This window comes from Massilia sp. LMS1-1-1.1, assembly GCF_040815535.1.
Classification (GTDB): Bacteria; Pseudomonadota; Gammaproteobacteria; order Burkholderiales; family Burkholderiaceae_D; genus Janthinobacterium; species Janthinobacterium aestuarii.
Genome location: NZ_JBFPNG010000001.1, coordinates 1,132,900 through 1,189,188, shown reverse-complemented (window position 1 = coordinate 1,189,188; position 56,289 = coordinate 1,132,900). Strand labels below are relative to the sequence as shown.

The following is a 56,289-nucleotide window of genomic DNA, read 5'->3' as shown; positions in this document are numbered from 1 at the left end:
TTGCGGTTGACCAGCAGCGGCACCCGTTCGGCCACCGTGATGCCCAGCGCTTCCATGGCGGCGATCTTGCGCGGGTTGTTCGTCATCAAGCGCAGGCTGTGGATGCCGAATTGCGCAAACATGGGTTTGCACAAGGTGTAGTTGCGCGCGTCGGCCTTGAAGCCCAGCTGTTCATTCGCCTGCACCGTGTCGGCGCCCGCTTCCTGCAGGCGATAGGCGCGGATCTTGTTGATCAGGCCGATGCCGCGTCCTTCCTGGCGCAGGTACAGCAAGATGCCGCGGCCTTCTTCGGCGATACGTTTCAGCGCGCCCTCGAGCTGGGCGCCGCAGTCGCAGCGCTGCGAAAACAGCACGTCGCCCGTCAGGCACTCGGAATGCACGCGTGCCAGCACCGGTTCGCCGTTGCCGATATCACCGAGCACCATGGCCAGGTGTTCCTTGCCCGTGGCATGTTCGACAAAGGCGTGCAAGGTGAACTGGGCCCACGGCGTCGGCAGTGCGCAGGAAGTCGTGTAATCCAATTCGCCTGTCGCCAGGATGTCTGCGCCGCTTTGCATGGTTGTGCTCATATAAGTAATTATCAAAAATAAAAGGCGCGCGACACCACTCCGGTGCCGGCGCGCCTTGCCATCATACCAAAAAGCAGGGAAACGTTTTCCCTGGCTGCCATTCGGTCGTTGCAATGTCTGGTGATGAACCTTACTTAGGGGCACTTCCTCCTTTTACAAGGTGAATTGCTGGCTTTGCCTGGCGGCTGCCGCCGCCAGGCACGGGACATCAGCTGCCGATGCGTCCGCCATCGTTCTTGGTGATCACGATGGTGGCCGAGCGGGGGCGCTTGCCGGCGCCATAGCCGGCGTTGGCCGGCCATTGGCTCGTATACTTGGACGGATCGCCGATATTCGCCAGCGAGGTGTTTTCGCCCGGGTGCTGGATGTTGATGAACATGGTCTTGCCGTCAGGCGTTTCGCTGATGCCCGTGATTTCCGAGCCGACCGGCCCCACCAGGAAGCGCTTGAGCGTGTCGGCCGTGGGTTTCTTGCCGATGAAGGTGTCGACCGCCAGGTTGCCGCCGGCCGCCGTCGCGTAGTTCAGGGTGGACTTGGCGCCATCGCCGACCTTGCCGGGAATGGCCGCCAGCATCATGCAGTTGGTCACATCCGTGTACGCGCCATCGTCCGTCTGGATCCAGCAGATGCCCGTGTACGGGCTGAAGGCCAGGCCGTCAGGGCTCGAGAAATCCTGGTCGGCCGTCAGGTTCGACAGGTTGATCTTGCTGGCATCGGCGCCGCTCTCGGCGCCAAACAGGTAGACGTCCCACGTAAAGCTGGTGGCTGCGGCCGCGCCCGTGCCTTCCTTGAAGCGGATGATGTGGCCGTTCGGATTGCCGTTCTGGGCGCTGCTACCCTTCATGTCCGTGTAGGCGCGCGGGTTGGCGCTGTCCGGCGCCAGCTGCGACGAGCCGCTCGGATTGACGTTGCGGTTCGAATTGTTGGTCAGCGTGTAGTAGATCTCGCCATTGGCCGGGTTGACCGAGCACCATTCCGGACGGTCCATCTTCGTTGCGCCCACGGCGTCGGCCGCCAGGCGGGCGTTGACCAGCACGTCTGCCAGGTCGGCGAACTTGTAGGCGCTGTAGGCCTGGATCAGCGCGTTCGACATGGCCAGCTCGATCCACTGGCCCGTGCCGTCGGCGGCCAGCTTGGCCACGTACAGCTTGCCCGAATCGAGGTATTTGTCGCCGGTGGCGATACGGTCGGCCGGATTGGCATCGGCGGCGGCCCAGACGGCCGTCGTGACGAACTTGTAGATGTATTCGTTGCGCGAATCGTCGCCCATGTAGACGGCCAGTTGCTGGCCCACGGCCGGCACGCTGAACGCGGCGCTTTCGTGCGCATAGCGGCCCAGCGCCGTGCGCTTGCGGATGGCCTTGGTTTTGTCGTACGGATCCATTTCGACGATGTAGCCCATGCCGTTCAGCTCATTGCGGTAGTCGTCGCTGCCGTTGGTCGACGCGCCGATCTTGCTCAGATTCCAGCGCGCGTACTTGTCGTCGCTGCCGCCCGTTTCCCAGCCGTGGCGCGAGGCGCCGCCCTGGCTGCGGCCATAGCGGTTCAGCGACACGACGGACTTGTCGCCGCGCGCCGCATTGTCGGTGGACGAGCGGGTGAAGTAGCCGGCCCAGTTTTCTTCGCCGGACAGGTAGCTGCCCCAAGGCGACTTGCCCGTGCCGCAATTGTTGATGGTGCCGCGCGTCTTGGTGCCGGTCGGCGAATACTTGGTGACCACGAGGGCGTTGCCGCGCACGGGGCCGGCGATCTCGATGTCCGTCAGCGGCGTGACGCGGCGGTTGAACGCGGAATCGTTGACGGTGGCCCAGGCGCTGCCCGTCTTCTTGACTTCCACGACGCTCAGGCCGTGGACGGCCACTTCCTTGTCGACTTCGGCGGCAGGGCGGGGCAGCGAGGTGGTGCCGCCATTCACGTGCAGGAAGTGCGAGGACAGTTTTTCGTCCGTGGTCGCTTCGTGGTTCATCGCCAGCAAGCCCCGTTCGGCGCCGGACGCCAGCGGCGCGCCGGCGGCGGACAGGCCGTAGTATTCCATGCCGTCGTGGTGGTCGCCGGCGCGGTTGTCGAAATCGGTATCGCTGCCGTCGTTCTTGTACGCTGGCGTGGCCGCGCGCAGCGAGTCGCCCAGCGCGTACAGGGCCGTGGCCGTGTAGCCGGCCGGTACCGACACGACGTCGGCCAGGCTTTTCGGCACGGCCGTGAAGGCCAGCAGTTTTTCAGGCGTTGGCGTCGGCGTCGGCGTGACGGCGACCGCATCGCTGCCGCCGCCGCAGGCGGACAGGCCCATCGACCCCATGACGGCGGTCGCGGCCGTGACGGCGCTGCCGCGCAGCCAGTTGCGGCGGCTCAGGCGGGCGTTCAGGATGCTGTTGAAATGGTTGTCGTGGGACGCGTTGCTGTCAATGTCGTTCAGATCGGTGGCGCTGATGGCCAGATCGTTGGGCTTGTTCATGGGCTGCGATGTCCTGTGGTTGCGTGATTTAAATGGCAACCGCATGATAGTTGTCGAATGTGACAGCGCCATGTCAGCTTGATGACAAAACGGTGACAGGCTGCCGGCCGGGCGGGCCGCGTCGGTGACGGGCCCATCCGGTCAGGCAGCCTTGGCCTTACTTGGCCTGGCGAAAACCGCGTTCCACCAGCAAGAGCATGCCGCCGAAGATGGACAGGTTCTTCAGAAAGTTCGTCAGCTGGTCCTGGAAGTGGGCCGCATCGGCGCTCCAGAAGGCGTGGAAGATCACGGTAGTCGGGATCAGGAACAGCGCCAGGGCCAGCGCCGCCCAGCGCGCCTGCCATCCCGTGATCAAGAGCAAGCCGCCGCCCACTTCCAGCACGATCACGCCCACCAGCAAGATATTGGCGATCGGCAAGCCCTGGCTGGCCATGTAGCCGGCCACACCGGCAAAGCCGCCGATTTTCAGCAAGCCCGAGACAAAGAACAGCACGCCAAGGGCGGCACGGCCGAGGGGCAGCAATACGTTGCTTCTGTTTTCCATGATTTTCTCTTTCTTAATATATTTATCAATTATTTAGGCAGGTCGAAGAGCAGGAATTCCGCATCTTCTGGCTGAGTGATGATCACGCTGGCTTCCTGCGTCAGCTTCAGCGCATCGCCCGCTTTCAACGGCGTGCCGTTGACGACCAGGCTGCCGCGGATCAGGTGCACATAGGCGAGGCGGCCTTCTTCCAGCGCATGTTCGGCCTGTTCGCCTTCCTGCAGGATGCTGGCGTAGATGGCCGCATTCTGGTGGATCAGCACGGAACCCTGGCGGCCGTCGGAGGAGGCGATCAGGCGCAGCTTGCCCCGTTTGCTTTCCGGCGTGAAGTGTTTCTCTTCATAGCTGGGCGGAATGCCCGTCACGTTCGGCTGTATCCAGATCTGCAGGAAGTGCAAGCCCTCCGTTGCCGAGTGGTTGAACTCGCTGTGGCGCACGCCGCTGCCGGCGCTCATGCGCTGCACATCGCCGTAGTGCAGGACGGAACCCGTGCCCATGCTGTCCTTGTGTTCCAGCGCGCCGTCGAGCACATACGAAATGATTTCCATGTCGCGGTGGCCGTGCGTGCCGAAACCCTGGCCAGGCGTGACCCGGTCTTCATTGATCACCAGCAAGGGGCCAAAGCCCATGTGCAGCGGATCATGGTAGCTGCCGAAGGAAAAGCTGTGGTGGGAATTGAGCCAGCCGTGGTTGGCTGCGCCGCGTTCTTCGCTATGACGAATCTGTAACATGGTGGACTCCGTTTCTATAGGTTAATGTGCGATAATTTCGAAGGACCGTTGCCTGGCGTTACGCCGTGGCTTCTTTTCTGCCCTTCGCTGTACGATGAACAAAGTATAGGCCCCCCAGAAGAGAAAGAAAAACGGAAAATCTTGCGACCTATGATCGAAAAAATCGAATGTTAAGACTGAGCCTGGAAGCCCTGCAAATCGTTGACGCCATCGACCGCCGCGGATCGTTCTCGTCGGCCGGCAAGGAATTGCATAAAGTCCCGTCCACCATTTCCTATACGGTGGCCAAGCTGGAAGACGACCTGGGCGTGCAAGTGTTCCAGCGCAATGGCCCGAAAGTCATGCTGACGGCGGCCGGCCAGGAATTGCTGAAAGAGGGCCGTTATCTATTGAAGGCGGCGCAGGACCTTGAGCACCGCGTGCGCAGGGTGGCGTCCGGCTGGGAAACGGAATTGTCCATCGGCATCGATTCCATGTTTTCCGCCGTGGCCCTGGCCGACGACGTGCGCGCCTTTTACGACGTGGCGCAGCAGACGCGCCTGCGCCTGTCGCAAGACACCCTGTCGGGCACGTGGGAAGCGCTGCTGGACCGGCGCGCCGACTTGCTGGTGGGCGCCCCCGGGGACGGGCCGGCGGGCGGCGGCTACATCGCGCAGCCGATCGGTATGCTCGACTTCGTGTTTACCGTGGCGCCCACGCACCCGCTGGCGCAGGTGCGGGAACCGTTGTCGCGCGGCCACCTGCAGCAGCACCGGGCCGTGGTGGTGGCCGATTCGGCGCGCCAGATGGCGCCGCGCACCGTGGGTCTGCTGCTGGGGCAAGATGCCTTGAGCGTGCCGAACATGCAGGTCAAGTTCGATTACCAGGTGCTGGGGCTGGGCTTTGGCTTCCTGCCGGGACCTTGCGCCCGCGCCGCCATCGCGCGTGGCTTGCTGGTGGAAAAGGCCGTGGAAGAGCCGAAACCGTCGGAAACGTTTTACCTGGCGTGGAGAGTGGGCGAGGACGGCGCGGCATTGCGCTGGTGGATGGCGCGCATGCGCGAACCGGATGTGTTTGCCCGCCTGGCGCAGCATCTGCCGGGCCATTCGGCGTAGGCCTTAAAATGTTGACATACGCCAACATTTTTAAGTTACCATATTCGCAGTATTGCAATCGTATTTCTTGCCCGACCTCCATGCCCCACAGTGGGATTTTGATGATTACACACACCGCAGCGCCCCTGATACCTTCCCCTGACTTGGCCCACGAGTGGGGTTGCCATGCTTGAGGCGAAGGTCGCGCTGTGCCTGCGCCTGGCTCAGGATGCCCGTGAACAGGCGGGGCCGCAGCAGGCCGCCACCCTGGCGCGGCTGGAGGAAGAGCTGGAACGGCTGCGCGGCGCCAGCCGGCCCGTGGTGCGCGTGGCGCCCCCCGACGCATTGCTGGAAATCGATCCCGACGGCTTTTTGATCGGCTGGAACCATGGCGCCGAACAGATGTTCGGCTATTCCGAAATCGAGGCGCTGGGCCAGCACATCCTGTTTTTGTATCCGGAAGACGACGCGGAAGCGAGCGTGCTGGAACTGCATTTCTTGCAGGGCGACGTGGCCACCGATGTGCGCCGGCGCAAGAAGTCAGGCATGGTGACGTGGTTGCGCATGCACCGCCACGTGATCCACGACCAGGCGGGCAAGGCGTGCGGCATGGCCGTGCGCCTGTCGGCCATGAGCGAGCCGCTGTCCGATGTGGACAAGGTCAGGTTGCACGCGCGCATTATCGAAGACAGCGAGCAAGCCGTGCTGATCACGGATGCGGAAGAGCGCATCGTTTCGATCAACAGCTCGTTCAGCCGCATCACCGGCTATTCGCCTGCCGAAGCCATCGGCCGCACGCCGGACTTGCTGCGTTCGGGCGTGCACGACCCCGATTTCCGCGCCAAGGTGCGCGCCGCCATGCGTGGACACGGTTCCTGGCGCGGCGAAATCATCGGCAAGCGCAAGAATGGCGAACTGTTCCCGCAAGACGTCACCATCAGCGTCGTGCGCGACGAATTCGGCGAAATCAGCCACGTGTTTTCCCTGTTTTCCGATATCTCGGTGCACAAGGATGCCGAAGCGCGCATGCAGCGCATGGCCAACTACGACAGCCTGACGGGCTTGCCCAACCGCTGCCTGCTCAATCAATTGGTCGACCAAGGCCTGGCCGAAGCGAAACGCCAGGGCACGCATGGCGCGCTGATGGTGATCGACATCAGCCGCATCGGTTCCATCAGCGACACCCTGGGCCATGAAGTAGGCGACCAGCTGGTGATCGCCATCGGCCAGCTGTTCCGTGGCGCCCTGCGCGACGCCGACATCCTGGCGCGCGTCGACAACAGCAAGTTCGTCGTGGCCCTGCTGCATATCGAAAAGCGCGAACACGCGGCGAATGTGGCGCAAAAGCTGCTCAACCTGCTCGAGGCGCCGATCAATATCGATGCGCACGCGCTGCACGTGGGCGCGAGCATCGGCATCACCGTGTATCCGGAAGACGGCCTGGAAGCGCCGGCCCTGTTCCGTTTTGCCGACGTGGCCGTGTCCAAGGCGGGGCAGACGATCGAATCGACCTTCCTGTTCTATCGCGAAGACATGAACCGCAGGGCCAAGGAACATTTGCGTCTGGAAAGCGAAATGCGGCTGGCGCTGGGCGACAAGGAGCTGGAATTGCATTACCAGCCGAAAGTGAGCCTGGCCAGCGGACGCATCGTGGGCGCGGAAGCCTTGCTGCGCTGGAAGCATCCGATGCGCGGCATGGTCTCGCCCGGCGTCTTCATCCCCGTTGCCGAGGAAACCAGTTTGATTCTGGAGCTGGGCACCTGGGTGCTGGATGAGGCGTGCCGCCAGATCCGCAGCTGGGAAGACCGGGGCCTGCACATGCCGGCCATCGCCGTCAACCTGTCGGCGCGCCAGTTTGATGAGCAGTTGCCGGCGCGCATAGCGGCCGTGCTCGAGCGCTACGGCGTGCGGCCCGATCAGATCATGCTGGAAATCACGGAAAGCCTGTTGATGCGCGGTGCCGACAAGGTCATCGACATCATGAACCAGCTGGTGGCCATGGGCCTGGCGCTGGCGCTGGACGACTTCGGCACCGGCTATTCCAGCCTCGCCTACCTGAAGAAATTCCCCATCAGCACCTTGAAGATCGACCGCTCGTTCGTCATCGGTTTGCCGTTCGAAGAAAACGATTGCGCCATCGCCCGCGCCATCGTCACCATGGCGCAGCAGCTGCGCCAGGAAATCGTCGCCGAAGGGGTGGAAACGGCCGAGCAGATGCGCTTCCTGCGCGAACTCGGCTGCGACCAGCTGCAAGGCTATCTGTTCAGCCCGGCCGTGCCGGCGGCGGAATTCGAGCTGATGCTCGATGAAGGCCGGCAGTTGCGCCTGGAAGAGGCAGTCTGAAGCCGCAGCGGTCAGACGCGCAGCAAGCCGCGAAAGCCACGGCTCGCATAATACGAGTCGGCGCCATTGTGGTAGACGAATACCTGCTCATAGCGGCGGTCGCAAAACAGGGCGCCGCCCAGCGCGCGGATGCTGTCCGGCGTCGCGATCCAGCTCGAGGTCTTGCGGTCGAACGGTTCCAGCTCCTGCAACTGGCGGTACTGCGTTTCCGTCAGCAAGGCGATGCCCATCGTTTGCGCCATGGCCATGGCGCTGCCGGCCGGCTTGTTGGCCTTGCGCGCAGCCAGGGCATCAGCATCGAAACACAGGCTGCGCCGGCCGAGCGGGCTTTCTGCTGAGCAATCGCAAAACGTGACGGTGTCCGTGTCGCGGGCGTGTCCGATGACGTCCGGTTCGCCGCCCGTGTCTTCCATTTGCTGCAAGACCGCCAGGCTGGCGGGAGCGGCGTCCAGCCGCGCCAGCACCTTGTCCCACGTCCATCCCGGATGGCGGTGCATGTGCTTGCTGAAGCGGTTTTGCAAGGTATGGATCAAGTCATCATGCATGGCGCGGCTCCCTGGAAGTTCAATGGTACGGCCGATTATAAGACGCGATGCGGGCAGGCGGCGCTCACCCCAGCTGCACTTTTTCCAGCAGATAATCGAGCATCACGCGCACCCTGGCCGGCACTTGCAAGCCCGGTCCCACGAAGACGGCGTGCACGAGTTCCTTGTCGCCCGGATTGTAGTCCTGCAGCACGGGAATCAAATCGCCCCGCTCGATGTCGCGCAGCACGTGCTGGCGTGAAAAGCGTCCCAGTCCCATGCCGGCCAGCACCAGCTGACGCATGCTTTCGCCATCGCTGACGCAGGTATTGCCCTGCGGCGCCACCTGCATCGTTCCGCCCGCGCCATCGAGGAAGGGCCAGGTTTCGTTCTGGCAGCGGAAGTTGAACGCCAGCAGATTGTGCGTGGATAAGTCCTGCGGCGTGCGCGGCAAGCCGTGGTGCGCCGCGTAGGCGGGCGAGGCCACGACGACCATCGCGTCTTCGCCCAGTTTGCGCGCCACCAGGTTCGATTCCTTCAGCTTGCCCGTGCGGATGGCGATGTCGGTGCGGTCTTCCAGCAAGTCGACGATGGCGTCGCTGACGACGACGTCGAGCACGATGTCGGGATAGCGCCGCGCGAACTCGGGCAGGATGGGCAGCAGATGGCGCACGCCGAACGGCACGAAACAGTTGATGCGCAAGCGTCCGCGCGGCGCCGCGCCTTGCGATGCTTCGCGCTCGGCGCCGTCGATGTCGTCGAGGATGCGTTTGCACTGCACGAAGAAGGCGTCGCCCTCGGGCGTCGTGTGCAGCTGGCGCGTGCTGCGCTGGAGCAAGCGCGCGCCGAGCCGCGCTTCCAGGCGATTGACGAGCTTGCTGACGGCTGACGGCGTCAAGGCCAGGCGGCGCGCGGCGGCGGAGAACGCCCCCGTTTCCACCACGGCGACGAACACGGCCATCTCGAACGCGCGGTTGATGTCTTGCCTGGCCATTATTGAATCCATTTCACAGGTGTTTCCATTATCGGAGTCTATATCAAAAGCGTTTGCGTCGATACACTGGCTGGCTTGAACTCAGCCGGAGAATGCCATGACCACCGCAAGCCCTGTCTCCCCTCAAGCCAGCAAGATGCCGCCCGGCGTGCTGGCGCTGGCCGTTGGCGCCTTTGCCATCGGCGTGACCGAATTCATCGTCGTCGGCATCCTGCCCACCATCGCGAAAGATTTGCATATTTCCATCGAATCGGCCGGCTCGCTGGTCAGCCTGTATGCGCTGGCGCTGGCCATCGGCACGCCGCTGCTGGTGCTCTTGATGTCGCGCCTGCCGCGCAAGGCTGCCCTGCTGGGCCTGATGAGCGTGTTCCTGGCCGGTAATTTGCTGGCCGCCTTTTCGCACACGTTTGAACTGTTGCTGCTGGGACGGGTCATCACGGCCGTGGCGCACGGTACTTACTTTGCCATCGGCGCCACCGTGGCCGCCAGCCTGGTAGCCAAGGCACAGGCGGGAAGGGCGATTTCCGTGATGTTTGCGGGATTGACCTTGGCCATGGTGATCGGCGTGCCGTTCGGCAGCTTCCTCGGCAACCTGATGGGCTGGCGCTTGCCCTTCTTTGCCGTGGTGGTCCTGGCAGCGCTGGGCCTGGCCGCCATGGCGCGCTGGCTGCCGGCCGGTTTAGCGCAAGGCAAGGGCGGCAAGGCCATGACGCAGCTGGCGGCCCTGGGCAGCGGTCCCATTATCACCATGATGGCCGTGACGACGTTCGGTTTCGGCAGCAGCTTTGCCGCCTTCACGTTTATCACGCCCATCCTGACGGACGTGACGGGATTTTCCGCCACCATGGCCAGCGCCTTGCTGATCGTGTTCGGCATCGCCACTTTTGCCGGCAACCTGGCGGGCGGCTACCTGACCAGCCACCTGGGCTGGCAAAAGGCCTTGCGTGTGATGCTGCTGTTGCTGGCCGTCACGCAAGCGGGCGTGGCGCTCAGCATCAGCTCGCAGTGGATGATGACGGTGATGCTGTTCGTCTGGGGCGTGTTCGCCTTCGGCCTGTCGCCCGCCCTGCAGGCCGGCATGCTGGCCACGGCCGAGCGCTACACGCCGCACGCCGTCGATTTCGCCTCGGGCCTGAATATTTCCGCGTTTAACCTTGGTATTTCCTTCGGTTCCATGCTCGGTGCGCTGATGGTGTCGCGCCACATGATGGCGTCGTCGCCGTGGGCCGGCGTGGCGGCGGCATTGCTCGCCTTGCTGCCGCTGGCCTGGCTGGTGCGCAGGAACGTGGCGAAATCAGGCACGGTAGCGCAGCGCCTCCACGAAGGCTGAAAACGCGGGCGTGGCCTGGCGCCGGTTTGGGTAGTACAGATGGTAGCCCTGGAAGGTGGGGCACCAGTCGGCGAGGATTTCGACCAGGCGCCCATCGGCCAGGTAGGGCGCCAGCAGCGGCTCGGGCACATACGCCAGGCCGATGCCGTCGAGCGCCGCATTGAGCACGTGCATGATGCTGTTGAACACCAGCTGGCCCTCGGCCTTGACGGCAAAGGCTTGGCCATCCTTTTCGAATTCCCAGGCGTAAATGGCGCCAGCGGGCCGGTGGCGGATATTCACGCAAGCGTATTCGGTCAGCGCATGCGGCGTCGCGGGCGCCCCATGGCGCGCGAAATACGCGGGCGAGCCCACCACGGCCAGGCGCCAGTCGGGGCCGATGCGCACGGCGATCATGTCCTTGCTGATCGCTTCGCCCAGGCGGATGCCGGCGTCGAAGCGCTGCTCGACGACGTTCGTAAAGCCGTAGTCGACCACCAGTTCCAGGCTGATGTCGGGATAGTCGCGCAGGAAGCCGGCAAGCATGGGGCGCAGCAGCAGTTCGATATGGTCGTCCGTGCAGGTGATGCGGATGGTGCCCCTGGGCTTGTCGCGCAGCGCGCCCAGCGCCTCGACCTCGGCGGCGATCTGCTCGAACAGGGGCGCGATGGCCAGCATGAGCTTTTCGCCCGCGTCGGTGGGCGCCACGTTGCGCGTGGTGCGCGCCAGCAGGCGCACGCCCAGCCGTTCTTCCAAAGTGCGGATGGTATGGCTGAGCGCGGACGCGGTGATGCCCAGCCTGGCGGCGGCCTTGGTAAAGCTGCGTTCCCGCGCCACGGCGAGGAAGGCTTGCAGATCGTTGACTTTGGTTTGGCTCATTGCTGAATTTTTCTCATAACTACATCAAGATTGTACCCGCTAATCAAAAGAGCTTGGCTGCGTCAAGATGGTGCCCTGACTTTTAAAGGAGCATGGGCATGAAGACAACACGCATGAAAACGACAGCTGGCCGCCGCGAATTCGTCAAGGCCGCGGGCACGGGTATGGCGGCACTGGGCGTCCTGTCCGTCCTGGGCGCACCCATTTTCGCCGCCGCCGCGCCGGCCTTGCCGGCCATGCCCGATGGCGCCGACAATTTCTACAAGAGCAGCAAGGTGACGGTGCAGCCGGTACGCTTCCGGAACCAGTACCAGATGACGGTTGCCGGCAATCTGTTCCTGCCGACGCAGCTGGACCCCGCTCGCCGGCACGCCGCCATCATCGTTGGCCACCCTATGGGCGCCGTCAAGGAGCAAAGCGCGAACCTGTATGCGACCAAAATGGCCGAGCAGGGCTTCGTCACCCTGTCGCTGGACCTGTCGTTCTGGGGCGAGAGCGAAGGGCGGCCGCGCAACGCCGTCTCGCCCGATATCTACGCCGAGGATTTCAGCGCGGCCGTCGATTTTCTCGGCGCACAAGCGGTTGTCGACAGCGAACGCATCGCCGCCATCGGCATTTGCGGCAGCGGCAGCTTTGTCATCAGTGCGGCCAAGATCGACCCGCGCATCAAGGCCGTCGCCACGGTGAGCATGTACGACATGGGCAGCGCCAGCCGCCATGGCTTGCGCCAGTCGCAAACGCTGGCGCAGCGCCAGGCTTATATCGCCGCGGCCGCACGCCAGCGCCAGGTGGAATTTGCCGGCGGCGCCACCGCGTACACGAGCGGCACCTTGCCCGAGCTGAGCGCCAACGCGGGCCCCATCGAACGCGAATTCCACGACTTTTACCGCACGCCGCGCGGCGCCTACATCCCGGCCGGCCAGTTGCCCGAGCGCGCCACCCGTCCCACCTTGAGCAGCAACGTCAAGTTCATGAATTTCTATCCCTTCATCGATATTGAGACGATCTCGCCCCGTCCGCTGCTCTTCATCACGGGCGACCAGGCGCACTCGAAAGAGTTCAGCGAGGATGCCTACCGGCGCGCCGCCGAGCCGAAGGAACTCCATTACGTTGCCGGCGCCGGCCACGTCGACCTGTATGACCGCGTGACCCTGATCCCGTGGGACAAGCTGGCGTCATTCTTCCAGCGCGCCCTGGCGGCATGAGCGCGGTCCGCAGCGAGGCGGCAGCGCCCGCGTTCTGGGACGGCATCTTTGCCATGACCCTGTGCGTGTTCACCCTGATCGCCTCCGAATTCATGCCCGTCAGCCTGCTCACGCCCATGGCGGCGGACTTGCGCGTCAGCGAAGGCCTGGCCGGCTATGGCATCGCCATCTCGGGCGCCTTCGCCGTGCTGGCCAGCCTGTCCATCGCTACCCTGGCGGCATCGATGAACCGCAAGACCTTGCTGCTGCTGTTGACGGGCCTGATGTGCGTGTCGGCGCTGGTGGTGGGATTGGCCACCAGCTACGCGATGTACATGGCGGGGCGCGCGCTGATTGGCGTCGTGGTGGGGGGATTCTGGTCGATGTCGGTCGCCGTGGCGATGCGCCTCGTGCCCAGCCACAGCGTGCCCAGGGCGCTGGCCATCTTCAACGGCGGCAATGCGCTGGCGACCGTGGTGGCCGCTCCGCTGGGCAGCTATCTGGGCGCCAGCATCGGCTGGCGCGGCGCCTTCCTGTGCCTGGCGCCGGTAGCGCTGCTGGCGCTGGCCTGGCAGTGGTGCAGCCTGCCATCGATGCCGGCGGCGCCGCGTTCGGCCCGTTCCGGCCAAATCTTGCGCCTGCTCGAACGCCGCCAGGTGGCCCTCGGCATGCTGGCCGTCGGCGCGTTTTTCATGGGGCAGTTCGTGCTGTTTACCTATGTGCGTCCGTTCCTGGAAAACGTCACGCGCGTCGGCGTGCCCACCTTGTCGATGCTGCTGCTGGCGATCGGCGTGGCCGGCTTTGTCGGCACGGTGCTAATTGGCGTCGTGCTGCAACGTGGCCTGTACCGCACGCTGGTCGCCATCCCCTTGCTGATGGCGGCCATCGCGCTGGCCTTGCTGGCGTTCGGCGCCGAGCTGGCGCCCGTCTTCGTGCTGCTGGGGCTATGGGGCTTGCTGGCGACGGCCGCGCCCACGGGCTGGTGGTCGTGGCTGGCGCAGACCTTGCCCGCCGACGCCGAAGCGGGTGGCGGTCTGATGGTGGCCGTCGTCCAGCTGTGCATCGCCTTCGGTTCGACCGTCGGCGGCATCCTGCTCGATGGCCACGGCTTTCGCGCCACCTTCATGGCCAGCGCCGCGCTGCTCGTGCTGGCCGCGCTGCTGGCCTGGCGCACGGCCAGGCTGCACGAGGCATCGTCATGATCTATACCAGCTTCGCGACTTATATTCGGGCCTGAGCACCAGCCGGCGCGGCGCGTCTATGGCGCTGCGCCATGTACGAGCTGCCCATCGATGCGGCCATGATCATGGCAATCGCCAGCCATTGCCCGGCCCCCAGGCGCTCGTCGAGCAGGATGTACGCGAGCATGGCGGCCACGGCCGGTTCCATGCTGCTCATGATGCCGAACGCTTGCGGCGTCAGCCGCTTCAGGGCCACCATTTCCAGCGAGATCGGTATCGCGCTGGAAATGAGCGCTACCCCTAGGCCTATGCCCAGCACGACGGGCGAGAGCAGGGCGGCGCCGCTGTGCATCACGCCCACGGGCACGACCACCAGCGCGGCCATGGCCAGGCCCAGCGATACGGAATGGCCCGCATGCAAATGGCTGGCGCGCTTGCCGAAGACGATATACGAGGCCCAGCAGACGGCAGCGCCCAGGGCGAACAGCACGCCCGTGGGATCGAGGTTGCTGACGTCGTGGCCGAGCGGCAGCAGCAGCGCCAGTCCCGCCACGGCCAGGGCCACCCAGACGAAGTCGAGCGGGCGTCGCGAGGCCAGCAGGGCCACGGTCAGCGGGCCGGAAAACTCGATCGCCACGGCGATGCCGAACGGGATCGTGCGCAAGGCCATGTAGAAACACAGGTTGGTCAAGCCCAGCGCGGCGCCGTACAGGGCCACCGTGCGCAGGTCGGCACGGCTCAGCTGCCAGCGCCACGGGCGCCAGAACAGCAACAGCAGCAGCGCGGAAAAGCCTACGCGCACGGCAGTTGTGCCCTGCGCGCCCACGAGCGGAAACAGGCTGTGCTTGGCCCATGACGTGCCCAGTCCCAGGCAGGTGACGGAGCCGAGGATGGCGAGCAGGGGAATCAGCGAGGCATAGCGGCGTAATGGCATGGTGATAAAAGGCTTGATATCGGAATAGCGAAAGTTTATTGTGTCTGCTCCGAGTTTTGCACTGCATTTTGACCTTCATGACGCAACTTTCGCTCACACCCTCGGTCACGCTCGACGCGTTCGACCTGGCCATCCTCGACATCTTGCAGCGCGATAACACGACTTCGCAGCGCGAAGTCGCCCAGTCCGTGCACTTGTCGGCACCGGCCGTGCAGCGGCGTATCCGCCGCCTGCGCGAGAGCGGCGTGATCCGCAACGAAGTGGCCGTGCTCGACGCGAGCCGCGTGGGCCGCCCCCTGATCCTGACGGTGGAAGTGCATCTGCACGACGAACACCCGCAGCGCACGGCCGGCATGCGCGCGCGCATCATGGCCGAGCCTGCCATCCAGCAGTGCTACGGGATTACGGGCGAGGCCGATTACCTGCTGATCATTACCGCCAGCAGCATGGCCGAATACGAGGCGCTGACGGAGCGCCTGTTCGGCGGCGACGACAATATCCGGCGCTACCGCACGTCGGTGGCACTGACTTGCCTCAAGATGGGCTTGCACGTGCCGCTCGGGTAGTGAAGGGCCAGGCCGATGACGATTTCCAGAAAGAAGCAAGCCGCCATGCTGGCGGACATGCCGGCCAGTATGGCAGCCGCCGTGGCTGATTATCGATGGGCGCGCGACAGCGTCGGCGAGTCGGACGCCGCCGTCTATCGCCTGCAGGGAGCGGACGGTGCGCCGGACCTGTTCCTGAAGCACGGCAGGGGAGCCGCCGCTGTCGACCTTGCCGATGAGCTGGCGCGCTTGCAGTGGCTGGCGCAGTACATCTCCGTGCCGGCCGTGACGCAATTCGCCAAGGTGGCAGGCCCGGACCAGGCCTGGCTGCTGACGGCGGCCCTGCCGGGCAAGACGGCCTCCGAGGTGCTGGAAGCAAACCCCGCGCTGGGACCGACCGTGGCCGACGCACTGGCGGACTTCCTGCGCCGCCTGCACGCGCTGCCGGTGGAAGACTGCCCGTTCGACGCCGGCCATGCCGTTCGGCTGGCCCAGGCGCGCCGGCGTATCGATGCGGGCCTGGTCGACACCGACGATTTCGATGCCGGGCGCGAAGGCTGGACGGCCGAGCAGGTGTGGGCGGCGCTGCAAGGTTGTTTGCCGGTCGCGCCCGACCTCGTCGTCACGCATGGCGATTTTTCGCTGGACAATATCCTTCTGCCTGAAGGCGCCGTCGTCGGCTGCCTCGACGTGGGGCGGGCCGGCATTGCCGATCGCTACCAGGATCTGGCCATCGTCTGCCATGGTCTTGCTGAGTTGGACGCTTCGCTACCGCAAAGGTTTGTTGAACAATATGGGATCATTGATGCCGATCAGGGCAAGCTGCAATTTCACTTGCTGCTCGACGAGCTGTTTTGAATGCGTTCCAGTGTGTAGCCGCCTGTACCCAGGCATAAGCAGGACAGGGACGAATGTGGGAGCATGCGGATTGGAAGAACAAGGAATGTCGAATCTGGCCGATCCCGGCCTGCTTGCCGCCTGGCTGGCGGCACGTTCGATGGCGCGCGGCCTGGCGCTGCCCGTGCCCGATCACGGCGGGTGGCGCGTCGATACGGACTTGCCAGGAGAAATCCGGCGCCACGTTTTTGCGGGACCTGTTCCAGGCATCAGCGCGCTGGCAGCGTCGATCCACGGTCCGCATATCTTCATCAAGATGTGTGGCGACGGGGAGCAATTGCTGGGGCTGTTACCGCCGCGATGGCAACTTTGCCCCGGCGGCTATTTCATGACCCATGAAGGCAGTCTGCAGGCGCCGGATCTGCCTGCCGGCTACCGCCTGGAAATAACGACGTCACAGGTAATCACGACGGCGCGTATTCTGGCCGAAGATGGCGGTGTTGCCGCCAGCGGCCATGCCGTGGAATATGCCGGTGTCTTTGTCTTTGACCGCATCGTCACCGAGGCCGGCCATCGGCGCCGTGGTCTGGGGCGGGCGCTGATGGCCGCGCTGGCGGCCAGGCAACGATCGGCCAGCGCGCGCCGCGTGCTGGTGGCAACGGACGATGGGGCGAAATTGTATGCGAGCCTGGGCTGGCATATCGCATCCCCGTATTCGACGGCAACGATCATGCAGGCCGGCATACGGCACCCGCCATCGAGCAGCTAGGGCTGCGCGTCGCGTTCGCGGCAGCTCAATGAGGCGTAATGGCCTTGGGACAGCCGGGCCTTGATGGCCACCTCGCTCAATGCATGTTGCACATCGACTGGGTCGGTCAGGGTGCAGCGCTGGGCGCTGGCGAACGCTTGCAGGTTTTGCGTGTTGCCACGCACCTTCACCGTCACGCCAGCGCCGGGGCTGACGCAGCAGCCTATGTATTGCGTGATGTATTCCTCTTCGATGAGCACCAGTTCATGCCCCATGAAGCTGGCCGGTTTCTTCAGCAGGTAGTAATCGGTGTAGTCGAAGCGCTGGTCGGGGCGCCTGCCGATGTAGCCTTCGCGCATGTAGGCGGCGATGGCCTTGCCCGAGGTGCCGACTCTGTCCGTCGTGCCCTTTTTCAGGTGCAGCGCGTGGAGCAGGCCGCTTTCAAGTCCGGGATCGGCGGCGTGGACGCTGGCGCAGCTGGCGGCCAGCAGAAGAGCGCCGAGCAGGCGGCGGGTGCGGCGCCATTCAGCCATGGGGTGGATTGCTTGCATATCTTTGACGCGAAGGGGGAGGAGAGGTGCAGTGTAGCCCACGCCAGGCTGCGTGCGTGGCACAATGCGTGATCCGCACACCACGTGCCATTCATCCCAGGACTTTCATGACCCGCGCCATCCTTGACCAAGCCCAGATCCATTCCGCCGCCCGCCCCTTGATCGGCAGCAAGCACAAGGACATCGTGCGCGAGGTGCAGGCGGCCATCGCCGCGCACCAGGTCGTCATCGTCGGCATGGCGCTCAATCCGTTTCCGCGCAAGGCGCGCAAGATCCTCGACGTGCTGGGCACGCCCTACCAGTACCTGCAATACGGCAGCTATTTGAACCAGTGGCACCGCCGCAATGCCCTGAAAATGTGGACGGGCTGGCCCACGTTTCCCATGGTCTTTGTCAACGGCATGCTCATCGGTGGCGCCAGCGAACTGCAAAAACTCGTGGAAAATGGCGAGTTCAGCGCCATGCTGGCAAAGAAGGTGCGCGAGTTTTAAGACCCGCCTTACTTACTACTCTCTTTACTCGCCCGGCCGCCACGGCGACTTGCGCGTGCGCAGCGGGTCGAGCAAGCTTCTTAAATCGTTGTGGTCGAGCTCGTACATCAGCGCGATTAAACTGCCCAGTTCGCCCGAGGGAAAGCCTTCGCGCGCGAACCAGCCCAGGTAGTGTCCCGGCAAGTCGGCCAGCAGCCGTCCCTGATATTTCCCATATGGCATTTCGCGCGTGACCAGCAGCGCCAGTTTTTCTGAATTCATGGTGGTGACCCCGTGTTGATGCTGCCAGTGTAGCAGAGCATGGAATTGTTGATCTGAGCGCAAGTATCTTCTTCCCATGGAGGTATTTTTCGACACAAAGAAAACCCCGATACTGCATGCCAACATCTTTTATCGGAGTTTTTCATGCCCATTGCCTTGCTCGCGCTGACCCTCAGCGCATTTGCCATCGGAACCACCGAGTTTGTCATCGTGGGGCTGTTGCCCACCATCGCCGCCGACCTGGGCGTCAACCTGCCATCGGCCGGCCTGCTGGTCAGCCTGTATGCGCTGGGTGTCGCCGTCGGCGCGCCCGTGCTGACTGCTCTGACGGGCAAGATCCCACGCAAGACCTTGCTGTTGTCGCTGATGGTCTTGTTCACCTTGGGTAACTTGCTGGCATGGAAATCACCGGGCTATGAAACCCTCGTCGTCGCTCGCATCCTGACGGGGCTGGCGCATGGCGTGTTCTTCTCGATCGGTTCGACCATCGCCACGTCATTGGTGCCGAAAGACAAGGCGGCCAGCGCCATTGCCATCATGTTTACGGGCTTGACCGTGGCGCTCGTGACGGGCGTGCCGCTGGGCACCTTCATCGGCCAGCATTTCGGCTGGCGCGAAACCTTCCTTGCCGTCTCGGCCCTCGGCCTGGTGGCGTTCATCGGCAGCCTGCTGTACGTGCCGTCGACCATCGCCCACGGCAAACCGGCGTCCTTGCTGCAGCAAGTGCAGGTGCTGGCCCAGCCGCGCCTGCTGCTCGTGTATGCCATGACGGCCGTTGGCTATGGCGGCTCCTTCATCGCCTTTACCTACCTGGCGCCGATCCTGCAGCAAGTGTCGGGCTTTAGCGCCGGCGCCGTGGGCGTGGTGATGCTTGTGTATGGCGTGTCGGTGGCGTTCGGCAATATCTGGGGCGGCAAGCTGGCCGACAAGAAAGGTCCTGTCAGCGCCCTGAAACTGATCTTTTTGCTGCTGGCCTTTGTTTTGCTGCTGTTGACCTTCACGGCGCCGCATCCCGTGCTCGTCGTCATCACCGTGCTGCTGTGGGGCGCCGTGGCCTTCGGTAACGTGGCCGGTTTGCAAGTGTATGTCGTGCAGCAAGCCGAGCACTTCACGCCCCGCGCCGTCGATGTGGCTTCTGGCCTGAATATCGCCGCTTTCAACCTTGGCATCGCCGGCGGCGCCTGGGGTGGCGGCCTGATCGTCGAACACCTGGGCCTCGTGCACACGGGCTGGATCGGCGCGCTCGTCGTGCTCGGTGCATTTGGCTTGACAGCCTTGAGTGGCAGGATGGACCGTTTGAGTCCCATACCCGTGCGTGCCGGAGGTGCAAAGTCGATCCATGCGGTGGGGCACTAGGCTAGCCTGATCTGCCAGTAAGTTTCTGGCAGAAAACACCAAAACGGGCGAGAATGACGTTTACTTTCCTCTTGCCCATACTCCCCATGTCCGATACAGCAATGTCACCGCTGCGCCTGCGCGCCGCCATCAATCCAAAACCGCTGGGCGTCGCGCTTGTGCTTATCGTGCTCGGCGCGTGGTATTTGGCGCAAACCGTCGGCGCCACGCTGTCCGCGCTGTATGTGGTGGGCGCCTTGCTCGGCGTCACCCTGTATCACGCGGCCTTCGGCTTTACTTCCGCCTGGCGCGTCTTCATTGCCGATGGGCGCGGCGGCGGCTTGCGCGCACAAATGCTGATGCTGGCCGTCGGCGTGGCGCTGTTCTTCCCTGCGCTGTCGGCCGGCACCCTGTTCGGCACGCCCGTCGCGGGCCTCGTTTCTCCCGCCGGCACCTCGGTCATCTTCGGCGCCTTCATCTTCGGCATCGGCATGCAGCTGGGCGGCGGCTGCGCATCCGGCACCCTGTACACGGTGGGCGGGGGCAGCACGCGCATGCTCATCACCCTGGCCGCCTTCATCGTCGGCTCCGTGATCGGCACGGCGCACATGCCATTCTGGACGGCGCTGCCACAGCTCCAGCCCATTTCCCTCGTGACGACCCTGGGCCTGGTACCCGCGCTGGCGCTGAACTGGATCGTCTTCGCGCTGATCGCCGGCATCACGGTGCTGGTGGAAAAGCGCCGCCATGGCAAGCTCGTCGCCACGCCCCTGCGCCCAGCGCAGGCCTCGCCCTGGCTGCACGGCCCGTGGCCGCTGGTGGCGGGCGCCGTTGCCCTCGTCGTGCTGAACTTCGCCACCCTGGCGCTGTCGGGCCGCCCTTGGGGCGTGACGTCCGCGTTCGCGCTGTGGGGCGCGAAAGCCGCGTCCGTGGTCGGCATCGACACGGCCAGCTGGGCTTACTGGTCGACCAAGGCCAACGCGGCCGCGCTGGCCGCGCCGCTGACGCAAGACAAGACGTCCGTGATGGACATCGGCATCGTGCTGGGCGCCATGCTGGCGGCCGCGCTGGCCGGCCGCTACGCGCCCGTGTGGCGCATCCCGCGCCGTTCGGTGATCGCCGCCATCGTCGGCGGCTTGCTGCTCGGCTACGGCGCGCGCCTGGCCTACGGCTGCAACATCGGCGCTTACTTCAGCGGCATCATCTCTGGCAGCCTGCACGGCTGGCTGTGGCTGGTCTGCGCTTTTCTGGGCAACGTCGTCGGCACGCGTTTGCGTCCGTGGTTCGGCCTGGAAGTGGAGAAGGTCAAACCGACTGGCTGCTGATGCCTGATTGACCGGGGGCATTGCTGTACGCTTTGTTGTATATTGCTGCCCCTGTTCCTCTTTGCCGCCAGCGCAACGCCCATGTCGCCCCTCATCCTGTTTGCCGTCGTCCTCGCATATTTCCTGATCCTGCTGGGCGTTGCATGGCGCACGTCGCGCCATGCCACCAACGACAGTTTTTTCATTGGCAACAAGGACAGCAACTGGATGCTGGTGGCCTTCGGCATGGTGGGCACGACACTCACGGGCGTGACCTTCATCAGCGTGCCCGGCGCCGTGGGCAGCAACGGTTTTGGCTACATCCAGCTGATGATCGGCTACGTGCTCGGTTACCTGGCCATCACCTTCATCTTGCTGCCGCTGTACTACCGGCTGCAGCTGACCTCCATTTACCGCTACCTGGAATTGCGTTTGGGACGGCGCTCCTACCAGAGTGGGGCGGCGTTTTTCATCGTGTCGCGGCTGCTGGGCGCCACGGCGCGGCTGTATCTGGTGGTCAATATCCTGCAAGCGACCATCCTCGATAGCCTGGGCGTGCCGTTCTGGCTGACGTCGTGCGCCGTGCTGCTGCTGATCCTGCTGTACACGTATGAGGGCGGCGTCAAGACCATCGTCTGGACCGATACCCTGCAAACGGCGTGCATGCTGGCCGGTCTCGTCATCTGCAGCGTATTTTTGCTGCGCGAGATGGACCTGTCCCTGGTCGACAGCCTCGAACGCATGCGCGCGCAGGGCCTCACGCGCATCTTCACCGTCGATCCGGACAGCCCCGCCTATGTCTGGAAGCACATCGTGGCCGGCATGTTCATTACCATCGCCATGACGGGCATGGACCAGGAGATGATGCAAAAGAATATCTCCGTGCGCACCTTGCGCGACTCGCAAAAGAATATGCTCAGCCTGACCGTGGTGCTGACGGGCGTGCTGCTGCTGTTCCTGTTCCTCGGCGGCTTGCTGCACCTGTATGCGCCGCTGGCCGGCGTGACGGCCACGGGCGACAAATTGTTCCCCGCCGTCGTGCTCGGGCATTTCCCGGCCGTCGTGCAGCTGATTTTCTTCATCGCCCTCATTTCCGCCCTGTTTCCCAGCGTGGACGGGGCGCTGACGGCGCTCACCTCCACCTTCTGCATCGATATCCTGGGCGTGCAGAGGCGGGCAGACCTGAATCCGGCCGCGCAGATGCGCTGGCGCCGCCGTGTCCACCTGGGGTTTGCCGCGCTGTTCCTGATCCTGATCATGGCCTTCAAGTGGCTTGACGATCCCAGCATGATAGGCGTGATCCTGAAGCTGGCCAGCTATACCTATGGTCCGCTGCTGGGCCTGTTCGCCTTCGGCTTGCTGAGCCGGCGCGGCGTGCGCGACCGCTGGGTGCCGCTGGTGGCCGTGGCGGGGCCGCTGCTGTGCGCGCTGATCGAACAGGAACAGGCGTTGCTGTTCGAGCATTACCGCATCGGCCTGGAATTGCTGATCCTGAATGGCTCCCTGGTGCTGGGCGGCCTGTTCCTCATCTCGACGCCGGCAGGGCAGGCCATCAAAGGCGCGCCACACTTGTCAAAATAAGACGATTCAGCCCGTTTTCAGTTATATTGATTTCCTTTAGGTACACAACCTCACGGAGCATCAATGTCACTCAACCCCTTCCCGCCGCTGCGCCGCGGTTTCGGCGCATTCTGGCGCGCGCTCGACGCCACCCGCCGCGCGGTCATCAATCTGATCTTCCTGCTGATCGTCATCGCCATCCTGATCGCCATCTTCGGCGGCGGCGCCAAGCCCCTGGCGGAAAAGACCACCCTGGTGCTGGACTTGCAAGGCCCGCTGGTCGAGGAAACCCCGGGCGGCGTGCGCGAGGCCGTGCTGGCCAATGTCAGCGGCGAAGTCAAGAAAACGGTGCAGCTGCGCGACGTGCTGGCGGTGCTCGACACGGCATCCAAGGACAAGGACATCGGCTCGATGGTGATCCTGCTCGACGAATTGCAGGGCGGCGGCCTCGCTTCGCTGCGCGAAGTGGCGGCCGGCGTGGAACGCTTCCGCGCCACGGGCAAGAAAGTCACGGCCTGGGGTTCGAGCTACAACCAGCGCCAGTACCTGGTGGCGGCCAAGGCCGACGAGGTATTCCTGCACCCGATGGGCGGCGTCATGCTGGAAGGCTTTGGCCGCTACCGCAATTACTACCGCGACGCGCTCGACAAAGTGGGCGTGACGGTGAACCTGCTGAAAGTGGGCACGTATAAAAGCGCGGCCGAGCCTTTCATCGCCAACGGCCCGTCCGAAGCGGCGGCCGAAGCGGACCGTTACCTGAACAACGGCCTGTGGACCACCTACACGACGGACGTGGAAAAGGCGCGCAAGCTGCCGGCCGGCGCCATCATGCAATCGATCGATGCGCTGCCCGCGCTGATGACGGCTGCCGGTGGCGACATTGCCAAGCTGTCGCTGGACGCCAAGCTGGTCGACGGCCTGAAAACACGCGATGAACTGCGCCAGTTCATGATGGCGCGCGGCGCGAAGAATACGGAAGGCACGAACTTCCGCCAGGTGAACTACACCGATTACCTGGCGCGCCTGCGCCCCGTGCACGTCGGCGACGCCGTCGGCGTGGTCATCGCTTCGGGCGAAATCGGCGACGGCATCGCGCCACCGGGCGCCATCGGCGGCCTGTCCACCTCGCGCCTGATCCGCCAGGCACGCGAAGACAAATCGATCAAGGCCGTCGTGCTGCGCGTCGATTCGCCGGGCGGCAGCGCCTTCGGCTCGGAACTGATCCGCCGCGAACTGGAACTGACGCGCGCCGCCGGCAAACCGGTGGTCGTCTCGATGGGCAACGTGGCCGCTTCGGGCGGCTACTGGATCAGCACCTCGGCCGATGAAGTGATCGCCGACGCGGCCACCATCACCGGTTCCATCGGCGTGTTCGCGATTCTGCCGACGGCCGACAAGGTGGTGGAAAAGCTGGGCATCCACACGGCCGGTTCGCCGACCACGTGGCTGGCCGACGCGGGCAACCCATTGCGTCCGCTCGACCCGCGTTTCGCGCAAGTGATCCAGGGTTCGATCAACCACGTGTATGGCGACTTCCTGAACCTGGCCGCCAAGGCGCGCAAGACGACGCCCGAGAAAATCAATGAGGTGGCGCAGGGCCGCGTCTGGACGGGCTTGCAGGCGAAGGAGCGCAACCTGGTCGACCGCATCGGCAGCTATGGCGATGCGCTGGCTTCGGCCGCCAAGCGCGCCAAGCTGGGCACCGATTACCGCGTGACCTACCTGGAGCAGGAAACGTCGAACGTGGACCGGTTGATCGGCATGTTCGGCTCCAAGGCCATGGCTTCGCTGGGCCTGGGCGAACACGTGAAGCTGGGCCTCGCCACGACCGGCTTGCCGGCCGACGCGGCGCTGGGCATGGCGCAGGACTTTTCCTGGCTGTCGGGCATCACGCGCGAACATAAACCGTTCATGGCCCTCACGCATTGCCTGTGCGAGGTGCCGTTAGGCGGCAAGTAATCGCAGTAGTGATATGACCTCAAGCCGGCTTCGCCCGGCTTGTTTTCCTTGAGGAGCAGACTATGCCAAGCGATATGAATGCAGACACCGACAACACGATCACCATCCGCCCTTGCGCCAAGGGCGACGAACACGCGCTGGCGCTGGTGGGGCAGGCCACTTTTCTTGAAGCGTTCGCCGGCATCCTCGATGGCGCCGACGTCATCGCCCATTGCCAGCGCCAGCACGACGTGCAGCTGTACCGCGACTGGCTGGCGCTGCCGGCCATGCGGCTGTGGCTGGCCGAGGCCACGCCGGGCGGCGCGCCCGTCGGCTATCTGGTGCTCAGTCCCGCCGGCCTGCCGGTGGCCGACCCGCGCCCGAACGACCTGGAAATCAAGCGCATCTACCTGCTGCACCGCTTCCAGGGCCAGCGCGTGGGCCAGCGTTTGATGCAGGCGGCCGTGGAGCAGGCGCGCGCCAGCGGGGCGGGGCGCGTGCTGCTGGGCGTGTACGCGGAAAACCACGATGCGCTGGCGTTCTATGCACGCTGCGGCTTTGCGCAACTGGGAAGGCGCACCTTCCGCGTGGGCCGCACCGATTACCAGGACGTCATCCTCGGCATGACCTTGTAAATCCACGTAAAGAATCGCCGCTGTCTCCCGTCGCCTGGGCACCCGCGCGGCGCCAGGTCAAGCCGGCTGACCGGAGATTTGTAGCGAGTTTGTATCTGCATGCGAGTCGCCCGGGCCACGTGCTCGCGGGGGCGCGGCGCCCCGCAAGCCTGATTTTTCCACCATTCCCCCACAGTGGCGGCCTGCCTGCCGGCCCGTCTGATCCTCCCATGCCTGGTTGGCTGTGTGTAATTGTTTCAGGTAGAAATGAAACAGTTACATGACTATGCTAGAGTCGTTTCACGCTAGGGAGCGATGTTTTTTCAGCTGATTTTCGGCTCTTGACTCCCCCGGCTTTGTACTGAAACAACCCCGAAAAACGGTCGTCCGGCCTGAGTGTGTTCCACCTCGGCCGGCGCCACAGAATCGCCGTGCCAGCGGCCTAGACAAGGATAAGCGATGGATTCGCAGACTACACCCAACACCCCGCGGCGCAGCCGCCGTTCAAAAATCGTCGGTACGGTCATCGCACTGGCCGTGATGGCTGCGCTGGGGGGCGGTGCCTGGTACCTGACCCATTCGGGCACCAGCGCCCAGGACGGCCCCGGCATGGGTGGCCCAGGCGGTCCTGGCGGACCCGGTGGCCCGGGCGGGCGCCGCGGCGGCCCTTCGACCACCGTGGGCGTGGCCACGGCCGTGAAATCCGACCTGCCCGTGGTGCTCGACGCGCTGGGCACGGTGACGGCCGCGTCCACCGTGACGGTGCGCCCGCAAGTGTCGGGCATTTTGAAGGAATTGAAATTCAAGGAAGGCGGCATGGTCAAGGCGGGCCAGGTGGTGGCCCAGATCGACCCGGCCCAGTTCGAGATGGCGCTGATGCAGGCCACGGGCCAGCGCCAGCGCGACGAAGCGCAATTGGAAAACGCGCGCCTGACCCTGAAACGCTATCAGACTTTGCTGGGCCAGGATTCCATCGCGCGCCAGGACGTTGACACGCAGGCCGCCCTGGTCAAGCAGCTGGAAGGCACCGTCATGACGGACCGCGCGTCCGAAGGCACGGCCAGACTGAACCTCGGCTACACCAAGGTGGTGTCGCCGATCAGCGGCCGCGCGGGCCTGAAGGTGGTCGATATCGGCAATTTGGTCAGCACCAGCGACACGGGCGGCGTGGTGGTGGTGACGCAGCTCTCGCCCATCGACGTGGAGTTCTCCGTGCCGCAGGATAAAGTGCAGACGATCCAGGAGCGCTTGAATGGCGGCTCGGCCCTGGCCGCGCTGGCGCTGGACCGCACGCGCACGCATACCCTGGACAAGGGCAGCTTGACGGCGCTGGACAACCAGGTCGATGTGCAGACGGGCACCGTGCGCGCCAAGGCCCGCTACACGAATGACAAGATGGCGCTGTTCCCCAGCCAGTTCGTCAACGTGCGCCTGGAACTGGGCAACATCACGGGCGCCGTGCTGGTGCCCGTGACGGCCCTGCGCCACAGTAACAACGGCGACTTTGTCTACGTGCTGAAAGCCGATAAAACCGTCACCGTGCGCATGGTCACGCGGGGCCAGGCCACCACCGACATGGTGGAAATCCGCGCCGGCCTGGAAGCGGGGGAGCAAGTCATCACGGAAGGCGCCGACCGCCTGAAGGAAGGCGCGAAAGTCACCCTGGCGGGCGACAAGCCGGCCATGGGCGCCGGTGGCGCCGGAGCGAATGGCGAACGCCGCCACCGCCGCCAGCACGCTGACGGCGCGGCCAGCGCACCGGCCGCATCGGCTGCCGCACCGGTGCCGGCGCCGGCGCCGGCGACCGCTCCCGCGAAGGGCGCAGCGCAATGAGTCCATCGACGCCATTCATCAAGCGCCCCGTCGCCACGGCGCTGCTGATGCTGGCCATCGTGCTGGCGGGGCTGGTCGGCTTCAAGTTCCTGCCGCTGGCCGCCTTGCCGCAGGTGGACTTCCCCACCATTCAGGTGCAGACCCTGTACCCGGGCGCCAGCCCGGAAGTCATGGGGCAGACCGTGACGGCGCCGCTGGAGCGCCAGTTCGGTCAGATGTCGGGCTTGCAGCGCATGAGTTCCACCAGCGCGGCAGGCGTTTCCATCATCACCCTGCAATTCACCTTGGGTCAGACCCTGGACGTGGCCGAGCAGGAAGTGCAGGCGGCCATCAACGCGGGCGGCTCGCTGCTGCCGACCGACTTGCCGGCGCCGCCCGTGTACGCGAAGATCAACCCGGCCGACGCGCCCGTGCTGACCCTGGCCATCACGTCGGATACGATGCCGCTGACGCAGGTGCAGAATATCGTCAACACGCGTCTGGCGCTCAAAATCAGCCAGGTCAACGGCGTGGGCCTCGTCTCGCTGTCGGGCGGCCAGCGTCCGGCCGTGCGCATCCAGGGTGATACCAAGTTGCTGGCCTCGTACGGCCTGGGCCTCGACAGCCTGCGCACGGCCATCGCGGCGGCCAACGTCAATAGCGCCAAGGGCAGTTTCGACGGGCCCACGCGCTCATTCACCATCAACGCCAACGACCAGCTGGTCACGGCGGAAGACTACAAGCGCCTGATCATCACCTATAAAAACGGCGCGCCCGTGCGCCTGTCCGACGTGGCCAATGTTGTCGACAGCGCGGAAAACACGCGCCTGGGCGCCTGGTCGGGCAAGCAGCCAGCCATCATCCTGAACGTGCAGCGCCAGCCCGGCGCCAACGTCATCAAGACGGTCGACGCCATCAAGGCCTTGCTGCCCGACCTGCAGGCCAGCCTGCCGGCGGCCATGAAGCTCGATGTGCTGAGCGACCGCACGACGGGCATCCGCGCCTCGGTCGAGCACGTGGAAATGGAACTGCTGTTGTCCGTGCTGCTGGTGGTGCTGGTGATCTTCGCCTTTTTGCACAGCATGCGCGCCACGGTGATCGCCAGCCTGTCCGTGCCGATTTCGCTGATCGGCGCCTGCGGCGTCATGTATTTGCTCGGCTATAGTCTGAACAACCTCTCCTTGATGGCGCTGACGATCGCCACGGGCTTTGTCGTCGATGACGCCATCGTCATGATCGAAAACATCGCCCGCTACATCGAGGAGGGCGAAACGCCGATGGCCGCCGCCCTGAAGGGCGCGTCGCAGATCGGCTTTACCATCATCTCGCTGACGGTGTCCCTGATCGCCGTGCTGATTCCCCTGCTGTTCATGGGCGACGTGGTGGGCCGCTTGTTCCGCGAATTTGCCATGACCCTGGCCATCACGATCCTGATTTCCGCCGTGGTCTCCCTGACCCTGGTGCCGATGATGTCGGCGCGCTGGCTGAAAAGCCACGCCGATGAAAAAGTCAGCGCCACGGGCCAGCGCATCCAGGCCTTCCTCGACCGTGTGATCGTGCAGTACGACCATGCGCTCGTGTGGGTGCTGAAACGCCAGGGATTGACCTTGCTGGTGGCGCTGGCCACCCTGGTGCTGACCGTCATCCTGTATATCACCATCCCGAAAGGCCTGTTTCCCACGCAGGACACGGGGCAGCTGCAGGCGCGCATCGAAACCTCGCAAGCCGTCTCGTACGAGCGCATGGCCACCTTGCAGCAGGCGGCCGCCAGCGCGCTGCTGGAAGACCCCGCTGTCGATACCCTGAGTTCCCTCGTCGGCGTCGATGCGGCCAACAACACCATGCTGCATACGGGCAGCATGCTGATCAACCTCAAGCGTCCGCGCAGCGGCAGCCAGGACGAGGTCATGGAGCGCTTGCGCAACCGCGTGGCCAAGGTGGCTGGCGTGACCCTGTATCTGCAGCCGACGCAGGATCTGACCATCGATGCGGAGTCGGGGCCGACGCAGTACCGCGTCTCGCTCGAAGGGGCCGACACGGCCACCGTCACCGAGTGGGCCGGCAAGCTGGCCGCGCGCATGCGTGAAAAAACGCAGCTGCGCAACGTCGTCACGGATGCGGGCGCCACGGGCGCCGCCGTCACCGTGGCGATCGACCGCGACAGCGCCGCGCGCATGTCCGTGACCACGGCAACCGTCGACGACGCGCTGTACAACGCTTTCGGCCAGCGCATCATTTCGACGATTTTCACGGAAACCAACCAGTACCGCGTGATCCTCGAAGCGCAGCCTGGCATCGTCACCACGCCGTCCGACCTGTCGGACCTGCAGGTGCGCACGGGCTCCGGCAAGTCGACGCCGCTGTCGGCCTTTGCCAGCGTCAGCGAAAAACAGGCGCCGCTGCAAATCACGCACGTGGCGCAATACCCGGCCACGACCCTCGGCTTCGACACGACGCAGGGCGTGGCGCTGGGCAGCGCCGTCGACGCCATCCGCCAGGCGGCGAAAGACATCGCCTTGCCGCCATCGGTGACCTTGACCTTTCTGGGCGCGGCCGGCGCGTATGAAAACTCGCTGTCGAACCAGCTGTGGCTCATTCTCGCCGCCGTCGTTTGCGTGTACATCGTGCTCGGCGTGCTGTACGAAAGCTACATCCACCCGCTGACGATTTTGTCGACCCTGCCGTCGGCCGGTGTGGGCGCCTTGCTGGCGCTGATGATCTCGGGGCAGGACCTGGGCGTGATCGGCATCATCGGCATCATCCTCCTGATCGGCATCGTCAAGAAGAATGCGATCATGATGATCGACTTCGCCATCGAGGCCGAACGCGATGAAGGCAAGAGCCCGCAGGAAGCCATCCACCAGGCGGCCCTGCTGCGCTTCCGTCCCATCCTGATGACGACCCTGGCGGCGCTGTTCGCGGCCGTGCCGCTGATGCTGGGCTGGGGCGAGGGCGCCGAGTTGCGCCGTCCGCTGGGCCTGGCCATCTTCGGCGGCCTGATCGTCAGCCAGGTGCTGACCTTGTTTACCACGCCCGTCATCTACCTGGGCTTCGACCGCCTGGGCCAGCGCTTCGCCTCCAGAACGCGGGGCGTCAACCTGGACAAGCCGGCCGATAACGCGGGGAGCGCCGCGTGAACCTGTCCGAACCGTTCGTCAAGCGTCCCATCGCCACCGTGCTGCTGACCATCGGCATTGCGCTGGCCGGTGTCGGCGCCTTCTTCGTGCTGCCCGTCTCGCCGCTGCCGCAGGTCGATTATCCGACCATTTCCGTCAGCGCCAGCCTGCCCGGTGCCAGCCCCGCGACCATGGCCACGTCGGTGGCCACGCCGCTGGAACGGCGCCTCGGTGTGATTTCGGGTGTGAACGAAATGACGTCGTCGTCGGGCACGGGCTCGGCGCGCATCAACCTGCAGTTCGACCTGAACCGCAAGATCGATTCGGCCGCGCGCGAAGTGCAGGCGGCGATTGCCGCCGCGCGCGTGGACTTGCCTGCTACCTTGCGCAGCAATCCCACCTACCGCAAGGCCAATCCATCCGACGCGCCCGTGATCATCCTGGCGCTGACGTCGAAAACGCGCACGCCGGGCCAGATCTACGACGCCGTGTCGAACCTGGTGCAGCAGAAGGTGGCGCAAGTCAAGGGCGTGGGCGACGTGGAGCTGGGCGGCGGTTCGCTGCCGGCCGTGCGCGTGGAACTGCTGCCCTACCAGCTCAATCACTACAGCGTGTCGATGGAAGACGTGCGCGCGGCCATCCAGGCCAGCAACGCCAACCGCCCCAAGGGCGCCATCTCCGGCGACGAGCGCAGCCTGCAGATCTATTCGGGGGCGGCGACGGCGTCGGGCGGGCGCAGCGCGGCCGATTACCGCAGCCTGGTCGTGGCCTGGCGCGACGGCGCCGCCATCCGCCTCGACGACGTGGCCGAAGTGGTCGACGGCGTGGAGAACAACAATACCCTTGGCCTGTTCAACGGCGACCCGGCCGTCATCGTGCTGATCACGCGCCAGCCCGGCGCCAACGTCATCGCCACGGTGGACGGCGTGCGCGCGCTGCTGCCGCAACTGCAGGCGCAGCTGCCGGGCGACATCAAGCTCCAGGTGGCGTCCGACAGCACCAATTCCATCCGCTCGTCCCTGCACGAGATCGAGTTCACCCTGATCCTGTCCATCGTGCTCGTCGTGCTGGTGGTCAGCGCCTTCCTGCGCAGCGTGCGCGCCACCATCATCCCGGCTGTCGCCACCATCGTCTCGCTCTTGGGCACCTTCGGCGTGATGTACATGCTGGGCTTCAGTTTGAACAACCTGTCGCTGATGGCGCTGACGGTGGCCACGGGCTTTGTCGTTGACGACGCCATCGTGGTGCTGGAAAACACGCAGCGCCACATCGAGGCGGGCATGGACCGCTTCAAGGCGGCTCTGCTGGGCGCGCGCGAAGTGGGCTTTACCGTGCTGTCGATCAGCCTGTCGCTGGTGGCCGTCTTCATCCCGCTGCTGTTCATGGGCGGGCAGGTGGGGCGGCTGTTCCGCGAATTCGCCGTGACCCTGTCGGCAGCCGTGATGATTTCGCTGGTCATCTCGCTGACCACCACGCCGATGATGTGCGCCTGGCTGCTGAAAAGCGGCGAGCAGCACAAGCCGCCCGGCCTTGTCGCGCGCTGGTTCGAACGCGGTTTCGAGCGCATGCTGAAAGTCTACGAGCACTGCCTGGACTGGGCCTTGTCCAGCGCCGCGCTGGTGATGACCATCCTCGTGTTCGTTGTCGGCCTGAACGTGTACCTGTTCGCGGCCGCGCCCAAGGGCTTTTTCCCGCAGCAGGATACGGGCCAGATCAATGGCGGCATGCGCGCCGACCAGAGCATCTCGTTCCAGGCCATGCAAGGTAAATTGCGCCAACTGGTCGACATCATCAAGGACGACCCGGCCGTCGCCACCGTCGTCGGGTTTACGGGCGGCGGACGGGCAGGGGGCGGCTTCATGTTCATCGACCTGAAGCCGGCGTCGCAGCGCACGGACAAGGGGCAGGCCGTGATCGCGCGATTGCGCCCGCAGCTGGCCAAGGTGACGGGCATTTCGCTGTTCCTCAATCCCGTGCAGGATTTGCGCATGGGCGGACGCTCGAGCAATTCAACCTACCAGTACACCTTGATCAGCGACAACCAGGCGGACCTGAAGAAATGGGCGGCGAAACTGGCCGACCAGATGAAGCTGCAGCCGGCCCTGATCGACGTCGACACGGACCAGGCGGAAAACGGCGTGGAAACCTTTGTCTCCATCGACAAGGACCGTGCCACGCAGCTGGGCGTGCAGGTCAAGGATATCGACAATGCGCTGTACAACAGCTTCGGCCAGCGCCAGGTGGCGACCATCTACGATGAGCTGAACCAGTACCACGTGATCATGGAAGTGGCGCCGCGCTATGCGCAAAGCCCCGAAGCGCTGCGCTCCGTGTACGTGCCGGCGTCGAATGCGGCCGCCGTTGCCGCCACAGGCTCCACGACCACTGCCGCCACCACCAGCGTGGCGCCGTCGAATACGACGGCCGCGCGCGACCCGTCCAGCGGCTCGGCCCTGTCCACGACCCTGGCGCACATGGTGCCGCTGTCCTCGTTCAGCAGCTTTGCGGAAAGCTCGACGGCCACGTCGATCAACCACCAGGGCGGCGAACTGGCCACCACCGTGTCGTTCAACCTGGCAGACGGCTATCCGCTCAGCGAGGGGCAGGCCGCCGTGGCCCAGGCGGAGTCGGAAATCGGCATGCCCGTGAACGTGCGCGGCAGCTTCCAGGGTTCGGCGAAGAGTGCGCAGGACAGCAACAAGGAGCAGCCGCTGTTGATCCTGGCGGCCATCGTGGTGATCTACATCGTGCTGGGCATCCTGTACGAGAGCCTGATCCACCCCGTCACCGTGCTGTCGACTTTGCCGTCGGCAGGCGTGGGCGCCGTGCTGGCATTGCTGCTGTTCCGCATGGAGTTTTCCATCATCGCCCTGATCGGCGTGTTCCTGTTGATCGGTATCGTGAAGAAAAATGCTATATTGATCATCGACTTCGCGCTGGAGGCCGAGCGTTCGCGCGGCTTGAGTGCGGTGGAGGCGGTGCGCGAGGCATGTTTGCTGCGTTTCCGCCCCATTCTGATGACCACCCTCGCGGCGGCGCTTGGCGCCTTGCCGCTGGCGATCGGTTTCGGCGAGGGGTCGGAGCTACGCCAGCCCTTGGGGGTCGCCATCATCGGCGGCCTGATTGCCAGCCAGTTACTCACATTGCTGACCACCCCGGTGGTCTACATCCTGCTCGACAAGCTGCGCACGCGCAGCGTCGACGAGCAGCAATTGAGCCGCATTCCTGGGCCAGATAACCCGAGCACACAATCATGAAGCAAGTAAAACCTATTCCATCCGCCGTCCCCGCACGCCATTTGCCGGCACTGGCCGCCGCTACCGCTTTCCTGCTGCTGGCCGGCTGCGCCGTCAGCCCCGCGTATGAGACGCCGACGGCCGCCGCGCCGCAAACGTTCAAGGAGGCGGCCGGCTGGCAACCTGCCGTGCCGGCCGATACCCTGGAACGGGGTCCCTGGTGGACCCTGTTCGGCGACGCGCAGCTGAACCAGCTGGCCGAAGGCATCGACATATCGAACCAGAACGTGGCAGCCGCCATCGCCTCGTACGAGCAGGCGCGCGCGCTGGTGCGCGAACAGCGCGCCTCGCTGTTCCCCAGCGTGAACCTGACGGGCAGCGGCGCCCGCTCCGGTGGCGGGGGCGAGCAGCAGACGAACAACAACTTCAAGGCCGCCATCGGCGCGTCGTGGGAACCGGATGTGTGGGGCAAGCTGCGCGCCGGCGTGACTGGGGCCGATGCCAGCGCGGCGGCCAGCGCGGCGGATCTGGCAGCGGCGCGCCTGTCGGCGCAGGGCGAGCTGGCCACCAATTATTTTTCGCTGCGCCAGAGCGATGCGCAGATCGCGCTGCTCAATTCCACGATAGACGGCTACAAGCGCGTGCTCGAGATCACCAGCAACCGCTTCAACTCGGGCATCGCCGCCAAGTCCGACCTGCTGCAGGCGCAGACGCAGCTGGCCAATGCGCAGATCGATTTGTCGAGCCAGACGCGTGCGCGCGCCCAGCTCGAACATGCGATCGCCATCCTGCTGGGGAAGGCGCCATCCGACTTCAGCCTGGCCGTGGCGCCGTGGACCCTGACCGTGCCCGAGGTGCCGCTGGGCGTGCCATCGACCCTGCTGCAGCGCCGTCCCGACATCGCCGCCGCCGAGCGCCGGGTGGCCGTGGCCAACGAGCAGATCGGCATCGCCCGCTCGGCCTACTATCCGAGCCTGAATCTGACGGGATCGTACGGCTCCGGCGCCAGCAAGGTGGGCGACCTGTTCAACGCATCGTCGAGCCTGTGGTCCTTGGGCGTGTCGGCCGCGCAAACGCTGTTCAACGCGGGCGCCACGACGGCCAGCGTGGATGCGGCCAAGGCGGGGCATGAGGCGGCCGTGGCGCGCTACCGCCAGACGGTATTGGGTGCCTTTGGCGCCGTGGAAGACCAGTTGTCGGCCACGCGCGCGCTGGCCGAGCAGCTGGCCTTGCGCCAGCAGGCGTCGTCGGCCGCCGACCAGGTCGAGCAGCAGATGCTGAACCGCTACAACGCGGGCCAGGTCGGCTACACGGACGTGGTGACGGCGCAAGTGACGGCCCTGTCGGCACGCCGTTCGCTGGTGCAGGCGCAGGCGGACCGCCAGACGACGGCCGTGGCCCTGATCCAGTCGCTGGGCGGCGGCTGGCATGCGCCGCAGGCGCAGTAAGGGGAGTCGCGGGGCAGCTGCCTGGCGCAGGCAAAACCCCTGCGCCAAATTCGCGTTTTATCGCGCATCTTGGGTGCTAGAATGCAAGATTATTAATTTTCAGCCTGACGCTTTGGCCGTGGCTGCTATCTTGCAGACGATGACACGCAGTAAACACAGCAATACTTCCGTTCCCGAAGTGGCCGCCATCGTTTTCCCGGTGGTGGCCATCGGCGCTTCCGCCGGCGGGCTTGATCCCATCGTCGCTTTCCTGGCCAACGTGCCGCAGGAAAGCGGGATTGCCTATGTGGTGATCCAGCATCTCGATCCCACGCAAAAGGCCATGCTGCCGGAACTGCTGCAGCGCGCCACCAGCATTCCCGTCACGGAAATCACGCACCAGGCGGAATTGCGGCCCAATCACATCTATGTGATTCCGTCGAATGCCGACCTGGGCCTGTCCAAAGGGCGTTTCGTGCTCAGCGAGCCGGTGCAGCTGCGCGGCCACCGCTTGCCCATCAATACCTTTTTCGAAAGCCTTGCAAGCGAGCTGGGCGAACTGGCCGTCGGCGTGATTTTTTCCGGCATGGGCAACGACGGCACGCGCGGCCTGCAGGCGATCAAGCAGGCAGGCGGCCTGACCCTGGCCCAGCATCCCGATACGGCCAAATTCGACATGATGCCGCAAAGCGCGATTGCCGCCGAAGTGGTCGACCTGGTCGATTTCCCCGACAAGATGCCGGACAAGATCATCACCTATCTGTTCCGCAGCAGTTTTCTCAGCTTGCCCGGGCATGAACCGAACGGGCGCAATTCCCCGCAGGAAATTGTTGCCTTGCTGTCCGAGCATACGGGCAACAGCTTTACCGATTATAAGATCAATACGGTGCTGCGGCGCATCGAACGGCGCATGAGCTTGTATCAAATGAAGTCGATGGAAGAATACGTGCCGTATTTGCGCGCCAATCCCGCCGAAATCGACTTGCTGTTCAAGGAATTGCTGATCGGCGTGACGAACTTCTTCCGCGACCCCAAGGTGTGGGAATACCTGAAGATGGTGGCCTTGCCTCAATTGCTGGCGTCCCACCCGGACGGGCGGGCCTTCAAGGCCTGGGTGCCCGCCTGTTCCACGGGCGAGGAAGCGTATTCGCTGGCCATGGTGTTCCATGAAGTGGTGGCCAGCATCAATCCGCCGTCGAAATACAGCCTGCAGATTTTTGCCACCGACCTGTCGGCCGACGCCATCGACCGCGCCCGCCAGGGCCGCTTTCCGCACAGCATCATCAGCGACGTGTCCGCCGAACGGATCGAGCGTTTCTTTGTCAATGACAAGAACGGCTACCACGTGAAGAAGGAGATACGCAACACGATCATCTTTGCCCAGCAAAACATCATCTCTGACCCGCCGTTCACCAAGCTAGACATACTGTGCTGCCGCAATCTGTTGATTTACCTCAATGCCAAGCTGCAGCAGCGTTTGATACCCTTGTTTCATTACGCGCTGAACCGCGACGGCATTTTGCTGCTGGGCAGCGCCGACACGCCCGGCCATTTTTCCGACCTGTTTTCGCCCCTGACCACGTCGACACGGCTGTACCGCCGCCTCGACAACCTGGCGCGCCAGCGACTGCCCACGTATTTCCCCACCAAGGTATCGTTGGCATCCCCCCCTACACCTAGCGACACGAGAGAAGTCAGCATGACTGGAAAGATTCAATCCCATGTCGAGCAATTATTGCTCCAGAAATATTCGCCTGCCGCCGCGCTGCTGAACCAGGATGGCGACATCCTGTACATCAACGGCCGCACGGGCGCCTTCCTGGAACCGGCGGCCGGCAAGGCCAACTGGAATATCCATGCCATGGCGCGCGAAGGCTTGCGCTACGAGCTGGCGAGCCTGATCAAGCAAGCCCTGCAAAGCGAAAGTGTGGTGCGCCTGAAGGGGCTGGTGGTCAAGGACCATCTGGGACAATCCCTGGGCGTGGATCTGAGCGCTGAAGCGCTGAGCCAGCCCGAGTCCCTGCGCGGCATGGTCTTCGTGACGTTCTCCAGTGCGCCGCTGGTGACCGAGGCGCGCCGCGGCCGTTCGCCGAATCCGAAGGTGCTGGAACTGGAGCAGCAGCTGGCGCAGGCGCGCAATGAAATCCAGGCCGTGCGCGACGAGATGCAGACGTCGCGCGAGGAACTCAAATCGGCCAACGAGGAATTGCAGTCGACCAATGAAGAGCTGCAATCGACGAACGAGGAGCTGACCACCTCGAAGGAAGAGATGCAGTCGCTCAACGAGGAGCTGTACACGGTCAATGCCGAGCTGCAATCGAAGGTCGACGACTTGTCGCTGGTCAACAGCGACATGAAAAACTTGCTCAACAGCACCGATATCGCCACCATTTTCCTCGACAGCGACCTGCGCATCCGCCGCTTCACGGCGCCGGCCACGCAAATCTACAAGCTGATCCAGACGGACCTGCGCCGCCCGCTCAGCGACATCGTCAACGACCTCGACTATCCTAGCCTGGAAGACGATGCGCTGGAAGTGATCCGCAGCCTCGTGTTTTGCGAGCGGCAAGTGGAAACCAAGACGGGGCGCTGGTACAACGTGCGCATCATGCCCTACCGCACGATCGAAAACGTGATCGATGGCGTGGTGGTGACCTTCATCAACATCACGGAATCGAAACTGCTGGAAGCCCAGTTGCGCCAGATCCAGTCCGGCGCCACGGCGGCAGGCAATAGCGGCGAGAACGTGTCATGAGCGAACCATTCGACGAGGGCAACGTGCCGGCCAGATTGCGAGAGCAGGCCGAGCAATTGGCAGCGCAGCAGCGCCAGCCCGTGCCGCAGTCGAATGAAGACGTGATACGCCAGCTGCATGAGTTGCAGGTCAGCCAGATCGAGCTGGAAATGCAGAACGCGGCCCTGGCCGAGCTGGAACAGCTGAAGAATGAATATGAAAACAGCCGCGACCGTTATGCGCAGCTGTATGAACAGGCGCCCGTCAGTTACTTCTCGCTGGCGCCCGAGGGCGTCGTCACGCGTGTCAACGTGGCGGCCTGCGGCTTGCTGCAGCGCGACAGGAACCAGCTGCTGGGGCGGCGTTTCGAGCAATTCGTCGCGCCCCAGGCGCAGGGCAGCTTTCGCCGCTTCCTCGACGCCGTCTTCACGAGCGGCGCGCGGCAAGTGCTCGAAGCGCAGCTGTTCGGCGGCTCGGCGGGCGGCATGGTGCGCATCGAAGCCAATTTTGACGCGGCCAGCGACACGGCGCGCATGCTGGTGACGGACCTGGGCGACGAGCATGCGCGCGAATCGGCCTTGCGGCGCGCCTTTGTCATCCTCGACAGCATCCGCGAAGGCGTGCTGGTGACGGACAGCGACAACCGCATCATTTCCGTCAACCCAGCCTTCACCACCATCACCGGCTACCAGGCCGAGGAAGCCATCGGGCGCGATCCATCCTTTCTCGGCGGCGGCACGCATTTGCCGCATTTCTATGAAACCATGTGGCGCAGCCTGCACCGGGATGGCAGCTGGTATGGCGAACTGGTGAACCGGCGCAAGAATGGCGAGCGCTTCGTCGAATCGCTGTCGATCACGCCCATGCGCATGGCGGACGGCACCATCAGCCATTTTGTCGGCGTGTTTTCCGATATCACCGAGCGCAAGCTGGCCGAGGCGGACTTGCGCGAACTGCACCGCGAGCTGGACCAGCGCGTCATCGACCGCACGGCTGAATTGCTGCACGCCAACCAGCATCTGCAGCTGGAAGTGCAGCAGCGTGAGCGGGCGCAAGAGGCCTTGCGCGATGCTGAGCGTTTCTTTCATGCCACCATCGATTCGCTGACGGACCGGGTGCTGGTGCTGGACCAGGCGGGCAGCGTCGCGCATGCCAACCAGGCGTGCGTGGATTTTGTCGGGCAAACGCCACGGCCGCTGCAGTACCTGGAATTTTGCGAGACGGACCCGCGCTGGCAGCGCAGCGCCGGACGCGAGCTGGCCGCCGGCATCCGCTCCGTCATTGCCGGCCGTGCCGACACGTTTGCGCTCGAGTATGAATTTATCATGCGCTCAGGCCCCCGCTGGTCGCAGGCAAGGGTCAGCCGTTTCCTCGGCGAAGGGCCGCTGCGCGTGGTGGTGGCGCACACGGATATTACCGAACGCAAGCTGATGGATGGCGCCCTGCGCCAGTCGCATGCGCAGCTGCGCCAGCTGGCGCTGCACCTGGAAACGGCCAAGGAAGACGAGCGCAAGCGCATTTCACGCGATATCCACGATGAACTTGGGCAAAACCTGCTGGCGCTGCGCATCGATATTTCCATGCTCAGCGCGCGCACCGAGGGTTCCCATCCGCGCTTGCACCGTCGGGTCGGCGCCGTGCTCAGCAATGTCGACACCACCATCAAGAGCGTGCGCGGCATCATCAATGAGCTGCGCCCGATGGCGCTGGACCTGGGCTTGCAGGCCGCCATCGAGTGGCAGGTGGGCGACTTCCGCAAGCGCAGCGGCGTCGCTTGCCGCCTGCTGATCCGCGACGAGGCTCTGTTTGCCGCCATCGGCAGCCAGGCCGAGATCGTGCTGTTCCGCATCGTGCAAGAAGCGCTGAGCAACGTCATGCGCCATGCCCAGGCCAGCCAGGTCGAGATCGAGTTCAGTTCGGATGCCTGCGCCGTGTATGTGGTCATCAGCGACAACGGCATCGGCATCACGCCGCAGCAGCAGCGCAAGAAACAGTGCTTTGGCCTGATCGGCATCGCCGAGCGGGTGACGGCGCTGGGCGGGCACTTTTATGTGGGCTTGCCGGCATCGGGCGCTGGTTGCCGGCTGGCCCTGCAGATACCCCTGCAGGGAGTGGGACAGCCGGCCGCCTGATACGGAAATTGCAACCGGTTAATTTTTGCCGACTCAGCTCGCCTGGACAGGCTATACTTTCGCCTGCTTTTATGGAGGGGCATATCTTGTTCAAAACAATCGTTTTACCAGTCGCCTTGTTGGGCGCGTTCGCCGGCGCACACGCCGACGAAGGGCAATGGCAACCACACCAACTGCCACAGCTGAAAGCCGAACTGAAACGGGTCGGCATCGAAATTCCTGCAGAAAAACTGGCCGACCTGAGCAAGCACCCGATGAGCGCCATCGTGTCGCTCGGTGGCTGCTCGGCCGCTTTCGTCTCCGACGCCGGCCTGGTGGTGACGAACCACCACTGCGCCTATGGCGCCGTGCAGCGCAATTCCACGCCGGAACACAATTACATCACCAACGGCTTCCTGGCCAAGACGCGCGCCGAAGAGCTGCCGGGCGGTCCGAACAGCCTCGTGTATGTAACGGACAAGGTGGAGAACGTCAGCGACCGCGTGCTGAAAGGCTTGACGGCCGACATGAGCGGCCGCGCGCGCCACGAAGCCGTGGAAAAACGTGTCAAGGACCTGATCGCCGAATGCGAAACGGACAAGATGTACCGCTGCTCCGTGCCCGCCTTCCACCGCGGCCTCGAGTACTACCGCATCCGCCAGATGATGATACGCGACGTGCGCCTCGTCTACGCGCCATCGGACAAGATCGGCAACTTCGGCGGCGACATCGACAACTACGAATGGCCGCGCCACACGGGCGACTACTCGTTCCTGCGCGCCTACGTGGGCAAGGATGGCCGTCCGGCCGACCCGTCGCCCGACAACGTGCCATACAAATCGAAGGATTTCCTGGTGGTCTCGGCCGAAGGCTTGAAAGCCGGTGACGGCATCTTGCTGGCGGGCTACCCCGGCCGCACCAGCCGCTACAAGCTGCCGGCGGAAATCCGTTTTGCACGCGATACGGCTTTCCCCCTGAAAGTATCGGAACTGCAAGCGGACCTGGCCGTGATGGCCGATGCGACGAATGGCGACGCGGCCGCCGCCGTGCGCTATGCCAGCGTGGTGAAAAGCATCAACAACGTGCTGAAGAAAACCCAGGGCTTGCTCGACGGTTTCGCGCGCAAGGACATCGCCGCCATCAAGGACGTGCAGGATGCCGAGTTCCGCGCCTGGTACGCCAAGCAGCCGAACGTGTCGCCGACATTGCTGGCCGAACTGGACGCGGCGATCGCCAGCGACATGGCCCTGAGCGAAGAAGAGTTCGCCTGGAGCGTGGCCACCAACAGCGATTTGCTGAAAAGCGCGCGCACCATCTACCGCTTGTCGCTGGAGCGCCAGAAAGCGGACGCCGAGCGCGAATCGGGCTTCCAGCAGCGCGACCTGGCCTTCATCAAGGCCCGCCTGGCCCGCCTGGAACAGTCCTACGTCAACAAGGTCGACCAGGCACGCTTTGAAGCTGGCCTGAAGCGTTACGCGCAACTGGCGGCGAAGAGCCATCCGCAAGGCCTGGACGCGCTGCTGCCGGCACCAGCGGCCGTGGCCGCCCTGTACCAGCAGACGCAACTGGCTGACACGGCCAAGCGCCTGGCCTGGCTGGAAAAGGACCAGGCCGCTGTTGCCCAGTCCGACGACGCCTTCATGGCGCTGGCCATCAAGCTGCATCCGGTGGACGTGGCGCTGGAAGAGCGCCGCAAGGAAATCGACGGCAACCTGGAACGCGTGATTCCGCAATACATGCAAGCCGTGATCGCATGGAAGAAGTCGCAAGGCAAGCCTGTCTATCCTGACGCCAACTCGACCCTGCGCGTAACGTACGGCACCGTATCGCCATACTCGCCGCGCGATGGCTTGACCAAGGGGCCGTTCACGACCGTGGACGGCATCGTCGAGAAAGTCACCGGCAAGGCCCCGTTCGAAGCGCCGCAAGCGCTGATCGATGCCGTCAAGCAAAAACGCTACGGCCAGTTCCGCGATCCGGTACTGGGCACGGTTCCCGTCAACTTCCTCACCAGCGCCGACACCACGGGCGGCAATTCCGGCTCGGCCGTGATGAACAAGCGCGGCGAACTGATCGGCCTGAACTTCGACTCGACGTATGAATCGATCACCAAGGACTGGTACTTCGACACGGCCATCACGCGCGCCATCCACCTCGATATCCGCTACATGCTGTGGGTGATGAAGGAAGTGGACCACGCGGATAACCTGTTGCAGGAAATGAGCATCAAGTATCCGAAAGCCGCCAAGAAATAATCCTTCTTGGTTGAAATGAAAGCCGCATCCGCCGCAGGGCTGATGCGGCTTTTTTGCGGCTGCGCCACGTATAATTCCTATTCAACTTTATTCTTTTTTTAACAGGCCCACCATGCCCCTGACTCCCGATTCGCTGCCTGACTGGCAAACGTTTGAAGCGGCATACGCTGTTGAAGAAACCTGGCTCAAGCTGGCCAGCGCGTCGCTGGCACTGCTGGGCGCGTCCCGATTCAAGGACCAGGCATTTTCAGCGTTTGCCTTCAACGCCGTCTCGTTCCCGTCCCTTTCGCTGAGCTTTGATACTGATCCCGACAACCGGGCGCGTGGTGACTACCCGCCGGACTGGTCGAACGAGTGCATGGAAGTCGATGTGCCGGAAATTGGCCAACTATGGGAAGAGGGGCATGCAACGATAGAAGGCGCGCTGATCGAGCTGATCGACGCTGCCGATGACGAATTGCTCGATGCCATCGAGGAAGGCTATCTGCACAGCCTGAGAAAAACCATGGTGCGGCTTGAAACGAGCCATGCTTTCGAGCAGATCAGGACGTGCGTGCCATTCTGGACCGTGGTCACGCAAATCGATGCCGATACGGATGAGGAGGAGCGGCTGCTCGACCAGGTGCGCCAAGGCCTTCTGGCGTGACCATCGGCCGTCGTTGCCAGCCCCATGTCAAGCATGCATAAAATAATGGCTGGTCTCGGCTGAGTGCCTGCCTCTCAGCTCCCTGGCGTAGGCTGCTTCAGCTTGAATCATTTCTCAAAGACAAGCCAGGACCAGCTTACTCCCGCCTGGCGGTTCTGTAGCTGGACGGATGGCGCCTGCGTGCTCAGCATGACCTTGAGCCCATGCCGCATCGCCTGGTCTACCGTTTCACTGGCGGATACGTCAAAGATGCGGCGGCCTTCCGGGGGCGGACCCTGCCTCAGGGAAATGACGAGTACTGCGCCGGGCTTGAGCAATGTGCTGATATTGCCCATCGCCTCCATCCTTTCTTCCGCCGCCAGATGCATCCAGACGGCAGCGACGACAATCAGGTCATACCTGGTGTGGCGCGCGCCTATCGTGGACAGGGCGGGCAGGCTGTCGTTGATCCATTCAAGGTTGGCCATCGTATGCGCCTGCATGCCCGCTGCGCGGAAGGCGGCAACGGGCTCAAGCGCGATCACCGTGTGCCCCAGGCTTGCCAGCCACGCCGCGTCGCCGCCGGTTCCGGCGCCGATGTCGAGCACGGCGCCTGGCCGCATCGGCAAGAGATGGGCAACGGGACGGTATTTATCCAGGAAGGCAACGCTTTCATATCGGGCGATGAGCCCTCCTGCATTGTCTGCGTAGCCCTCGGTGCCCGGGACAGTGGATGAGTCCATGGGATCCTGCATGATCAGCGGGCGCATCTGGCGATGGTCATCACGGTTGTTCTCCCGTTTGCTGACGCGCCTGCCGCAAGGCCTCCACCGGCAACTGGAAAAAGCGCGGCACCATGGCTGGCGACAAATCGTCGCCGCTCTCCGTCATGGCCAGGCGGCCGCTCAGCAGCAGCATCACGTAGCCGTGGCCCAGCGACCAGCCGGCGCTGGCGGCGGCCTTGTCCCAGCGCGGGTCGAGGCCCGCTTCGCGCACGGCCGCGCAGGCCGTCTGCAGCACGTACTGAAAGCACGCTTGCGCCGCTTCCAGCAGGGCGGGGAACTGGCGCACGTCCTGGTGCTCGAACATCAGCCGGTAGTGGGCCGGTGCGGCCAGGGCGAATTCGATGTATTGCTGGCCCAGCAGCTGAAAACGCTGATCGGAGGGCAGGCTGCCCTGCGGCGGCAGTTCCGCCTCCCATTTGGCGATCAGGCTGGCAAAACCGGCCGCCGCCACCTCGGCCAGCAAGGCTTCCTTGCTGGGGAAGTGGCGGTACACGGCGGCGATCGATACGCCCACCGTGCGCGCCAGTTCGCGCAGCGAGAGGGTGGCGTCGTGCTGCTGCGCCAGTTGCGCGATGGTGGCGGCGACCAGGGTGTCGCGCAGGTTGCCATGGTGATAATTGCTGCTTGTGTTCATTCTATGTTATCGCTGTTCACATTGTCGTGTATGATGGCCATGTTATCACTGAACACATGGAGAGCACATGCAAGAGATGAGCAACGTGGTACGCGCCGTGGCCATGCCGCCCGGCGCCAGCATCGCCCCCTTGTACCAGGGCAGCAACCTGGCCGACGCGTATGCCGTCGGCCTGCCCAGCGCTGGCGTGCGGCAGATGGATATGCAGGCCCTGGCGCGCGTGGTGCTGTGCAGCCAGCCGCGCTGGGCGCAGTGGCTGCTGGCGGTGCGCGACATTATTGTCACGCCCTTCGGCATCAAGACGGCGAAACAGCTGGCGGCCAAGCCTGATGGACGCATCGGCATCTTTCGCATCTACGCTGTCAGCGATGATGAAATCATCGTGGGCGAGGACGACAGCCACCTGGACTTCCGTTTGTCCGTGCTGCGCAACCGGGACGCGGGGCTGCATGGCAGCATCACCTTTTCCACCGTCGTGCATTGCCATAACTGGATAGGGCGTAGCTACATCCTGCTGATCCGGCCATTTCACAAGCTGGTCGTGCGGCGTACGCTGGCGCGCGCCGTCAAGGGAGGCTTTGCCTGAGCCGGTTGAACAAGGGAGGGGCGGGGCTGACGCTGCGGGCAATCTTGCTTATTCATGGCCGGTATTGCATACTGCACCACCAGCCTCATCACGATTCCCATGAACGATACGCTTCTCCTGCTGGGTTTTGCCACCACGCCGCTTGAACTGATTTCCTTTGTCCTGGCACTGACAACCGTTGCGCTGAACATCCGCCAGAATCACTGGGCGTGGCTGTTCGCCATCATTTCCTCGGCCGCCTACGGTTTTGTGTTTTTCGAGTCGCGCCTGTATGGCGACATGGCTTTGCAACTGCTGTTCATCAGCGTCTCGTTCTGGGGATGGTACCAGTGGCTGCATCCGGCCAGCGGCGGCAAGACCCTGCCCGTCACGCGCCTCGATGGCCGCGGCTGGCTGGCTTGCGGCGCGGGCTGGCTGGTCGGCTTCCTGCTGATCGCCTGGCTGCTGACGACGACGGATACGGACGTGCCCCATGCTGACGGTTTCCTCACGGCAGGCAGTCTGGTGGGACAATTCCTGCTGTCGCGCAAGAAGCTGGAAAACTGGATCGCCTGGATCATCGTCGACGTGCTGTACGTGTGGCTGTACCTGCACAAGGGCCTGACCCTGACGGCCGTGCTGTATGCGTTCTTCGTCGTGATGGCCATCATCGGCTTGCTGGCGTGGAGAAAGTCGGCGCCGGCCGCGCCAAGCGCGATGGTTCTCAAGTGATGGTCAACTGCGTGCGCGTGGCCATCCTCGGCGCGGAATCGTCGGGCAAGTCGACGCTGGCAGCCGCCCTGGCCGAACGCTACGGCACCGTCTGGGTACCGGAATATTTGCGCGAGTTCGTCGAGATGCAGGGCAGGGTGCCCGTCGCGGCCGACCAGTATGGCATTGCGCGCACGCAAGTCGAACGCGAGGCGGCAGCCGCCGCGCAAGCGCGCAACTTCCTGTTTTGCGACACGACGCCGTTGATGACGGTCGTCTACAGCCGTCATTATTTCGATGGCGCCGATGCGCCGCTGGCGGCGCTGGCCGATGCCACGCAGTACGATCTGACGTTGGTGACGGCGCCCGACAGCCCTTGGGTGGCCGACGGCTTGCAGCGCGAGTCCGAAGCCGTGCGCCAGCTGATCTACCGCTACCTGCTCGACGAGCTCGACGCGCGCGGCATTGTGTACCACGTGCTGCACGACAGCCTGGAGGCACGCCTGGAACAGGCGGCGCCCTTGCTGCAGCAGGCGCTAGCTGCAGCGCCTGCCATTTCCCTCAATTAAAAATCAAACTGTGCCGACACCTTGAACGTGCGGCTGGCGCCCGGATACAGATAGCCGTCGGACTCCGGCGTCACGTCGCGCCAGTAGAACTTGTCAGCCACGTTGTTGACGCTGGCGCGCAGCACGGCGCGCGTGCCGGCGATGCGCGTGGCCCAGGCGGCGCCCAGGTTGAACACGTTGTACGACGGCACGAAGGTCGTGTTGTTGTACTCAAACGCTTTCTTGCTAGCAAACTCCCAGCTGCCATTGACGCTCAAGCCCGCCACCTGTTGCACGGCGTAGTCCGCATGCACGGCTGCCTTGAAGGCCGGCACGTTGGGCACGCGCTTGCCATCGAGGGTGGCATTGCCCGTGCCTGACTGCTGGCTGTTCAGGGCCGTCACGGAGGCGCCCAGGCTCAGGTTGGAAGTTGCCTTGCCCTGGGCCGACAATTCCAGTCCACGGTGCTGTGCCTGGCCTTCGCGCACGAAGTAGCCGGCGGTATTCTGGAATTCCAGGCCCTTGCGGATCTGGAACAGGCTGGCCGCCACCATAAAGTCCGGCGTCACATCCATCTTCGCGCCAAGCTCGATCTGCTTGGAGCGGCTGGGTGTGAGTTCTTCGTTGGCATTCATCGCCTTGCGGTCGGCCGTGCCGCCATGTTCCATGCCTTGCGAATAGGCCGCATACACGGAGATATTGTCGAGCGGGGTGTAGACGAGCGAGACGTTGGGCAGCAGGAAGTCGTGCTTGGCGCGGATTTCCTTGTCGGCCTTCAGCACATACTGGTAGCCGTCGACGTCGATATGGCGCAAGCCGCCATGCAGCTTCCAGTTCGGCGCCAGGCTGACGATATCCTGCACGAAGACGGAGTTTTCCGTGTCCTTGCGCACCAGGCGCACGGGGCCTTGCACACCGATCGACATGTCGACGATCTGCGGGTGGTAGATGTTGCTCACGCCAGCCCAGTCATACACGTACAGTCCCGCGCGGTCCTTGCGGCGGAAGGTCGAGACGCCGGCCGTGAATTCATGGCGCAGGCTACCGGTGGCAAACTTGCCCTGGATCATGGCTTGCGCGCTCAGCGGCTTTTTCGTCTCGCCCAGGCTGCGGTAGTCATACACGTCGTAGTCGCCATTGCCGCAGAAGCCGGGGTACAGGTCTTGCGCACTGCAGCCGTACGGGAAGGCCGTGTAGTCGTCGCGCTTGAACGAGTGCTGGTTGGCCGACAGGGTGGCGCGCCAGTCGTCATTGAATGCGTACTGGAAGCGCAGGCCGATATTGCTGGTGACGGTTTCCACGGGGCGCGTCCACGGCTGCAGGTTGAGCATGGCGTCGGCGCTGATGCCGGTCGGCAAGGTCGTGTTATTCAGCAGCTGGAAGCCGGGCGCCGTCGCCTGCGCCTTGTCCTGGTAGTCGGCATCGAGTTGCAGCAGCGCTTGCGGCGAGATTTGCCAGTCGAAGGCGCCGGAAATGAACTTGCGGTTGCCATCCGCGCCTTTGATGTAGGAGCGCAGGCGCTCGGCCGCCACGTTGACGCGGTAGCCGAAGCGCGTGTCTTCCAGGCGGCCGCCCAGGTCGACGGCGCCATACAGGGTGCCACGCTCGCGCGTTTCCACGGTGACGCTGCGCAGCGGCGCGGCGGTGGGGCGCTTGACGATGAAGTCGATCACGCCGCCCGGCGCGGCCACGCCTGCCTGCAAGCCGGCCAGGCCTTTCAGCACTTCGATGCGTTCCTTGTTTTCCAGCGGAATTTGCGTGTCGCCAGGAATGGCCACGCCATCCTTGCGGTAGCTGGAATTGTTGTCGAGCTTGAAGCCACGGATGGAAAACTGTTCCGCATAGCCGACGGCGTTGTAGGCATCGTTGATGCTGGCGTCGAGCTTGACGGCATCGCTGAGATTACGGATCTGCAAGTCCTGCATGTCTTTTTGCGAAATGACGGTGACGGACGCCGGCGTCTGCAGCAGCGGCGCGTCGGAAAAACCACCGACGGAGGCGCGCTTGGCGGCCGGCGCCTTGCTGGCCGTGACGACGACTTCGGCCATGCTCTGGGCCTGTGGGTCGGCTGCTTCGGCGGCGTCATTCGCGGCAAAGGCCGGTGCGGCAAACGCGTGCAGGATCGCCAGGGTCAAAACAGAAACGGATAAATTCGGTGTGGACATAGATTGCTCGTGGTTCAAGCCGTCTCTGTAAGGAGCACGGCAGGCTGCTTGTTCGGCTGGCGCCAACGCAGGAGCTATCAAAGGAGGGAGGTACTTTGCGCTTTCCTTCGCTGGCATTATCCAGATCAGGTACGAAGGGTATCTCTCACCCGGATGACTGCTCCAGGACCCCTAGCGAAACGACAGCTTAGCATGAAGCACGGCCAGCTGTCCCACCCGGCTGACCGTTTTACAACAGTGTGGTGCGAATCTACAGGCTCAGTTCCAGCACCTTGCGGCTGATGGCGGGCGTGATTTCACGCTGTTCGCCCAGCGCCGTCATGCCGTGTGCTTCCAGGGCGGACACGACGGCGTCCACGCTCGCATGGTTCAGGCCGTAGTCGGCCAGACGCGTCTTGACGCCCATGTGGCGGAAGAAGAATTCCGTGCGCGCGATGGCCGCCTCGATGCGGCCATCCTCGTCGCCGCCGTCCAGGCCCCAGACGCGGGCCGCGTACTGCAGCAGCTTGGCGCGCTTGGCCTGCTTGCGCACGCGCAGCATGCTGGGCAGGATGATGGCCAGGGTCTGTGCGTGGTCGAGTTCGTACAAGGCCGTCAATTCGTGGCCGATGGCGTGCGTGGACCAGTCCTGCGGCACGCCCACGCCGATCAGGCCGTTCAAGGCCAGGGTGGCGCTCCACATCACGTTGGCGCGCACGTCGTAGTCGTCCGGATGCGACAGGGCCTTCGGGCCTTCCTCGATCAGGGTCAGCAGGATGCCCTCGGCGAAGCGGTCCTGCACGGAGGCGTTCACAGGGTAGGTCAGGTATTGCTCCATCACATGCGCGAACGCATCGACGACGCCATTGCCCACCTGGCGCAGCGGCAAGGTGAACGTTTTCGACGGGTCCAGCACGGAGAATTTCGGATACACCTTGCGGCTCATGAACGAGCGCTTTTCCTGCGTGGCCTTGCGCGTGATCACGGCCGAGCCATTCATTTCGGACCCCGTGGCCGGCAAGGTCAACACGGTGCCGAAGGGCAGGGCGGCCTCGACGATCTTGCCGCCCTTGGCCAGGATGTCCCACGCCTCGCCCTCATGCAGGGCGGCGGCGGCGATGAACTTGGTGCCATCGACCACGGAGCCGCCGCCGACGGCCAGCAGGAAATCGATGCGCTCGCTTTTCACGAGGGCCACCGCCTGCATCAGCGTTTCATAGCTGGGATTGGGTTCGATGCCGGCAAACTCGATCATCGTATGCCCGGCCAGCGCTGCCTTGACTTCATCGTAGACGCCGTTCTGCTTGATGCTGCCGCCGCCATACGTCATGAGCACTCTGGCCTGGGGCGGGATCAGCGCCGTGATCGCGGCGATCTGGCCCTGGCCGAAGAGGATTTGCGTCGGATTGTAAAAGTCGAAATTGAACATGGGGCTCCTGCCGCTGGGGTTTAGGCTGTTGCTGAGCCATGATTATGGCCGAACGGGTGGAAACGTGTCGTGGACGCTTGAGCTTTTCGCTCGCGCGGTGGAGAATGCAGCCGATGTCACCACCACGCGAAAAGGAATGCGCATGACCACCGTCCCACTGGAAGAATCGGGCCTGCCGGCCACGGCACTCGACATGCACCGCGCCATCGGCGCCACCATCGCCGCGCTGCAGGCGCTGGACTTGAACAGCCAGCGCTTCGAGGCGTGCACGGACCCGGAACTGCGCCGCGTGCTCGCGCATGTGGGCGACACGAGCCGCAAGGAAGCGGCCATGCTGCTCGAATGGATGCGTCGCCGCGATGCGCGCCTGGACACGGCCATGAAGGAGGCGCTGTTCAAGGCGGGGCCGATAGTTGCCCAGTATCACTATGACGAGAAAATATTGTAACTATTGGTTTGTTGTTGTGGCGTACCATGCGCCACTTTCGCATCGCTTCGCGTAGACTGTGCCCCTAATTAAATTTAACGTCGGACAGCCGCGGCTGTCCGGTGTATTCCAGGGGGCTTTTAGAAATGAAATCATTACCATACCGAGAAGGCAGCTGGTTTGCCGTGCCCCTGCCGGGCGGCGGTTATGCCGTCGGCGTGGTGGCGCGCAGGGCGCCTGCCGGGCGCATCATGCTGGCGTATATGTTCGGGCCGAAACGCGACAGCTTGCCCACGCTGGACGAGCTGGAAGGCTTGCGGCCGGAACAGGCCGTGCGCCGCCTGCGCACGGGCGACATGGCGCTGCTCAACGAGCGCTGGCCCCTGCTGGGCGACAGTCCCCACTGGAACCGTGACGACTGGCCCATGCCGGCCTTTATCCGCCGCAACGAATCCTTGCAGCGCGCCTGGCGCGCCAGTTATGCGGACGCCGATCCTGCCAAGCTGAATCGCGAGGAATCGATCCCCTTCGACACGCCGGGCATGGAAAGCGATTCCCTGTACGGCTACGGGGCGACGGAATTGTTGATGAGTAAATTGCTGGCGCAGGAGCAGGCGTCGGTTTGATTGCTGCTGGGTGGTGTTGGATGACGCCAGCAGCAAACGCCGGATGCCGCGTAGGCCGGATCAGGCGGGGCCGCCGAGGCCGGAAGGCCGTAATCCGACAACATTGTTGGCTGTTCTTGTCGGATTACGCGGTTTCCGCTAATCCGACCTACCTCGCCTGCACCGCTGGCGCAATTATTTTTACACCGCTGGCAAGCTGATCTGAAACGCCAGGCCGCCGCCTTCGCGGTTGCGCACCTGCAATTCGGCGCCGTGGCGCAGCAGCACGCGGTCGACGATGGCCAGGCCCAGGCCGGCGCCGTTGGCCTGCCCGCGCGCCGTGTCGAGGCGGGTGAACGGCTTCATCAGCTGCTCGATCTTTTCCGCCGGCACGCCCGTGCCGTGGTCCTGTACTTCGATGATCACCTTTTTCGCACCGTGGCTGGTGCGCACCTGACAGGCAATATCGATTTCCGTCACGTCGCTGCCCGGCGTCTTGCCATAGCGGCGCGCATTCTCGATCAGGTTGTTCAATACGCGGCGCAAGTCGGTGGGGTTGCCCATCGCATGCGCGCCATCGGCGATGGTGGCGTTGATCTTCACGTCCGGCAGGCGCATCGCTTCGCGCGTCATGTCGCCCAGCAAGCCGCTCAGGTCGACGTCCGTAAAGCTCGACGTTTCCGTCGGCTTGGCATAGTCGAGGAACTGGCCGATGATGGCGTCCATCTGCCCGATATCGGACTGGATGCCTTCGCGCGCCTCGTCCGACAGGTTGGCCATTTCCACTTCCAGCTGCATGCGCGCGAGCGGCGTGCGCAAGTCGTGCGAGATACCGGCCAGAATCACGGCGCGGTCCGATTCCACCTGCTTTAAATCATCGACCATCTGGTTGAAGCTGCGGTTGGCCTCGATGATTTCGATCGGGCCTTTTTCCGGCAGCGGCGCCGGCTGCTTGCCCTTGGCGATGTCGCGCGCGGCCGCCGTCAAACGCGACAGCGGCAGATTGATCAGGCTGGAAATGATGGCCGCACCCAGCAGGGACAGCAGGGACACTAGGCTGGCCCAGCCCAGCCACTGGAAGCCCGTCAGGCCGCGCAGGCGCTCGCGGTCCAGCATCAGCCAGTACTCGTCGTCGTCGATCTTGAAGCTGACCCAGAAGCCGGCCACGCCATTGACGCGCGCGGAAAAGCGCGTGTCCTTGCCCAGCTTGGCCTTCACCAGCGCCTCGATCTCGGGCATCAGGTAATTGTCGGGCGGCGGCTCGATGCGGTCGTCCTCTTCCAGCGAGAAGATGCGGATGCCTTCGTTGCTGACGAGGTCGAACAGCAGCTCGCGCCGCAGTTCGGGAGCCGAGTGCGTCAGTGCCGCATGCGTGATGGTGACGACGGAAATGATCTGGGCGGAAATCTGCTGCGCCTGCGGCTCACGCTGGATGACGGAAATCATGCCGATCCAGGTGATCATGCTGACGGTGGTCAAGGTGCCGAGCAGCAAAAAGGTGCGCCAGAACAGGCCGCTTTTCAGCCGCGCCAGGCTGATATCGGGAACAAGCTTCATCATGCCTCGCCTGCGATCAGCGCGGCTGTCCGTCCGGAATGAAGACGTAACCGAGACCCCACACAGTCTGGATGAACAGCGGGCTCGATGGATCGGGTTCGATCAGTTTGCGCAGGCGTGAAATCTGCACGTCCAGGCTGCGGTCGAACACTTCATATTCGCGGCCGCGTGCCAGTTCCATCAGTTTTTCGCGAGACAGCGGCTGGCGCGCATGGCGGGCAAACACTTTCAGCACAGAAAATTCACCGGTCGTCAGCGGCACCGTTTCGCCATTCTTTTTCAGGGTACGCGTGCCCAGGTCCAGCACGAAGTCGCCGAACTCGAAGGTTTGCGGCGTTTCCGACGGCGCGCCCGGGATTTCATCGGGGCCCTTGCGGCGCAGCACGGCGCCGATGCGGGCCACCAGCTCGCGCGGATTGAACGGTTTTGGCAGGTAATCGTCGGCACCCATTTCCAGGCCCACGATGCGGTCCACGTCCTCGCCCTTGGCCGTCAGCATGATGATCGGCGTCTGGTCGCCCGCGCCGCGCAGGCGGCGGCAGATCGACAGGCCGTCTTCGCCCGGCAGCATCAGGTCGAGCACCAGCAGGTCGTAGCGTTCGCGCAGCCACAACTTGTTCATGGCCGTCGCGCTCTCTGCCGTGAAGACGTTGAAGCCCTGTTCGGTCAGGTAGCGCCGCAGCAGGTCGCGCAGGCGCACATCGTCATCGACCACCATGATTTTTGCCTGGTGGCCATGGATCGATTGCGTTGTTGTATTGCTGCCGGTAGTGGAGGTTGTGGTCATTTAAGGTGTCGTGTTATCTTATATTAGTTGCTATAGTAACGCCTCGCGCGGCGTCGGCAAGGGGCTGTGGCGACCCATTACAAAGTGTTACAAACTTTACCCAATTACTCTTACTGCACCGTGTAAAGCATCATACACTGGGGCCACAGTGGAAATCAGCTTTAGTTTATACGGCATCGCGGAAGAGGAACTCAATGAATATCTTTACTAAAAAAATTCACGCCGCTCCCAGCGCAGCTATTGCCGCACGTACAGTTGTGCTGTCCGCATTTGCCGTGTGTTCCGTGTTTGCCGCCAGCCTGGCGTCGGCGCAAAACCAGCCGCCACCACGCCGTGACGACCAGCAGCAAATGCAGGCCCAGCGGTATGAACAGGTACAGCGCAGCAACAGCAATGATACGCGACTGCGCGAACAGCGTGACGCACGCAGTTTCGACACGCGCGCCGAAGAGCAGCGCCGTGCCAACGAAGGCGCCGACGCGTCGCGCCGCACGGGCCGCATGACGCCCGACGAACGCCGCGACCTGCGCCGCCAGATCAACGAAGTGGGCCAGGACATCTATTCGAATCCGCCGCGCCGCTAGGCACCGCGCACCCCATCCGACAGGGCCATCTCGCAAGACATGGCCCTGTCTGCATTTGGCCGCCAACATTATTGCCGAGTCAGGCACACGGCCATTCCCCGTGATATTGTTCTAACGCAATGAGGTAATTCTCTGACATTGTTGCTGGGGGAGGCAAGTGGTGAGCGACGACGACACACCGGTTCCGGATGCGGCCCCCGCAGGCGGCTTGCCGCTCGGCCTGCTCCAGCGCGACGAGGGCGTGTTCCTGGACCTGTCGCTGGCGCCGGCGCAGCTGCGCACCGCCGTCGACCAGCTGTTCCAGTCGGGCCAGCTGCTGGCCGGCCTCGATTACGGTTTGTTCCTGCTGACCCTGTTTCACGTTCCTGTCCCCCGCGCTGCGCCCAAGGTCGAGGCCTTGCTGCGCATCGCCGTGCGCGTGGCGCCATTCCCGCCCCCGCGCCGCGCGCTGTATCAACAGATCAAGATCCGTGGCGACAGCGCCGAGTTTTACTTTGAAGCGTTGACGGCGGACGCGGATGGCCAGGTGCCGGCGCGCCGCGAGTTTGACGAGCTGGTGGCCGACCTGTGGTGCAAGGGCGTGCGCTACGGCATCGATAGCGTGGCCGTGCGCGCCATGCTCGCCAGCGGCAAGGTCGAGCGCATCACGGTGGCGCGGGTGCTGCCGCCGCAGCCGGGCCGGGACGCCCAGCTCGTTGAAGTGTCGCAAGGCATCCACCGCGATGATGCGCCGCGCGAACGCTCCGATGGCCGCCTCGATTTGCTCAGTTTCAAGAACCGCTTTCCGCAAGTGAAAAAACACGCGCGCCTGCTGCGTCTGCTGCCGGGTACGCCCGGCTTGCCCGGCTACGACCTGGCCGGCAAGGCGCTGCCGCCGCCCGCGCCGCAGGAACTGGACCTGGCCACGGTGGCGGGGCCAGGCACGGCGGTTGAGCATTTCAGCGATGGCAATTTCCTCGTTGCCACGCAGGATGGCTATGTGAATGTCGATGAGCACGGCAAGATGGCGATCGAAAACAAGATCGTCAGCCGCGAAGGCGTCAGCAGCCGCACCACGGGCAATCTGAAGCTGCGCGCCGCCTACGAAGAGTACGGCGAAGTGCAGGAGCAGCGCCAGCTCGACGGCAGCGACATCACCATCCATGGCGACGTGTATGGCCATCTGCACTCGCATGGCGGCTTGATCTTACTGCACCGCAACCTGGTGGGTGGCACGGCGTTCAATGCGGATGGCGACGTGCGCGTCGAGGGTGTCGCTTCCGGTTCCGTGCTGCAGGCGCTGAACGGCGAAGTACACGTGAAGCGCGCCGAAAGCTGCGTCATCGCCGGCACGCGCGTGGTGATCGACAGCGCCAGCAATTGCGAGATCATCGCCGATGAGGTCGTCATCGAGCTGGCCGAAGGCTGCGCCGTGGCGGCGCGCACCATCCGCATCGGCAGCGCCGGTCCCCGCAAGCAGGTGGAGATGCTGCTGTTTCCCCTCGTGCCCGACCTGAGTGCGCTGGAGCAAAAGATCGCCGAGAGCCTGGCGAAGGCGGCGCACTACCTGCAGGTGCAGCACAAGCGCCAGCAGGAAATCGATGCCATCGCGCAATTGCCCGAGGTGCGCAATTACCTGACCCTGGCGGGCCAGCTGCGGCGCGGCGAATTGCAACTGCAGCCAGCGCAACAGCTGCAGTACGACAAGCTGGCCGCGCGCATCGCTCCCGTCCTTAAAGAGGTGGCGCGGCTGCGCGTGGAGGTGAAACAGTCGGAAATCCTGCACGCGCAGATGCTGGCGCTGGTGGAACAAGTACGCCAGGAGCGGCAGGCGACGGCGGGCCAGTCGCGCTGCAGCCTGGGCCTGGTCGATGGCGAGACGACGGTACGCACCCTGGTCGTGCCGCCCGGGCCGGCCAAGGTCTACGACCGGCCGCCGAAGGAAATCAAGGCCTTGCTGCGCAGCGCCACGCCGGCGACGCAGCCCGTGTTTGCGGACAGCACTGGCAGCCTGGACTGGACCTATCAGCCACCGCCGTAATCAGTCGGTCACCTTGCCCCGAGATTGCTTGAGCACGCTGTGCGTGCTCTTGCTGTCGAGGCGGCGCCGCTGCGAGCTGCGCGTGGGCTTGGTGGCGCGGCGCACGGCGGGCAGGAAGGTCACGCTATCGATGATTTCCTGCAAGCGCCGTAACGCTTCTTCCTTGTTCTGCTCCTGGCTGCGCGACTGCTGCGCCTTGAGCACCAGCACGCCATCCTTGCTGATGCGGCTGTCGCGCAGGGCCAGCAGCCGCTCCTTGTACGCTTCCGGCAGCGACGAGGCGGCGATCGGAAAGCGCAAATGGATGGCGCTGGATACCTTGTTGACGTTCTGCCCACCCGGGCCCTGGGCGCGGATGGCGGAAAATTCAACTTCAGCGGGGTTGACGAGGTGTTGCATGGCCTGCCTGTGGGGGAATGATGTGGGTATTGTAAGGGAAGATGGCTGCGCCGGCGCAAGGGCGGGGCCGCCAGCCGATGATGTCTTCCGGGAAAGTTGATGTTTCTCAACGCCGCCTGTGGTGATGCTGGTTAGCATGGGGCCAACGTTGCGCCACTGCGCATCCTGGCAGCGCTTACCGGATGAAAGGAACACCATGCAGCCCTCGACCACGCCTGGCGCCGCAACCGCGCAATCCCTGACGCAGTACTTGAGCTTCCGGCTGGGCGGCCTGGAATACGGCCTTGATTACCGCTGCGTGCGGGAATTGCGTCCGCTGAAGGAACTCGACCGCTTTTCCTCGGAAGGGGAAGTGCTGCACAGCGTGGCCGTCTCGCGCGGCGTGATCATCCCCATCGTCGACATGCGCGCCGCGTTCGGCAGCGCCCACGGCGCGCCCGACCCGGCCACCGACGTGATCATCCTGCAGCTGAGCAATGGCGTGATGGGCATGGTGGTCGATGGCGTCACCGATATCGTCAGCTTGGCGCCCGGCGACATCGCCGCCGTGCCCGGCCTGGGCGCGGCGGAAGCCGATTACCTGCTGGGCCTGGGCACGGTGGCGGGGCGCCGATTAATCCTCGTCGACATCGACCGCCTGATGGCGATCCGCAGCCCCAGCCCCCTGCAGGCGGCATAAAAAAAGACGACCCGGGAGTCGTCTTTTGTCGCTGCTTGATTAGCCGAGCTTTTCCAGTTGATCCTGCAGATCGAGCCATTCCGCTTCCAGCTGCGCCAGGTCCTTGGTGAAGAAGGTCTGGTCGGCCAGCAGTTGCTTCAATTTCGCCTTGTTGGCCGCGTCATAGATGGTCGGTTCGCCCAGCTTGGCGTCGGTTTC

The 56,289-nt window shown here is 64.1% G+C and carries 48 protein-coding genes and 1 riboswitch (2 of these 49 cut by a window edge); of the genes, 30 read left to right on the top strand and 18 right to left on the bottom strand.

Annotated features, from left to right (window positions below; genetic code table 11):
- From ribA to MRBLMS1_RS05445, 4 genes are all read right to left on the bottom strand, one after another.
- A protein-coding gene (gene ribA, locus MRBLMS1_RS05460; protein ID WP_034749940.1) for a GTP cyclohydrolase II crosses the window boundary here: on the bottom strand, window positions 1-557 show its 5' portion. The gene continues 97 nt to the left of window position 1, outside the view; 557 of the gene's 654 nt are visible here — the first part of the coding sequence; its start codon is at window positions 555-557; the stop codon falls past the left edge of the window.
- A gap of 220 nt (window positions 558-777) precedes the next feature.
- A complete protein-coding gene (locus MRBLMS1_RS05455) occupies window positions 778-3,021 on the bottom strand; it encodes a PhoX family protein (protein ID WP_128142497.1) in 2,244 nt (747 codons plus the stop codon).
- Window positions 3,022-3,178: 157 nt separating this feature from the next.
- Window positions 3,179-3,565 (bottom strand): DoxX family protein, encoded by a 387-nt coding sequence (locus MRBLMS1_RS05450; protein ID WP_034749935.1) that lies wholly within the window; start codon window positions 3,563-3,565, stop codon window positions 3,179-3,181.
- 29 nt (window positions 3,566-3,594) lie between these two features.
- A complete protein-coding gene (locus MRBLMS1_RS05445; RefSeq protein ID WP_034749933.1) occupies window positions 3,595-4,296 on the bottom strand; it encodes a pirin family protein in 702 nt (233 codons plus the stop codon).
- A gap of 167 nt (window positions 4,297-4,463) precedes the next feature.
- Between MRBLMS1_RS05445 and MRBLMS1_RS05440 the strand changes: the two genes are divergently transcribed.
- Together MRBLMS1_RS05440 and MRBLMS1_RS05435 are read left to right on the top strand one after the other, a co-directional pair.
- On the top strand, window positions 4,464-5,390 hold the full coding sequence (locus MRBLMS1_RS05440) for a LysR family transcriptional regulator (protein ID WP_034749931.1): 927 nt from the start codon (window positions 4,464-4,466) through the stop codon (window positions 5,388-5,390).
- A 165-nt stretch (window positions 5,391-5,555) separates the two neighbouring features.
- Entirely contained in the window at window positions 5,556-7,712 is a 2,157-nt protein-coding gene (locus tag MRBLMS1_RS05435) for a putative bifunctional diguanylate cyclase/phosphodiesterase (protein WP_139089898.1), read from the top strand.
- 11 nt (window positions 7,713-7,723) lie between these two features.
- Here MRBLMS1_RS05435 and MRBLMS1_RS05430 read toward each other — a convergent pair whose 3' ends face one another.
- Window positions 7,724-8,257 (bottom strand): DUF4256 domain-containing protein, encoded by a 534-nt coding sequence (locus tag MRBLMS1_RS05430; RefSeq protein ID WP_128142499.1) that lies wholly within the window; start codon window positions 8,255-8,257, stop codon window positions 7,724-7,726.
- A 64-nt stretch (window positions 8,258-8,321) separates the two neighbouring features.
- Window positions 8,322-9,242, bottom strand: a complete 921-nt coding sequence (locus tag MRBLMS1_RS05425; RefSeq protein ID WP_485878256.1) for a LysR family transcriptional regulator — start codon at window positions 9,240-9,242, stop codon at window positions 8,322-8,324.
- Between the two features lie 85 nt (window positions 9,243-9,327).
- Between MRBLMS1_RS05425 and MRBLMS1_RS05420 the strand changes: the two genes are divergently transcribed.
- Window positions 9,328-10,560: an MFS transporter gene (locus MRBLMS1_RS05420; RefSeq protein ID WP_485878254.1), complete on the top strand. Its 1,233-nt coding sequence runs from the start codon at window positions 9,328-9,330 to the stop codon at window positions 10,558-10,560.
- Here MRBLMS1_RS05420 and MRBLMS1_RS05415 read toward each other — a convergent pair.
- The gene (locus tag MRBLMS1_RS05415) at window positions 10,525-11,418 is read right to left on the bottom strand and encodes a LysR family transcriptional regulator (RefSeq protein ID WP_128142500.1); all 894 of its coding nucleotides are present in this window, start codon (window positions 11,416-11,418) and stop codon (window positions 10,525-10,527) included. The two genes, MRBLMS1_RS05420 and MRBLMS1_RS05415, sit on opposite strands and share 36 nt — an antisense overlap.
- Window positions 11,419-11,516: 98 nt before the next feature.
- On the opposite strand from MRBLMS1_RS05415, the gene MRBLMS1_RS05410 reads away from it, so the two are divergent.
- Both MRBLMS1_RS05410 and MRBLMS1_RS05405 read left to right on the top strand, forming a co-directional pair.
- A complete protein-coding gene (locus MRBLMS1_RS05410; RefSeq protein ID WP_252867371.1) occupies window positions 11,517-12,623 on the top strand; it encodes an alpha/beta hydrolase in 1,107 nt (368 codons plus the stop codon).
- A complete protein-coding gene (locus tag MRBLMS1_RS05405) occupies window positions 12,620-13,804 on the top strand; it encodes an MFS transporter (protein ID WP_485878251.1) in 1,185 nt (394 codons plus the stop codon). Before MRBLMS1_RS05410 ends, MRBLMS1_RS05405 begins: the two co-directional genes overlap by 4 nt.
- Window positions 13,805-13,823: 19 nt before the next feature.
- Here MRBLMS1_RS05405 and MRBLMS1_RS05400 read toward each other — a convergent pair whose 3' ends face one another.
- A complete protein-coding gene (locus tag MRBLMS1_RS05400) occupies window positions 13,824-14,717 on the bottom strand; it encodes an EamA family transporter (protein WP_485878249.1) in 894 nt (297 codons plus the stop codon).
- 77 nt (window positions 14,718-14,794) lie between these two features.
- Here MRBLMS1_RS05400 and MRBLMS1_RS05395 point away from each other — a divergent pair, with 77 nt between their 5' ends.
- The 3 genes from MRBLMS1_RS05395 (at window position 14,795) to MRBLMS1_RS05385 (ending at window position 16,868) form a co-directional block, all read left to right on the top strand.
- Window positions 14,795-15,283, top strand: coding sequence for an Lrp/AsnC family transcriptional regulator (locus tag MRBLMS1_RS05395; protein WP_485878247.1), 489 nt, complete (start codon window positions 14,795-14,797; stop codon window positions 15,281-15,283).
- Window positions 15,284-15,298: 15 nt separating this feature from the next.
- Window positions 15,299-16,120 (top strand): APH(3')-I family aminoglycoside O-phosphotransferase, encoded by an 822-nt coding sequence (locus tag MRBLMS1_RS05390; protein ID WP_485878245.1) that lies wholly within the window; start codon window positions 15,299-15,301, stop codon window positions 16,118-16,120.
- 85 nt (window positions 16,121-16,205) lie between these two features.
- Entirely contained in the window at window positions 16,206-16,868 is a 663-nt protein-coding gene (locus tag MRBLMS1_RS05385) for a GNAT family N-acetyltransferase (RefSeq protein ID WP_485878243.1), read from the top strand.
- Here MRBLMS1_RS05385 and MRBLMS1_RS05380 read toward each other — a convergent pair.
- On the bottom strand, window positions 16,865-17,380 hold the full coding sequence (locus tag MRBLMS1_RS05380) for a hypothetical protein (RefSeq protein ID WP_485878242.1): 516 nt from the start codon (window positions 17,378-17,380) through the stop codon (window positions 16,865-16,867). The two genes, MRBLMS1_RS05385 and MRBLMS1_RS05380, sit on opposite strands and share 4 nt — an antisense overlap.
- Window positions 17,381-17,505: 125 nt before the next feature.
- Between MRBLMS1_RS05380 and MRBLMS1_RS05375 the strand changes: the two genes are divergently transcribed.
- Window positions 17,506-17,889 carry a glutaredoxin domain-containing protein gene (locus MRBLMS1_RS05375; RefSeq protein WP_485878240.1) on the top strand — a complete coding sequence of 128 codons (384 nt, stop codon included), beginning with the start codon at window positions 17,506-17,508 and terminating at the stop codon, window positions 17,887-17,889.
- A gap of 24 nt (window positions 17,890-17,913) precedes the next feature.
- Here MRBLMS1_RS05375 and MRBLMS1_RS05370 read toward each other — a convergent pair whose 3' ends face one another.
- A complete protein-coding gene (locus MRBLMS1_RS05370; protein ID WP_034749909.1) occupies window positions 17,914-18,150 on the bottom strand; it encodes a DUF3820 family protein in 237 nt (78 codons plus the stop codon).
- 144 nt (window positions 18,151-18,294) lie between these two features.
- Between MRBLMS1_RS05370 and MRBLMS1_RS05365 the strand changes: the two genes are divergently transcribed.
- The 13 genes from MRBLMS1_RS05365 (at window position 18,295) to MRBLMS1_RS05305 (ending at window position 42,238) form a co-directional block, all read left to right on the top strand.
- The gene (locus MRBLMS1_RS05365) at window positions 18,295-19,506 is read left to right on the top strand and encodes an MFS transporter (RefSeq protein ID WP_485878238.1); all 1,212 of its coding nucleotides are present in this window, start codon (window positions 18,295-18,297) and stop codon (window positions 19,504-19,506) included.
- Between the two features lie 86 nt (window positions 19,507-19,592).
- The gene (locus MRBLMS1_RS05360; protein WP_485878236.1) at window positions 19,593-20,810 is read left to right on the top strand and encodes a YeeE/YedE family protein; all 1,218 of its coding nucleotides are present in this window, start codon (window positions 19,593-19,595) and stop codon (window positions 20,808-20,810) included.
- A gap of 81 nt (window positions 20,811-20,891) precedes the next feature.
- Window positions 20,892-22,370 (top strand): sodium:solute symporter, encoded by a 1,479-nt coding sequence (locus MRBLMS1_RS05355; protein WP_485878234.1) that lies wholly within the window; start codon window positions 20,892-20,894, stop codon window positions 22,368-22,370.
- A gap of 63 nt (window positions 22,371-22,433) precedes the next feature.
- Complete coding sequence (gene sppA / locus MRBLMS1_RS05350) at window positions 22,434-24,308, top strand: signal peptide peptidase SppA (protein WP_485878232.1); 1,875 nt, start codon at window positions 22,434-22,436, stop codon at window positions 24,306-24,308.
- Window positions 24,309-24,382: 74 nt separating this feature from the next.
- Window positions 24,383-24,922, top strand: a complete 540-nt coding sequence (locus tag MRBLMS1_RS05345) for a GNAT family N-acetyltransferase (RefSeq protein ID WP_139089887.1) — start codon at window positions 24,383-24,385, stop codon at window positions 24,920-24,922.
- Between the two features lie 438 nt (window positions 24,923-25,360).
- Window positions 25,361-26,734, top strand: coding sequence for an efflux RND transporter periplasmic adaptor subunit (locus MRBLMS1_RS05340; RefSeq protein ID WP_485878230.1), 1,374 nt, complete (start codon window positions 25,361-25,363; stop codon window positions 26,732-26,734).
- A complete protein-coding gene (locus MRBLMS1_RS05335) occupies window positions 26,731-29,850 on the top strand; it encodes an efflux RND transporter permease subunit (protein WP_139089885.1) in 3,120 nt (1,039 codons plus the stop codon). Before MRBLMS1_RS05340 ends, MRBLMS1_RS05335 begins: the two co-directional genes overlap by 4 nt.
- Entirely contained in the window at window positions 29,847-33,086 is a 3,240-nt protein-coding gene (locus MRBLMS1_RS05330; RefSeq protein ID WP_485878228.1) for an efflux RND transporter permease subunit, read from the top strand. The genes MRBLMS1_RS05335 and MRBLMS1_RS05330 overlap by 4 nt, the downstream gene beginning before the upstream one ends.
- Window positions 33,083-34,513, top strand: a complete 1,431-nt coding sequence (locus MRBLMS1_RS05325) for an efflux transporter outer membrane subunit (protein ID WP_485878226.1) — start codon at window positions 33,083-33,085, stop codon at window positions 34,511-34,513. Before MRBLMS1_RS05330 ends, MRBLMS1_RS05325 begins: the two co-directional genes overlap by 4 nt.
- A 139-nt stretch (window positions 34,514-34,652) precedes the next feature.
- Window positions 34,653-37,247 (top strand): chemotaxis protein CheB, encoded by a 2,595-nt coding sequence (locus MRBLMS1_RS05320; protein ID WP_485878224.1) that lies wholly within the window; start codon window positions 34,653-34,655, stop codon window positions 37,245-37,247.
- Complete coding sequence (locus MRBLMS1_RS05315; RefSeq protein ID WP_485878223.1) at window positions 37,244-39,358, top strand: PAS domain-containing sensor histidine kinase; 2,115 nt, start codon at window positions 37,244-37,246, stop codon at window positions 39,356-39,358. The genes MRBLMS1_RS05320 and MRBLMS1_RS05315 overlap by 4 nt, the downstream gene beginning before the upstream one ends.
- 86 nt (window positions 39,359-39,444) lie before the next feature.
- Window positions 39,445-41,592 carry a S46 family peptidase gene (locus tag MRBLMS1_RS05310; protein ID WP_485878222.1) on the top strand — a complete coding sequence of 716 codons (2,148 nt, stop codon included), beginning with the start codon at window positions 39,445-39,447 and terminating at the stop codon, window positions 41,590-41,592.
- 112 nt (window positions 41,593-41,704) lie between these two features.
- Window positions 41,705-42,238, top strand: a complete 534-nt coding sequence (locus MRBLMS1_RS05305) for a hypothetical protein (protein WP_485878220.1) — start codon at window positions 41,705-41,707, stop codon at window positions 42,236-42,238.
- Between the two features lie 107 nt (window positions 42,239-42,345).
- On the opposite strand, the gene MRBLMS1_RS05300 is transcribed toward MRBLMS1_RS05305, so the two are convergent.
- Complete coding sequence (locus tag MRBLMS1_RS05300; protein ID WP_485878219.1) at window positions 42,346-42,960, bottom strand: class I SAM-dependent methyltransferase; 615 nt, start codon at window positions 42,958-42,960, stop codon at window positions 42,346-42,348.
- 40 nt (window positions 42,961-43,000) lie between these two features.
- Window positions 43,001-43,636 (bottom strand): TetR/AcrR family transcriptional regulator, encoded by a 636-nt coding sequence (locus tag MRBLMS1_RS05295; protein WP_485878217.1) that lies wholly within the window; start codon window positions 43,634-43,636, stop codon window positions 43,001-43,003.
- Between the two features lie 67 nt (window positions 43,637-43,703).
- Between MRBLMS1_RS05295 and MRBLMS1_RS05290 the strand changes: the two genes are divergently transcribed.
- The 3 genes from MRBLMS1_RS05290 to MRBLMS1_RS05280 all read left to right on the top strand — a co-directional run bounded on the left by MRBLMS1_RS05290 (window position 43,704) and on the right by MRBLMS1_RS05280 (window position 45,481).
- Entirely contained in the window at window positions 43,704-44,222 is a 519-nt protein-coding gene (locus tag MRBLMS1_RS05290) for a DUF2867 domain-containing protein (protein ID WP_034749875.1), read from the top strand.
- 99 nt (window positions 44,223-44,321) lie between these two features.
- Window positions 44,322-44,933: a nicotinamide riboside transporter PnuC gene (gene pnuC / locus MRBLMS1_RS05285; RefSeq protein ID WP_128142519.1), complete on the top strand. Its 612-nt coding sequence runs from the start codon at window positions 44,322-44,324 to the stop codon at window positions 44,931-44,933.
- Entirely contained in the window at window positions 44,933-45,481 is a 549-nt protein-coding gene (locus MRBLMS1_RS05280; protein WP_485878980.1) for an AAA family ATPase, read from the top strand. Before pnuC ends, MRBLMS1_RS05280 begins: the two co-directional genes overlap by 1 nt.
- On the opposite strand, the gene MRBLMS1_RS05275 is transcribed toward MRBLMS1_RS05280, so the two are convergent.
- Together MRBLMS1_RS05275 and MRBLMS1_RS05270 are read right to left on the bottom strand one after the other, a co-directional pair.
- On the bottom strand, window positions 45,478-47,625 hold the full coding sequence (locus MRBLMS1_RS05275; protein ID WP_485878215.1) for a TonB-dependent siderophore receptor: 2,148 nt from the start codon (window positions 47,623-47,625) through the stop codon (window positions 45,478-45,480). The two genes, MRBLMS1_RS05280 and MRBLMS1_RS05275, sit on opposite strands and share 4 nt — an antisense overlap.
- A gap of 85 nt (window positions 47,626-47,710) precedes the next feature.
- Window positions 47,711-47,808: riboswitch (TPP riboswitch) on the bottom strand.
- A 67-nt stretch (window positions 47,809-47,875) separates the two neighbouring features.
- Window positions 47,876-49,033, bottom strand: a complete 1,158-nt coding sequence (locus MRBLMS1_RS05270; protein WP_034749865.1) for an iron-containing alcohol dehydrogenase — start codon at window positions 49,031-49,033, stop codon at window positions 47,876-47,878.
- A 142-nt stretch (window positions 49,034-49,175) separates the two neighbouring features.
- On the opposite strand from MRBLMS1_RS05270, the gene MRBLMS1_RS05265 reads away from it, so the two are divergent.
- Together MRBLMS1_RS05265 and MRBLMS1_RS05260 are read left to right on the top strand one after the other, a co-directional pair.
- Window positions 49,176-49,481 (top strand): ferritin family protein, encoded by a 306-nt coding sequence (locus MRBLMS1_RS05265; protein ID WP_252867377.1) that lies wholly within the window; start codon window positions 49,176-49,178, stop codon window positions 49,479-49,481.
- Between the two features lie 125 nt (window positions 49,482-49,606).
- Window positions 49,607-50,086, top strand: a complete 480-nt coding sequence (locus MRBLMS1_RS05260) for an Imm26 family immunity protein (protein WP_128142523.1) — start codon at window positions 49,607-49,609, stop codon at window positions 50,084-50,086.
- A gap of 180 nt (window positions 50,087-50,266) precedes the next feature.
- Here MRBLMS1_RS05260 and MRBLMS1_RS05255 read toward each other — a convergent pair whose 3' ends face one another.
- Together MRBLMS1_RS05255 and ompR are read right to left on the bottom strand one after the other, a co-directional pair.
- Window positions 50,267-51,625, bottom strand: coding sequence for a sensor histidine kinase (locus MRBLMS1_RS05255; RefSeq protein ID WP_485878213.1), 1,359 nt, complete (start codon window positions 51,623-51,625; stop codon window positions 50,267-50,269).
- 13 nt (window positions 51,626-51,638) lie between these two features.
- Complete coding sequence (ompR, locus tag MRBLMS1_RS05250; RefSeq protein ID WP_223278807.1) at window positions 51,639-52,340, bottom strand: osmolarity response regulator transcription factor OmpR; 702 nt, start codon at window positions 52,338-52,340, stop codon at window positions 51,639-51,641.
- Window positions 52,341-52,603: 263 nt separating this feature from the next.
- Between ompR and MRBLMS1_RS05245 the strand changes: the two genes are divergently transcribed.
- Window positions 52,604-52,993, top strand: coding sequence for a hypothetical protein (locus tag MRBLMS1_RS05245; protein ID WP_128142525.1), 390 nt, complete (start codon window positions 52,604-52,606; stop codon window positions 52,991-52,993).
- Window positions 52,994-53,153: 160 nt separating this feature from the next.
- On the top strand, window positions 53,154-55,013 hold the full coding sequence (locus MRBLMS1_RS05240) for a flagellar assembly protein A (RefSeq protein WP_485878212.1): 1,860 nt from the start codon (window positions 53,154-53,156) through the stop codon (window positions 55,011-55,013).
- Here the strand turns inward: MRBLMS1_RS05240 and arfB are convergent, their stop codons facing one another.
- Entirely contained in the window at window positions 55,014-55,412 is a 399-nt protein-coding gene (gene arfB, locus MRBLMS1_RS05235) for an alternative ribosome rescue aminoacyl-tRNA hydrolase ArfB (protein WP_034749850.1), read from the bottom strand. It abuts the gene before it with no gap.
- 196 nt (window positions 55,413-55,608) lie between these two features.
- Between arfB and MRBLMS1_RS05230 the strand changes: the two genes are divergently transcribed.
- Window positions 55,609-56,091, top strand: a complete 483-nt coding sequence (locus tag MRBLMS1_RS05230) for a chemotaxis protein CheW (protein WP_485878211.1) — start codon at window positions 55,609-55,611, stop codon at window positions 56,089-56,091.
- Between the two features lie 39 nt (window positions 56,092-56,130).
- Here MRBLMS1_RS05230 and MRBLMS1_RS05225 read toward each other — a convergent pair whose 3' ends face one another.
- Window positions 56,131-56,289 carry the 3' end of an ATP-binding cassette domain-containing protein gene (locus MRBLMS1_RS05225; protein ID WP_456150452.1) on the bottom strand. It continues 1,833 nt past the right edge of the window, so only the last 159 of its 1,992 coding nucleotides appear in the window; its start codon lies beyond the right edge, outside the window; its stop codon occupies window positions 56,131-56,133.

Excerpts from the sequence above, each read along its gene's own strand:
- MRBLMS1_RS05455 (WP_128142497.1), bottom strand. The coding sequence starts at position 3,021 with ATGAACAAGCCCAACGATCTGGCCATCAGCGCCACCGATCTGAACGAC.
- MRBLMS1_RS05450 (WP_034749935.1), bottom strand. The coding sequence starts at position 3,565 with ATGGAAAACAGAAGCAACGTATTGCTGCCCCTCGGCCGTGCCGCCCTT.
- MRBLMS1_RS05445 (WP_034749933.1), bottom strand. The coding sequence starts at position 4,296 with ATGTTACAGATTCGTCATAGCGAAGAACGCGGCGCAGCCAACCACGGC.
- MRBLMS1_RS05440 (WP_034749931.1), top strand. The coding sequence starts at position 4,464 with ATGTTAAGACTGAGCCTGGAAGCCCTGCAAATCGTTGACGCCATCGAC.
- MRBLMS1_RS05435 (WP_139089898.1), top strand. The coding sequence starts at position 5,556 with ATGCTTGAGGCGAAGGTCGCGCTGTGCCTGCGCCTGGCTCAGGATGCC.
- MRBLMS1_RS05430 (WP_128142499.1), bottom strand. The coding sequence starts at position 8,257 with ATGCATGATGACTTGATCCATACCTTGCAAAACCGCTTCAGCAAGCAC.
- MRBLMS1_RS05425 (WP_485878256.1), bottom strand. The coding sequence starts at position 9,242 with ATGGATTCAATAATGGCCAGGCAAGACATCAACCGCGCGTTCGAGATG.
- MRBLMS1_RS05420 (WP_485878254.1), top strand. The coding sequence starts at position 9,328 with ATGACCACCGCAAGCCCTGTCTCCCCTCAAGCCAGCAAGATGCCGCCC.
- MRBLMS1_RS05415 (WP_128142500.1), bottom strand. The coding sequence starts at position 11,418 with ATGAGCCAAACCAAAGTCAACGATCTGCAAGCCTTCCTCGCCGTGGCG.
- MRBLMS1_RS05410 (WP_252867371.1), top strand. The coding sequence starts at position 11,517 with ATGAAGACAACACGCATGAAAACGACAGCTGGCCGCCGCGAATTCGTC.
- MRBLMS1_RS05405 (WP_485878251.1), top strand. The coding sequence starts at position 12,620 with ATGAGCGCGGTCCGCAGCGAGGCGGCAGCGCCCGCGTTCTGGGACGGC.
- MRBLMS1_RS05400 (WP_485878249.1), bottom strand. The coding sequence starts at position 14,717 with ATGCCATTACGCCGCTATGCCTCGCTGATTCCCCTGCTCGCCATCCTC.
- MRBLMS1_RS05395 (WP_485878247.1), top strand. The coding sequence starts at position 14,795 with ATGACGCAACTTTCGCTCACACCCTCGGTCACGCTCGACGCGTTCGAC.
- MRBLMS1_RS05390 (WP_485878245.1), top strand. The coding sequence starts at position 15,299 with ATGACGATTTCCAGAAAGAAGCAAGCCGCCATGCTGGCGGACATGCCG.
- MRBLMS1_RS05385 (WP_485878243.1), top strand. The coding sequence starts at position 16,206 with ATGTCGAATCTGGCCGATCCCGGCCTGCTTGCCGCCTGGCTGGCGGCA.
- MRBLMS1_RS05380 (WP_485878242.1), bottom strand. The coding sequence starts at position 17,380 with ATGGCTGAATGGCGCCGCACCCGCCGCCTGCTCGGCGCTCTTCTGCTG.
- MRBLMS1_RS05375 (WP_485878240.1), top strand. The coding sequence starts at position 17,506 with ATGACCCGCGCCATCCTTGACCAAGCCCAGATCCATTCCGCCGCCCGC.
- MRBLMS1_RS05370 (WP_034749909.1), bottom strand. The coding sequence starts at position 18,150 with ATGAATTCAGAAAAACTGGCGCTGCTGGTCACGCGCGAAATGCCATAT.
- MRBLMS1_RS05365 (WP_485878238.1), top strand. The coding sequence starts at position 18,295 with ATGCCCATTGCCTTGCTCGCGCTGACCCTCAGCGCATTTGCCATCGGA.
- MRBLMS1_RS05360 (WP_485878236.1), top strand. The coding sequence starts at position 19,593 with ATGTCCGATACAGCAATGTCACCGCTGCGCCTGCGCGCCGCCATCAAT.
- MRBLMS1_RS05355 (WP_485878234.1), top strand. The coding sequence starts at position 20,892 with ATGTCGCCCCTCATCCTGTTTGCCGTCGTCCTCGCATATTTCCTGATC.
- sppA (WP_485878232.1), top strand. The coding sequence starts at position 22,434 with ATGTCACTCAACCCCTTCCCGCCGCTGCGCCGCGGTTTCGGCGCATTC.
- MRBLMS1_RS05345 (WP_139089887.1), top strand. The coding sequence starts at position 24,383 with ATGAATGCAGACACCGACAACACGATCACCATCCGCCCTTGCGCCAAG.
- MRBLMS1_RS05340 (WP_485878230.1), top strand. The coding sequence starts at position 25,361 with ATGGATTCGCAGACTACACCCAACACCCCGCGGCGCAGCCGCCGTTCA.
- MRBLMS1_RS05335 (WP_139089885.1), top strand. The coding sequence starts at position 26,731 with ATGAGTCCATCGACGCCATTCATCAAGCGCCCCGTCGCCACGGCGCTG.
- MRBLMS1_RS05325 (WP_485878226.1), top strand. The coding sequence starts at position 33,083 with ATGAAGCAAGTAAAACCTATTCCATCCGCCGTCCCCGCACGCCATTTG.
- MRBLMS1_RS05320 (WP_485878224.1), top strand. The coding sequence starts at position 34,653 with ATGACACGCAGTAAACACAGCAATACTTCCGTTCCCGAAGTGGCCGCC.
- MRBLMS1_RS05315 (WP_485878223.1), top strand. The coding sequence starts at position 37,244 with ATGAGCGAACCATTCGACGAGGGCAACGTGCCGGCCAGATTGCGAGAG.
- MRBLMS1_RS05305 (WP_485878220.1), top strand. The coding sequence starts at position 41,705 with ATGCCCCTGACTCCCGATTCGCTGCCTGACTGGCAAACGTTTGAAGCG.
- MRBLMS1_RS05300 (WP_485878219.1), bottom strand. The coding sequence starts at position 42,960 with ATGGACTCATCCACTGTCCCGGGCACCGAGGGCTACGCAGACAATGCA.
- MRBLMS1_RS05295 (WP_485878217.1), bottom strand. The coding sequence starts at position 43,636 with ATGAACACAAGCAGCAATTATCACCATGGCAACCTGCGCGACACCCTG.
- MRBLMS1_RS05290 (WP_034749875.1), top strand. The coding sequence starts at position 43,704 with ATGCAAGAGATGAGCAACGTGGTACGCGCCGTGGCCATGCCGCCCGGC.
- pnuC (WP_128142519.1), top strand. The coding sequence starts at position 44,322 with ATGAACGATACGCTTCTCCTGCTGGGTTTTGCCACCACGCCGCTTGAA.
- MRBLMS1_RS05280 (WP_485878980.1), top strand. The coding sequence starts at position 44,933 with ATGGTCAACTGCGTGCGCGTGGCCATCCTCGGCGCGGAATCGTCGGGC.
- MRBLMS1_RS05275 (WP_485878215.1), bottom strand. The coding sequence starts at position 47,625 with ATGTCCACACCGAATTTATCCGTTTCTGTTTTGACCCTGGCGATCCTG.
- MRBLMS1_RS05270 (WP_034749865.1), bottom strand. The coding sequence starts at position 49,033 with ATGTTCAATTTCGACTTTTACAATCCGACGCAAATCCTCTTCGGCCAG.
- MRBLMS1_RS05265 (WP_252867377.1), top strand. The coding sequence starts at position 49,176 with ATGACCACCGTCCCACTGGAAGAATCGGGCCTGCCGGCCACGGCACTC.
- MRBLMS1_RS05260 (WP_128142523.1), top strand. The coding sequence starts at position 49,607 with ATGAAATCATTACCATACCGAGAAGGCAGCTGGTTTGCCGTGCCCCTG.
- MRBLMS1_RS05255 (WP_485878213.1), bottom strand. The coding sequence starts at position 51,625 with ATGATGAAGCTTGTTCCCGATATCAGCCTGGCGCGGCTGAAAAGCGGC.
- ompR (WP_223278807.1), bottom strand. The coding sequence starts at position 52,340 with ATGGTGGTCGATGACGATGTGCGCCTGCGCGACCTGCTGCGGCGCTAC.
- MRBLMS1_RS05245 (WP_128142525.1), top strand. The coding sequence starts at position 52,604 with ATGAATATCTTTACTAAAAAAATTCACGCCGCTCCCAGCGCAGCTATT.
- arfB (WP_034749850.1), bottom strand. The coding sequence starts at position 55,412 with ATGCAACACCTCGTCAACCCCGCTGAAGTTGAATTTTCCGCCATCCGC.
- MRBLMS1_RS05230 (WP_485878211.1), top strand. The coding sequence starts at position 55,609 with ATGCAGCCCTCGACCACGCCTGGCGCCGCAACCGCGCAATCCCTGACG.